The sequence below is a fragment of the Stenotrophomonas rhizophila genome (assembly GCF_000661955.1).
In the GTDB taxonomy this organism is placed as follows: domain Bacteria; phylum Pseudomonadota; class Gammaproteobacteria; order Xanthomonadales; family Xanthomonadaceae; genus Stenotrophomonas; species Stenotrophomonas rhizophila.
Genome location: NZ_CP007597.1, coordinates 3611566 through 3667598, shown reverse-complemented (window position 1 = coordinate 3667598; position 56033 = coordinate 3611566). Strand labels below are relative to the sequence as shown.

The following is a 56033-nucleotide window of genomic DNA, read 5'->3' as shown; positions in this document are numbered from 1 at the left end:
TTCGACCCGCCGTGGGGCCGCCACATGATGTCCGAGGCCGCCCGGCTCGAAACCGGCATGTTGTAACCGCCCACCGCCAGCAGGCGTCGCGGCGTTCCCCGTAACCAGAACAGGAAATATCCGGTGTCCCAGTCTTCCGTGAGCTTCAACACCACCCGTTCCGCCACCCCGCGCAGCAGCGAGGAGCGCGAGCGCATCCTGGCCGCCCCCGGTTTTGGTCTGCATTTCACCGACCACATGGTGGAAGTGCGGTGGGACAAGGACACCGGCTGGCACAACGCGAACGTACGTCCGTACGGCCCGCTGCAGCTGGACCCGGCCGCGGCGGTGCTGCATTACGGCCAGGAAATCTTCGAAGGCATCAAGGCGTACCGCCACGCCGACGGCTCGATCTGGACCTTCCGCCCGGACGCCAACGGCCGCCGCCTGCAGCGCTCGGCGCAGCGCCTGGCGCTGCCGGAACTGCCGGTGGACATCTTCGTCGAATCGCTCAAGCAGCTGATCGCCGTGGATGCCAGCTGGGTGCCGTCGGCCGACGAATCCAGCCTGTACTTCCGTCCGTTCATGATCGGCGATGAAGCCTTCCTCGGCGTGCGCGGCGCGCACAAGGCCGGCTACTACGTGATCGCCAGCCCGGCTGGCCCGTACTTCGCCAAGGGCGTGGCCCCGGTGTCGATCTGGCTGTCCACCGAGTACGCACGTGCAGCCAAGGGCGGCACCGGTGCGGCCAAGTGCGGTGGCAACTACGCCGCCTCGCTGCTGCCGCAGCAGAAGGCGCAGGCCCAGGGCTGCTCGCAGGTGCTGTTCCTGGACCCGGTCGAGGGCAAGTACCTGGAAGAACTTGGCGGCATGAACGTGTTCCTGGTCTACAAGGACGGCACCCTGGTGACCCCGGCGCTGTCGGGCAGCATCCTGGAAGGCATCACCCGCGAGAGCATCCTGCAGCTGGCCCGCGACCGTGGCATGAAGGTCGAAGAGCGCAAGGTCACCATCGACGAGTGGAAGCAGGGCGTGACCTCCGGCGAGATCGCCGAGGTGTTCGCCTGCGGAACCGCTGCGGTGGTCACCCCGATCGGCCAGCTCAAGGGCGAGGGCTTCTCGGTCGGCGACATCAACGCGCCGGCCGGTGAAGTGACCATGTCGCTGCGCAAGGAGCTGACCGACATCCAGTACGGCCGCCTGCCGGACCGCCACGGTTGGCTGGTGCGTCTGGACGCGTAAGCGCCCAGCACCCGGATGACTCCTGAAAAACCCGCCTGGCAACAGGCGGGTTTTTTCATGGGCGTCGTACTGGTGGCCGCACGCGGAGGCGCATTGTCCAGCGGTGGCAGCGCCGCGCAGGCCCCGTTGCGCAAGGCTTGTCCGCCGTTTTCCGATGCAGACAGCCGAAACAGACATTCGATGGCGCGATGTGACCGGTCGGAAGGCGCCAAGTTCCTTCACTTTCACAAACCTTCGACACGGAAAGTCTCAGATCCGACATTTCATGTCGCTGAAGTGCGGCTGAAACATTGTTGAACCCGCAGCGACCCACTAGGTTCGCGATGGGCGGTTTGATTTCAGGGGAACCGATCCAGCAACCGGTCTCGATCCGCGCCATCGCGTTCAACAGCCCCCGGGTCGGGACTGGAAATTCAGCCGCGTTCGCGGCATCCACAGTCTGAAAGGGAAATCCGATGTCTCATGATTCGCAACCCCGTTTGCGTCAGCGTGCATTGGTTGTACTCGGCGCGTCCGTCCTGTCCACCCTGCTGCTGGCCGCCCCGGCATTCGCCGGCGATGTGCAGCTGAGCGGCTTGTCGTCGGCACCGACGCACCAGCGTTTCATCGTCAAATACAAGGATGGCGCCAACCTGGTCGCCACCCCGACCGCACTGGCCAGCTCGTTGAAGGCGGCGGCCTCGGCCGTACCGGCTGCGCAGGGTCGCGCGCTGGGCCTGCAGAAGCTGCGCCAGCTGGCCATTGGGCCGACCGTGGTCAAGGCCGACCGTCCGCTGGATGCGGCCGAGTCGGAACTGCTGATGCGCCGCCTGGCGGCCGACCCGAACGTGGAATACGTCGAAGTCGATCAGCTGATGCACGCCACTCTGGTGCCCAACGACGCGCGCCTGTCCGAACAGTGGGGCTTCGGCACCAGCAACGCCTCGATCAACGTGCGCCCGGCATGGGACAAGGCGACCGGTACCGGCGTGGTGGTGGCGGTGATCGACACCGGCATCACCAATCATCCGGACCTCAACGCCAACATCCTGCCCGGCTATGACTTCATCAGCGACGCGGCGATGGCGCGCGATGGTGGCGGCCGTGACAACAACGCGAACGATGAAGGCGACTGGTACGCCGCCAACGAGTGCGGCTCGGGCATTCCGGCCTCGAACTCGAGCTGGCACGGTACCCACGTGGCCGGCACCATCGCGGCGGTGACCAACAACAGCACCGGCGTGGCCGGTACGGCATTCAACGCGAAGGTTGTGCCGGTGCGTGTGCTCGGCAAGTGCGGCGGTTACACCTCCGACATCGCCGATGCGATCGTGTGGGCCTCCGGCGGCACGGTCAGTGGCGTGCCGGCCAATGCCAACCCGGCCGAAGTGATCAACATGTCGCTGGGCGGCGGTGGCACCTGCTCGACCACCTACCAGAACGCGATCAACGGCGCGGTGTCGCGCGGCACCACGGTGGTGGTGGCGGCGGGCAACAGCAACACCAACGTGTCTTCGTCGGTGCCGGCCAACTGCGCGAACGTGATCGCGGTGGCGGCCACGACGTCGGCCGGTGCGCGCGCGAGCTTCTCCAACTACGGCGCGGGCATCGATGTTTCGGCCCCGGGCCAGGCGATCCTGTCCACGCTCAACAGCGGCACGACGGTGCCGGGTACGGCGTCCTACGCGTCCTACAACGGGACGTCGATGGCGGCGCCGCACGTGGCCGGCGTGGTGGCGCTGGTGCAGTCGGTGGCACCGACGGCGTTGACGCCGGCGGCGATCGAGACGTTGCTGAAGAACACGGCACGGGCATTGCCGGGCGCATGCAGCGGCGGGTGCGGCGCGGGCATCGTGGACGCCGATGCGGCGGTCACGGCGGCGCTGGGCGGGACCAATCCGAACCCGGGCACGGGGACGGTGCTGCAGAACAATGTGCCGGTGAGCGGCCTGGGCGCGGCCAGTGGGGCGTCGCTGTCCTACACGGTGGTGGTGCCGTCGGGCCGTTCGCAGCTGAAGGTGAGCATCGCCGGTGGCAGTGGTGATGCGGATCTGTATGTGCGTTCGGGCAGCGCGCCGACCGACACGGTGTACAACTGCCGTCCGTATCTGAGCGGCAACAACGAGACCTGCACGATCACTTCACCGGCGGCCGGTACCTGGCACGTGCGGGTGAAGGGCTATTCGACCTTCTCCGGGGTCACCCTGACCGCGCAGTACTGAGCCCAGATCCCTCTCCAATGGGCACGCCCCGGCTTCGGTCGGGGCGTTTTTTTTGGGGGGGGATTTTTTTTAGAAGCTGAAAGCCGAAGCTTGAGCTTGAGCCGAAGCAGGATCAACGGCCGCGCGTTTGTGCCTGCGTTGGCTGGGCCGGGTACGGGTGGGTTGGCGGGACACGCCGCAAGTACGTCCGTGTAGCAACTGTGTTGCTGGAGGAGGCTTCGGCCCCTCCAGCAGACGGGCACGGTAGTGCCGGCCGCTGGCCGGCAGCCGTTGGAGATGTGCCCGGGCGCGCTTCAGGCGGGGATCGGTCCGCTTTGAGCGTCGCGCACGCGGGCGTTGAGGATCACCAGCATCTTTCGCATTACCGCCACGATGGCTACTTTGGCCTCCTTGCCGCGGGCCCGTAGCGACCGGTAAAAGTCCCGTATGCGCGGTTCGTGCTGCAGGGCTGACATGCCGGCCATGTAAAGCACCTGACGGATCTCGGCTCGACCGCCGTGGATGCTTCGTTTTCCACGCATCGTCCCGCTGTCGTGGGACATCGGCGCCACGCCCACCAGGCTGGCGATGGCCTTTCCACTGATATGGCCCAGCTCAGGCAGGTAGCTGGCCAGCACCGCCTGTACCACCGGCCCCACGCCCTTCATCGACTTCAGAACCGTGAGCTGGGGCTGTTGAGCGAGCTGCTCGGCAATCTGCTTTCCCAGGCGTTTGACCAGTGTCTTCAGGTGGGTGATGTTGGCCTGCAAAAGCCGGCGCAGTTCACGATCACCCACCATTTCCTGCTGCTGTCGCGCGACGGCCAAGGCCTGGATCATCTGTCGACGTGCCCGCACAAACTCCCGCAGTTTCTGCTGCCAAGGCTCCAACGGCTGATAGGCCGGCAGCTTCACCAGCGTGGCCATCTGTGCTAATGCATAGGCATCCAAGCGGTCGGTCTTGGCCCTCTGGCCCAGCCCCTGAGCAAGCTTCCGCGCCCGCAAGGCATTGGCCCGAACCACCGGATGACCGGCCTTGTGCAGAAAATCCAGCACAGGCTGTTCGTAGCCACCGGTGGCCTCCAGCACGATCTGGTTACTCGGGCGCTGCCTCAGCCAGAGGTCCAATTCAGTGAAACCGGAGGGGTCATTGCTGACCTGCAGGGTTTGGCCGTCGGAGGTTCCAACATCCAGCCGGCGCTTGCTTACATCAATCCCGATCCCGTTCATCGCCCGACTCCGTATAGTCTGGAAGGGTCGAGAGCTCCCCCGCTTGCCCAGTCTTATCGCTTCGAGTGACAGCTCCAGCAACTGTTCGGGCGGATCAAGGGAGATTCCGGCGTGGGCGCCAAGCTACACGGCGATCGTCGAGATCCAGGCTCACACGGCGGCCCACGCCGGCTCTCGACACCTAAACTGCCAGATTCCGGTCAGATAAGGCTCGTGAGCGCCATCCATGGCGCCCAACGGTCCCGCCAACCCACCCGTACCCAGCCTTTGACAGTGTGCTGGTACGCAACGAAGAAGCGGCATCTTAGAGCGCAGACGTGTTGCTCTGCTCTGTGCTGCTTTGGCCTTGCCCAGGCCACCGACTGACTATCTGGGGTGGGGGTGTGTGAGTTCGCGGGACCGTTGGGCGCCATGGGTCCGGCGCATGCGCCGGACGGGTTGGGCAGGACGCCCAACCCCGGTCTTGCCGTTTGTGCAGGACTGCACAAACGAGCAAGGCGCTCACGAGCCTCCAAGGATGGATTTACGGCGTGTCCCGCGGACTCACACACCCCCACCCAGCCAGGTGCGGCTGGGAATGCAGCTTTTAGAGGCGCAAGCCGATCAGGCTTTTTCTCAGGCTTCTTCGAACCGGTTCGCTGCGACGTTCTTTCGCACGTGCTCCGGGTTCCAGATGCGGCCGTTCATGGCGATGTACACGCCGCTGGCCAGCGACTGCACTGCGCCGATCGCGCAGCCGATGTTGAACTCTGCGTCTGAACCACGGAAGCGGGCCGGGCTCAGTGCGCCGGTCATCACGATCGTCTTGTCGGCGATGCTCCGCAGCACCTGGCCGGTCTGCACCATCGAATCGGTGCCGTGCGTCACCAGCACGTGGCGGGTCGGCTGCGCGGCGATGGTCGCGCGGATCAGCTCGCGGTCCTCATCGGTGATGTGCAGCGAATCCTTGCGCAGGATCGGAATCACATTGAAACGGAACGTCACGCCCAGCTCGCGCAGGATCATCCCGATCTGCGGATCGCCGATCTGGTAGTCCGACTTGTCGTCGAAGTAGATCTTGTCGATCGTGCCACCGGTGGTGATGATCAGTAGTTCGTCCATTGCAGGCTTCCTGGATAGCGGTCAGAACCGTGCGGGCAGCCCGCGCCGGGATGCAGATGATACGACCGCCAGCGCTGCGCCGCAGCCGCAGGCCGCCAACCGGTCAGCGCTTGCCGAAGCGGCGCCGCAGCCCCGGGCCGCTGCCCACCCCGATCACCGCCAGTGCCAGCAGCAGCTCGGCCCACGCCCAGCCGGCCGTTTCCGGGTGGCTCCAGGCGCTCATCACCCCGTGGCTGAACCAGAACAGCGCCAGCACCCCCGCCCAGAAGGTCGCCTTCCCGCGCCGCAACCATACCCCCAGCGCCAGCAGCAGCGGCGGCAGGGTGAACACCAGTTGCGTGGCCAGCCAGTGCCGGTCCTGCGCGAACCACAGCGCGTACACCGCCGCCAACGCCACCAGCAGCAGCGCCAGGATGGCGTCCTGCGCGCGGCCGTTCATGCCAGCCGCCGCGCGATGTCGGCCACGCGCCGGCCCAGCGCACGCGCCAGGATCGCCTCATCTTCGCTCGGTACCGGGTTGTCGTCGGCCCCTGCAACGTGGCTGGCGCCGTACGGCGTGCCGCCGGTGGTGGTGTGGCTCAGCGCCGGCTCGGTGAACGGAATGCCGACGATCAGGCAGCCGTGGTGCAGCAGCGGCACCTGCATCGACAGCAGGGTCGATTCCTGGCCACCGTGCAACGACGCCGTCGAGGTGAACACCGCGGCCGGCTTGCCGACCAGCGTGCCATTGACCCATTCGGCGCCCAGCCCATCCAGGAAATGCTTCACCGGCGCGGCCATGTTGCCGAAACGGGTCGGGCTGCCCAGGATCAGGCCGTCGCACTCGGCCAGATCGCCGATGTCCACGTAGGGCGCGCCATCCTCGGGCACCGGCGGGCGGGCAGTCTGCGTCACCGCCGCCACCGGCGGCACCGTGCGCAGCCGCGCGCTCATGCCCGGCACCTCGCCGATGCCCCGTGCGATCTGGCGGGCCAGCCGGGCCACCGAACCACCGCGGCTGTAGTAGAGCACCAGTATTTCCGCCATCGCGCGTCATCTCATCCGGACCAGCGGCCAGTATGGCGATGCGATGCAGTCCCGCACACCCCTCTTCGGGTACCCTTGCGCCGATGGAACCCCTCGACACCGTGAACCTCTGGATGGAGCGCGTGCGCGATCGCAAGCGTGCCGCCAGCTTCGGCCGCTTCCTCTGGCGGCGCTTCCTGGACGACCGCCTGTTCCAGGCCGCGGCCTCGCTGGCCTACACCACCGTGTTCGCGCTGGTGCCGCTGGCCATCGTGGTATTCGGCGTGCTGTCGGCGTTCCCGGTGTTCGACCGCTGGAGCGACCAGCTCAGCGACTACGTGTTCTCCAACTTCGTGCCCAACGCCGCGCGCGCTGCCGAAGGCTACCTGCGCCAGTTCTCGGCCAGCGCCGGCCAGCTCACCGCCGCCGGTTTCATCGCGCTGGTGGTGTCGCTGCTGATCACCCTCAACAGCGTGGAAGAAACCTTCAACCAGATCTGGCGCGTGGGCTCCACCCGGCCCAAGCTGACCCGCTTCCTGGTCTATTGGACCGTGCTGACCCTCGGCGCGATGCTGGCCGCCGCCTCGCTGGCGGTATCGGCGCGGGTGTTCGCGCTGCCCCTGTTCGGCACCAGCGAAGGCCGCTGGCTGGCCAATTTCTCGCTGACCGTGGCGCCGATCCTGATCGAGTTCGTCTGCATCACGCTGGTGTACCGGGTGGTGCCGCACCACACGGTGAAGTGGCGGCATGCCATTCCCGGCGCGATCCTGGCGGCGGTGATGCTGGAACTGGTGAAGTGGGGCATGGGCGCCTACCTGGGCAGTTTCCAGTCCTACCAGAAGCTCTATGGCACCGTCGCGTTCGTGCCGATCCTGCTGCTGTGGATCTACCTGTGCTGGGTGTCGGTGCTGCTGGGGGCCTCGCTGGCGTCCTCGATCGCCGCCTTCCGCTACCAGCCGGCCGAGCTGCGCCTGCCCACCGGCTACGAGATCTATGGCCTGCTGCGCCTGATCGGGCGGTTCCAGCAGGCCCGTGCCGAAGGCCACAGCCTGGACGATGACGAGATCCTGCGGCTGGAGCCCATGCTCACCGATTCGCTGCTGCAGACCATGTTGTGCGACCTGGAGGCCATCCGCGTGGTACGGCGCGACGAGCGCGGCGAATGGCTGCTGGCGCGCGACCTGGACAAGCTCACCCTGTCTGACCTGTACGAGACCACGCAGATGCGCATTCCGGTACGCGAAGCCTACCTGCCGTACCGCGACGACAGTCTGGGCCAGGCCTCCGTACTGGCGCTGGATGCCTTGCGGCTGCCGCTGCGCGAACTGCTCAAGCGCCGCGTCAGCGATATCTATTCGACCCCCGGAGATACACCATGACCGCCAAGCCCCTGCTGCTGGCCGTGGGCCTGCTGGCCCTGGCCGCCTGCAACAAGCCCGCGCAACCGGATGCCACCGCGCCCGCCCCCGCCGCGCCTCCTGCCGCCGTCGCAGAGCCGGCCACGCCGGCGGCCGGTGAGGTCGCGCCGACCGATCGCAAGACCGTCGAACGACCCACCCTGACGTTGCCGGCCCTGGATGGCAGCACCTACGACCTGGCCGCACATCGCGGCAAGTGGGTGGTGGTCAATTTCTGGGCCACCTGGTGCGCGCCATGCCGCAAGGAGATGCCGGAGCTGTCGGCGCTGCACGCGATGCGCACGGAGATCGAGGTGGTCGGCCTGGCGTACGAGGACATCGAGCCGGCCGAGATGAAGGCGTTTCTTGAAAAGCGCCCGGTGACCTATCCCATCGTCATCGTGGACACCTACAACCCGCCCGAGGATTTCGCCATCCCGCGCGGCCTGCCGTTGACCTACCTGATCGCGCCCGACGGCAAGGTCGCCAAGGAGTTCCTCGGCCCGGTCACCGCGCACGACATCGAAGCGCGCATCAAGGAAGGGTGAGCCGTAGCGCCGGGCTCTGCCGCGCCGCGGGGTACGTACGCGCCATGACGTTGAACGCATCGCCATGCGCCCATGACGTGCCGCACCACGCGCGTAGAGCCGGGCTCTGCCCGGCTGCTTCCCAAGACGGTACACGTGCAGCAGGTGTCCGCGGCGCTCCTGTGAAGCTGCCGGGCAGAGCCCGGCACTACGTTTCGTCGCCATGCGGCAGGTCCCGGATGCATGGCGATGCGTTGATCTCACGACGCCTGGTCACCCCGCGGCGCGGCAGAGCCCGGCTCTACGTGGGGGCGCGGCGTTACGGGATCTCGAACCCCTCGATCGGCGGCAGCACCCCGAACTGCTCCTTGTGCAGCTTGCCCTTCAACGGCGGCAGCGCCAGTTCCGGTTCGTCCACGCGGGTATCGGGCAGGCGGTCGAGCAGGTTGCGGATCAGCGCCAGCCGGCCGCGCTTCTGGTCGTTGAAGTCCACCAGCGTCCACGGCGCCTCGTCACGGTGGGTCGCGCGCAGCATCGCTTCGCGCGCGTCGGTGTAGGCGCTGTACTTGCTGCGTGACTCCAGGTCCACCGGCGACAGCTTCCAGCCCTTGAGCGGGTCAATGTGGCGCTCGGCAAACCGCTTTTCCTGCTGCGCCTGGTCCACGCCCAACCAGTACTTGAACAGCAGGATGCCATCGTCCACCAGCAGCTTCTCGACCACCGGCGCCTGGGCCAGGAACGCCTTGTACTCCGGCTCGCTGCAGTAGCCCATCACGTGCTCGACCCCGGCGCGGTTGTACCAGCTGCGGTCCATCAGCACGATTTCGCCGCCGGCCGGCAGGTGCGCGATGTAGCGCTGGAAATACCACTGGGTGCTTTCGCGGTCGGTCGGCTTGGGCAGCGCCACCACCTTGCATTGGCGCGGATTGAGGTGCTCGGCGATGGCCTGGATCGCACCGCCCTTGCCGGCAGTATCGCGGCCTTCGAACAGCACCAGTACGCGTTGCCCGGTGTGCTGCACCCAGCGCGCCATCGCGATCAGCTCCAGCTGCATGGGTTCCAGCAGGGCCTCGTATTCCTTGCGCTTGAGCTTGCCCATCCACGTGCCTCGGTCATCGTTGGGAACCCCGAGCCTAGCGCAGCGAAAGTTCAGCCGTTGTCGGCGTCGTCGGGTAGCGCACGCGGCCGGTGCACGAGGAGGTCGCCCGGCAGCAGGACCACAGGTTCGCCGGCCCTCTGCAGCAGGCGGTCTGCCACCGGCTCACCCTCATCGTTGCATTCGACGACGGCAAACGACCCGAACGCGTCGGCCGGCCAGGGAAGCGCCGTGGCCACGGCACGACCATCGATCGCGTGCTGTGCGCACCACTGCAGGCGGGCGATGGCCAGGTCGAGCTCGCACTTCCACGCCAACGCGGCAGGGTCGCCGGCGGTGTCGCGCAGCGCCGCGATCGCCTGTGCGCGCTGCTCTTCCAGCAGCGCGAGCACGCGTGGCGATCCCGCGCCGGATGTCACGCTGCGCCCTGCCAACCGCGTTCGCGCGCCAGGTCTTCCACCACCGTGCTGAAGTCACGGGCGAACCCGGCCATGTCGAACAGGCCGCTGTCGCCGCGGCGCAGCGCCAGTTCCGCGCGCAGCGCCTGCAGCGCCGGGGCGTCGTTGCCCAACGCGATGGCGGTGGCTACGAAGGCGCGGTCGTCGGCCACGTTCATGTGTGCCAGCCCCAGGTGATGGTTGAGGCTGCCCGCCACGCGCGAGGCAAACGTCGCCCCGGGGCAGGTCAGCACCGGGCAGCCGGCCCACAGGGCATCGGACGCGGTGGTGTGTGCGTTGTAGGGGTGGGTGTCCAGGAACAGATCGGCGTGCTGGTAGCGCGCCAGATAGTCCGGGTGCGGCAGCTTGTGCATGAACACCAGCCGTGCCGGATCCAGCTGCGCCTGGCGCGCCGCGCTGCGCAGTCGCGCATCGGCGTTGCCCGGGCCGGACAGCAGCCACAGCACGCTGCCGGGCACGCCGTGCAGCACCGCGAACAGGCGCTGCACGCTGCGCGGGTTGAGTTTGTAGCTGTTGTTGAAGCAGCACAGCACCACGCCCTGTGCCGGCAGCCCGCACGCTTCGCGCGACGGCGGCGCGGCGAGCACGCGGGTGTTGTCCGACGGTTGGAACGCCCGCGGCAGGTACCGCACCTGTTCACTGAACCCGGTCGCCAGCGGCGCGGGCAGCACGAAGGCATCGGCCAGCACATGGTCGATCCAGTCCGCGCCGGAGGTACCCGGATAGGCCAGCCAGTTCACCTGGACCGGGGCAGGGCGCATCGCCAGCACCTGCGGGGTACCGCCGCCGCCCCAGCCACGCAGATCGAACAGCACGTCGATGGCGGTGTCACGGATGCGCGCGGCGATCTGCTGGTGCGACTGTGCGCCCACCTCGTGCACCTGCGTGGCGGCCGCCTGCAGGCGTGCCCGGATGGCGCTGCCATCGTTGCCGGTCAGCGCGAACAGGTACAGGTCCAGGCGGCCGGCGGCGGCCAGCTGTTCCAGCAGTGCCACGATCAGCAGCCCGGTGGGATGCGCGCCAAAGCCGTTGGACAGAAAGCCCACGCGCAGACGGCCCTGGCTGCGCACCGCGGTCGCCGGCAACGGCGTCACGCTGGCGCGGATGGCCGCCGCGCGCTGCCGCGCGCAGGCCAGTTGTTCGGCGGCGCTGCCGTCTTCACTCAGGAATGCGAACGGCTCAACCGCAGCCTGGCCCTGCGTGACGGCCTGGCGCACCTGCGCCGACAGGCGCTCGATGTTGCGCCAGTCGCACAGCCGACGCTGCCAGTTGAGCAGCTGGGCGGTGATGTAGGGCTCGCCTGGCAGCAGCGTGTGCGCATGCCGGTAGGCGTCGGCGGCGGCCTCCGGCTGGCCGGCATCCTCCAGCGCGTGGCCGAGCCACAGGGCGATTCCGGGGTGTTGGGGTGCGCTGTCGGACGCCTGGCGCAGCAACGCTGCCGCCTCGGCGTGGCGCGCCTGCATCCAGCGTGCACGGCCCAGCCGGGCCAGCGCTTCGGGGTGGTGGTCGCGCAACTGCAGGGCACGCGTGGCGGCGTGCACGCCGGCCGCTACATCGCCGGCCTCCAGTTCGGCATCGGCCAGCATGACCCAGGCGATGAAATCGGCCGGCTGGCGTTGCACCGCCAGGCGCAGCTGCTGCCGGTCCGCATCCATCCTCAGGTGCCCGCCGCCAGCTGCGCCAGTTCGTCGGCCTGGTGCTCGTGGATCAGCCGTTCCACCAGCGTGTCCAGCTCGCCGGCGATGATGTTGGGCAGGTCGTACAGGGTCAGCCCTTCCACGCGGTGGTCGGTGATGCGCCCCTGGGGGAAGCTGTAGGTGCGGATGCGCTGGCTGCGGTCGCCGCTGCCCACCTGCAGCCGGCGGCTTTCGGCCGTGGCCGCGGCCTGCTTGCTGCGTTCGGCATCCAGCAGCTGGGCCTTCAGGCGCTTCATCGCCTTGTCGCGGTTGGCGTGCTGGCTGCGCTCGGTCTGGCATTCCACCACCACCCCGGAGGGCACGTGGGTGATGCGGATCGCCGATTCGGTCTTGTTGACGTGCTGGCCACCGGCGCCGGACGAGCGGAAGGTATCCACGCGCAGGTCAGCCGGGTTGATCACCACGTCATCCACTTCGTCGGCTTCGGGAATGATCGCCACCGTCGCCGCCGAGGTGTGGATGCGGCCTTGCGATTCGGTGGCCGGCACGCGCTGCACGCGGTGCGTCCCGGACTCGAACTTCAGTTTGGAATAGGCGCCGCGGCCGACTACGCGGGCCACGATTTCCTTGTAGCCGCCGTGTTCGCCGGGGCTGTCCGATTCGATCTCCACCTTCCAGCCCTGGCGCTCGGCGTAGCGGGCGTACATGCGGAACAGGTCGCCGGCGAAGATCGCGGCCTCGTCGCCCCCGGTACCGGCCCGCACTTCCAGGAACAGGTTGCCGTCGTCGCGCGGGTCGCGCGGCACCAGCAGCAGCGCCAGTTCCTGGTCCAGCTGCTGCAGGCGCTGCTGCGCAGCGGTGATTTCTTCTTCGGCCAGCTCGCGCAGGTCCGGGTCGCTGCGCATGGCTTCGGCAGCGGCCAGGTCGGCCAGCGCACGGGCTTCGTCGGCCAGGGCCGTGGCGATGGGCTGCAGCTGCGCGAACTCGCGCGAGTACGCGCGGAAACGATCGTTGTCGTTCACCACGGCCGGGTCGGCAAGCAGGCGTTCCAGTTCTTCGCGGCGTTCGGCCAGCGCTTCCAGCTTACGGCGCAGGGTCGGCGTCATCAGTCTTCACAGCAGGATGTTGGTAGCCCGGCTTGGCCGGGAACAGGCGCTCGGCGGCGCGGGTCAGCTCAGTATCGCCGCTCAGCGCAGCGGCGCGCAGCGCGGCGGTGGGCGGGTGCAGCAGGCGGTTGGTCAGGCCATGGGCCAGCAGTTCCAGCACTTCGTCCGGTGATTTGCCGTGGGCCAGCTGCTGGCGGGCCTTCTCCAGCATTTCCACGCGGGTCGCTTCGCCGTAGGCGCGCAGTTGCCGCAGCGGCGCCTGGTGGGCGCTGGCCTGCAGGGTTTCCACGAAGCGGGCCACCTGCAGCTCGATGATCGCTTCGGCTTCGGCAGCGGCCTCGCGGCGGCTGCGGCGGTTGTCTTCCACCGCCCGTTCCAGATCGTCCACGGTATACAGGAACGCATCGGGCAGCTCGCCCACGCCCGCCTCGATATCGCGCGGCACGGCCAGGTCGAACAGCAGCATCGGCTTGTGCTTGCGGGCCTTCAGCGCGGCGGCCACATGCGCGCGGGCAATCACCGGCTCGCGTGCGGCGGTGGCCGAAAACACCACGTCAGCCTCGCCCAGGTGGCGCTCCAGTTCGCTCAGCGGCAGGGCCACTCCGCCATGCCGGCTGGCCAGTTCCTGGGCGTGGGCCAGCGTGCGGTTGGCCACCAGCAGGCGGCGCACCTTGCCTTCGCTCAGGTGGCGGGCAGCCAGTTCGATGGTTTCGCCGGCGCCCACCAGCAGCACGGTGGAATCTTCCAGCCGCGCGAACGAGTTCTGGGCCAGGCGCACCGCGGTGGAGGCCACCGAGATCGGGTTGGCGCCCACGCGGGTATCGGTACGTGCGCGCTTGGCCACCGAGAAGGTCTGCTGGAACAGCCGGTCCAGGCGTTGGCCCAGCAGGCCGTGGTCACGCGCGATGGCCCAGGCGTCCTTGACCTGGCCCAGGATCTGCGGCTCGCCCAGCACCATCGAGTCCAGCCCGGTGGCCACGCGGAACAGGTGGCGCACCGCGTCGGCGTCGGCGTGCTGGTACAGATAGCCGTGCAGCTGCCCGGCGTGGGATTCCAGCCACTGCGCCAGCGCGTCACCGGACTCGGCCACGGCGTACAGCTCGGTGCGGTTGCAGGTGGACAGCAGCACGGCCTCGGCCACCTGCGGGGTATCGCGCAGCGACGCCAATGCCTGGGGCAGGGCGTCGCCGCCAAAGGACGCGCGTTCGCGCAGTTCCACTGGCGCGGTCTGGTGATTCAGTCCGAGCACCCACAGGGTCATTGTTCAGTTGCTTGCGATAAGCTGCTGGCCATTCAAGTCGTCATTTTAAGGCCAGAAGCCCCCGATGCCCGCATTGATTCGCATCTCCAGCGTTCTGTTGCTGTCCTTGTCCGTCGCCAACGCCCTGGCGGCGGCGCCGCCGGCCCCCGCTGCAGCCCCGGCAGCCAAGGCCACAGCGGCCCAGACCGCGCCGTTGACCCCGGTCATGGCCGGTGAGTTCGCCCTGCAGGCCGGCAAGCTCGGCGACGCCGCGCGTTGGTACCTGGAGGCCGCCGAGGCCGGCACCGACGACGCTGGGCTGGCCGAGCGCGCCACCCGCATCTCCATGCTGGCCGACGACGACAAGCGTGCCGCCCGGGCGCTGGCGCTGTGGGAGGCCCGCGCCCCGCGCAGCCTGGCCATGCGCAGCGCCGCCGCCGCGCTGGACATGCGCCAGGCCGATATCGCCGGCGCGCGCACCGAACTGGGGGCGCTGCTGAAGGACCCGGACCCGCGCGGGTGGAAGTTCGCCATTGCCGCGTTGATCGGCGGCGGGCGCGACCCCGCCGTGCCGGCGCAGGTGCTGGGCGGGCTGGTGGACGACAACGCGATTCCCGATCAACTGGAGGTCTGGCAGGAGCTGGGCCGCCTGGCCATGCGCATGGAGCGCCCGGACCTGGCCAAGCGGATGGTCGATGAAGTGGTCAAGCGCTTCCCGAACGAACCGCGCGTGGCGCTGTTGAATGCCAGCCAGCTGGCCCAGGCCGGCAAGCAGGAGGACGCGCTGGCGCTGCTGCGCGGGGTCGAGCCCAAGAGCCGCCAGGACCCGGAACTGCGCAACGCGCTGGCCATCGCCTATGACAGCCTCGGCGATCCGCGTTCGGCCGCGCGCGTGCTGGCCGTCGGCCCGCAGGACGTGCAGACCTGGGGCATGCGTGCCTCGCTGCTGGCCAAGCAGAAGGACGACGCGGGCCTGCTGCTGCTCTACAAGGACCTGTCGGCCAAGGCCGCCAAGCCCGACCCCGCCCAGCGCCTGCTGCTGGGCAAGATCGCCGAGTACCTCAAGCGCCCGGCCGAAGCGGTGGACTGGTACCACAGCGTGCCTGGGGGCGAGGAGCTGCCGGAAGCGCGCCTGCGTGCCGCCAACGCCCAGTACGACGCGGGCCGCCCGGACAAGGCGTTCGCCGAAGTGCATGCCATCCAGTCCGACGCCACCGTCGACGACGAAGCCCGGCGCGATGCCTACCTGCTGGAGGCCGAACTGCGCCAGCGCGGCGACGACCTGCCCGGTGAGCTGGACGCCCTGGCCCGTGGCCTGGCGGCATACCCGGATGAGAACGCGCTGCTGTATGCCCGCGCCCTGGCCTGGGAGCGCCGCGATGATGTGCCGCGCGCCGAAGCCGACCTGCGCAAGATCCTGGTGACCGACCCGGAGAACGTGGCCGCGCTCAATGCGCTGGGCTACACCCTGGCCGACCGCACCCAGCGCTACCAGGAAGCGCTGGAGCTGATCGACCGCGCCCGCGTTGCCGAGCCGGACAACGCCGCCATCGTCGACAGCTACGGCTGGGTGCTGTATCGCCTGGGCCGCAACGAAGAAGCGCTGGTGCAGCTGCGCCGCGCCTGGACCCTGAGCAAGGACGCCGAGGTCGCCGCACACGTCGGCGAGGTGCTCTGGGTGCTGGGCCGCAAGGACGAGGCACGGCGTTTCCTCGACGAGGCACGCAAACTGGACCCTGACAACCGCGCCCTGCAGCGCGTGATCGAGAAATACGGCGTATGACGTTGAACCTGTTCAAGGCCGGCGCCGCGCTGGCAATGGCCGCATCCTTGTCGGCCTGCGTGTCGCTGGACGAGCGCAAGGCCCCGGCCGCGCCCACCGTGGTGACCACCGTATCGGCCGAGGCCGAGCAAGCCGAGGCGGCTCGCGTGGCCGCCGTCCGCGCGCAGCCGCAGTGGAGCTTCCAGGGCCGCGTCGCGGTCAACAAGGGGCGCAACGGCGGCAACGGCCGCATCGACTGGCAGCAGGATGCGCGTCGCTACGTGGTGGAGCTGAGTGCACCGGTCACCCGCCAGAGCTGGAAGCTGACCGGCGACAGCCACCACGAAGGCGGGCGCCTGGAAGGCCTGGAGGGCGGTCCGCGTGAAGGCGAGGACGCTCAGCAGGTGCTGCTGGAGGCGACCGGCTGGGACATCCCGGTCAACCAGCTGCCCGACTGGGTGCGGGGCCTGGTCGCCGATGACACCGGCGCCGCCGAGCGCGTCGAGCGCGACGGCGACGGTCGGCCGCGTCGGGTCGAACAGATGGGCTGGCAGATCCAGTACCTGGACTGGTACCCGGCCGAGGGCGACCGCCCGGTGCTGCCGCGGCGGATCGAAGCGACCAGCGGCGACGCCAAAGTGCGCGTGGTCGTCGACAGCTGGACACTCGGCCGTCCATGAGCGCTCCGGACCTGAACGCGGGCTGGTCGCAGTGGCCGGCCCCGGCCAAGCTCAATCTGTTCCTGAACATCACCGGCCGCCGGCCCGATGGCTACCACCAGCTGCAGACCGTGTTCGCGCTGCTGGCGTGGGGCGACCAGATCCGTCTGCGCGTGCGTGAAGACGGCCAGGTGCGCCGCGATGGCCCCTCGCTGGCGGGTGTGGCCGAGGCCGATGACCTGGCGGTGCGTGCCGCGCTGTTGCTTAAACGTGCCGCCAATGTCGCCCAAGGTGCGGATATCGGCGTGGAAAAGCACATTCCGGCCGGCGGCGGGTTTGGCGGCGGGTCGTCCGATGCCGCCACGGTGCTGGTGGGCTTGAACCGCCTCTGGAATGCCGGCCTGGACGTCGATGCGCTGGCCGCCCTGGGGCTGCAGCTGGGCGCGGATGTGCCGGTTTTCGTCCGGGGACACAACGCCTGGGCCGACGGGGTGGGCGAGCAGCTCACCCCGATCGCCCTCGCGCCGGCCTGGTATGTGGTCGCCGATCCGGGGGTGCACGCCCCGACCGCCGGACTTTTTGCAGATCCGCATTTGACGCGCGACGCCCCAGTGGCGAAAATAGCGGACTTCGCTTCCGGGTCTTTGCTCGGGAATGCGTTCGAGCCGGTACTGCGCCGTCGCGAACCTGCCGTAGAGGCAGCGTTTGCAGCGTTGAGCAGGATCGGCCGGGCACGACTCACCGGGTCGGGAAGCGGTTGTTTCGTCGCCTTCGCCACGCGCGCTGCTGCAGAGCAGGGCCTGGCGCAGTTGCCGGAAGAACTGCGGGCATGGGTGGCTGCGGGCGTGGAGCGCTCGCCACTGCTTGATGTACTCGAGCGTTATTGATTTTGATGCAGGGGCGTCGCCAAGAGGCCCAAGGCACCAGGTTTTGATCCTGGCATTCGGAGGTTCGAATCCTCCCGCCCCTGCCACTTGCGGATGTCAGCCGCGTTCCCATGCGCATGCCTGCGCGGGCACGGCCGATGATCCGCGGTGTTGTCACCGCAGACACTCCAGGGTGCCGGCGGCCGAGTTCTCCAATCGCTCCCGCCCGAGACCGTCATGATGCAAGATCACCCCAACCTGCTGGTATTTTCCGGCAACGCCAACAAGCGCCTTGCGCAGAGCATCTGCAAGGAACTGGGGGTGCGACCGGGCAAGGCGTTGGTGTCGCGCTTCTCCGACGGTGAAGTCCAGGTCGAGATCGAGGAAAACGTCCGCAAGCAGGACGTGTTCGTGATCCAGCCGACCTGCGCGCCGAGCGCCGAGAACCTGATGGAGCTGCTGGTGCTGATCGATGCGCTCAAGCGCGCCTCGGTCAACAGCGTTACCGCGGTGGTGCCGTATTTCGGCTACTCGCGCCAGGATCGCCGCATGCGCTCCTCGCGCGTGCCGATCACCGCCAAGGTGGCCGCCAAGATGTTCAGTGCCGTGGGCGCCGACCGGGTGCTGACGGTGGATCTGCATGCCGACCAGATCCAGGGCTTCTTCGACATGCCGGTCGACAACGTATATGCCTCGCCGCTGCTGCTCGCCGATATCTGGCGCGCCTACGGCACGGAAAACCTGATCGTGGTGTCCCCGGACGTGGGCGGCGTGGTGCGCGCACGTGCGGTGGCCAAGCGGCTTGACGATGCGGACCTGGCGATCATCGACAAGCGCCGTCCGCGCGCCAACGTCTCCACCGTGATGAACATCATCGGTGACGTCGAAGGCAAGACCTGCGTGATGGTCGATGACATCGTCGATACCGCCGGCACCCTGTGTGCGGCTGCCGCGGCGCTGAAGGCGCGTGGCGCCCTCAAGGTGGCCGCGTACTGCACCCACGCCGTGCTCTCGGGCCCGGCGGTGGACAACATCAACAACTCCCAGCTCGATGAGCTGGTGGTGACCGACACCATCCCGCTGCGTGAAGAGGCGCGGGTGTGCAGCAAGATCCGCCAGCTCAGCGTGGCGGAAATGCTGGCCGAAACGATGCGCCGCATCGCCTTCGGCGAGTCGGTCAGCTCGCTGTACGTGGACTGATTTTTTTTCCGCCCGCCGGCAACGGTGGGCGGGCCCCGGGTACGTCTGGTCGCGGACGTGCCCTTCATCGCCAAGCCATCCGGCAAGGCACCAACTGGTAGTCAATACAATGTCCAAGACCCATGAAATCAAGGTCACCGCTCGTGACGTGCAGGGCAAGGGTGCGAGCCGCCGCCTGCGTCACGCCGGCGTGATCCCGGCCGTCGTCTACGGCGGCGACGCCGCTCCGATCAACATCAACCTGGACCACAACGCCACCTGGCTTGCCCAGCAGAACGAGTGGTTCTACTCGTCGATCCTGGACCTGAACCTGGATGGCCAGATCACCAAGGTCCTGCTGCGTGACATGCAGCGCCACCCGTTCAAGCAGCTGATCATCCACCTGGATTTCCTGCGCGTGAACGAGAACGAAGCGCTGACCGCCAACGTCCCGCTGCACTTCATCAACGAAGACACCTCGCCGGCTGGCAAGGCTGCCGACGTCGTGGTCACCCACGAACTGAAGGAAGTGACCGTGTCCTGCCTGCCGAAGGACCTGCCGGAGTCGATCGACGTCGACCTGGCCGACCTGAAGGCTGGCGATGTGATCTACCTGTCGGACATCAAGCTGCCGAAGGGCGTCGAGATCCCGGCCCTGGCCCAGGGCAAGGACCACGACGACGCGATCGTCACCGCCAAGCTCGGCAAGGAAGAAGCTGCCGACGAAGCGCCGGCTGCAGAGTAAGTGATTGCGGCGCCTGTCCTTCGGGGCAGGCGCCGTTTCTGTATGTGCCGGCACAGGGCCGGTACCGACGAAAGAAGAGTGATGACAGGATTGCGATTGATCGTTGGTCTGGGCAATCCCGGACCCGAGCACGCCCAGACCCGGCACAATGCCGGGTTTCGTTTCATTGACGCCCTGGTTGAACAGGCCGGCGCGCGCTGGAGCGTGGACAGCAAGCTGTTCGGCGAGACCGCCAAGGTCGACATCGCCGGGCACTCGGTGTGGCTGCTCAAGCCCGCCACCTTCATGAACCTCAGTGGCAAATCGGTCACCGCCGCGCAGCGCTTCTGGAAGATCGAACCGGAAGAAACCCTGCTGGCGCACGACGAACTGGACCTGCCGCCTGGCGTGGCCCGGCTCAAGTTCGACGGTGGACACGGCGGCCAGAATGGCCTGCGCGACACCATCCGCCTGCTCGGCCACGGCAAGTTCCACCGCCTGCGCATCGGCATCGGCCATCCCGGCCACAAGGACCGCGTGGTCCCGTGGGTGCTGGGGCGTGCCAGCAAAGACGATGATGTGCTGATTGGTCGTGCCATCGAAGATGCGATCGACGTGCTGCCGCTGGCGGTATCCGGCGATTACAGTGAGGCGATGAAGCGCCTCCACACCCCGAAATAACCACGGTGTACCGACCAACGGTCGGTACCTACCACCCCAGAGGTTGTCAAAGATGGGTATCAAATGCGGCATCGTCGGTCTGCCCAACGTCGGCAAGTCGACCCTGTTCAATGCGCTGACCAAGGCGGGCATCGCTGCGGCCAACTTCCCGTTCTGCACGATTGAACCGAACGTCGGCATCGTGCCGGTGCCGGATCCGCGCCTGAACGAGCTGGCCGCGATCATCAACCCGCAGAAGGTCATCCCGACCGCGGTCGAGTTCGTCGACATCGCCGGCCTGGTGGCCGGTGCCGCCAGCGGTGAAGGCCTGGGCAACAAGTTCCTGGCCCACATCCGCGAAGTGGATGCGATCACCCACGTGGTGCGCTGCTTCGAAAACGCCGACGTCATCCACGTCAACAACAAGGTCGACCCGCTGTCGGACATCGACACCATCGACACCGAGCTGGCCCTGGCCGACCTGGACAGCGTCGAGAAGGCGCTGAACCGCGCCGAGCGCGCCGCCAAGGGTGGCGACAAGGAAGCGGCGGCACGCAAGCCGGTGCTGGCCAAGCTGCAGGCCGCGCTGGCCGACGGCAAGGCCGGTCGTTCGGCGGGCCTGGACGAGGAAGAGAAGGCGCTGGTCCGTGACCTGTTCCTGCTCACCCTCAAGCCGGTCATGTACATCGCCAACGTGCTGGAAGACGGCTTCGAGAACAACCCGCACCTGGACGCCGTACGCGCCCGCGCCGCCACCGAAGGCGCGCAGGTGGTGCCGGTGTCGGCGGCCATCGAAGAAGAGCTGTCGCAGCTGGACGACGAAGACCGCGACACGTTCCTGGCCGACCTCGGCCTGTCCGAGCCGGGCTTGAACCGCGTGATCTACGCTGCCTACCAGCTGCTGGGTCTGCAGACCTACTTCACCGCAGGCGTGAAGGAAGTCCGTGCCTGGACCGTGCGCAAGGGCGCCACCGCCCCGCAGGCCGCCGCGGTGATCCACACCGACTTCGAGAAGGGCTTCATCCGCGCTGAAACCATCGCCTATGACGACTTCATCAAGTACAAGGGCGAAGCCGGTGCCAAGGAAGCCGGTCGCCTGCGCCTGGAAGGCAAGGAATACCGCGTCCAGGAAGGCGACATCCTGCACTTCCGCTTCAACGTCTGATTCCATCGCACGTTGATGTCGCGCAAACGCCCCGCCCCGAGCGGGGCGTTTGCGTTTGAGGCAGGCGAAGCCGGACTGGACAAAGAATCACCCGCGTTCTTCGGTTCCTCCGGGACAACCGCATTGGTGTGCCGGGCAGCGGTCCCTCGTGGACGCAGCGCGTGTCTATCCCGTCATTCATTCCTGTCTGGGTACCACTGGCCGCTATACCAGGCCCAGCGCCCTTTGCTGTGACGTGCCCGGTTCTTTTGAGCACTGCTGCAATCATCGTATGGGATGCGCTGCCGCGTCAGAGTGAAGCGCCAGTGTATTGTCGGCGCCTCTCGACAGCAGACAGGATATGCGCATGAGCACGGACGCACACTCGACGCGGGCCCCCGCACGCCCTCTCACCTGGCGGGAGGCTTCCCGGCTGTCGCGGCTGCATTGGCCGGCCTACATTGCCATAGGTGGACTGGCGGCGATGACGGTCAACCTGATCATCGGCGCTGGCACGTTCTATCGCCTGGGGGCCTACGGGATGCCGACGTTCAGTCTGTTCGGTCTGTTCCTGGGGCTGTTCATCATCACCGTGCCGATATGGGTGGTGTCAACCAGCAGGCGTCAATGTCGGTTGCCCGTCCCTGCGCCTGGCCGACAATGGGCGGCCGCCGCGGCGCTGACGGTGCTTGCGTTCCTGGTCACGCCGACCATCGGCATTCAGCACCGGCAGTTCAGCGAGGAACAGGAGTACAGCACGATATGGGGCAAGCGCTCCCTGGTAGAAACCATGAAGCGACCACGCCTCGCATATGACGAGCTGAGCCGGACTACCTCTTACAACGAGGCGGACTCCGTTCCGAGGCATCACCTATGCCCAGGTTTATCCGTGCGGCTCGTGCCTTTCTTCGGGTTTGAGCGCGACTACCGCATCGGCAGCGATGTGTTTGGTCCTCAAAACGGTCCTTTCCCCTCGCTGCCGTCGCGTGAGCGCATCGATGCAGTCGTGGCGCGATGCCGGAGCGAGGCCCAGCTCATGCTGGCGGCCGGTCTGACCGCGGAGGCAGCCCTCAAGGCGGGCGACGTAGATACCTTCTTTGCACGCGCGTTGCTTGCCAGGCCGGCGAACAAGGCAATCCTGCTCGAGGATCGGGATATACCGCCTGCACTGCTGGCGAAGGTCGAGTCGTTCCTCGCCGAACATCCTTTGAAACTGGGCTATCAGGACGATGCCCGTAAGGGTGAGGCGCGACGACTACGCCCAGCGGTGATCGCTGCAGCGCTTGGACGGAGTAGGGAGGAGGGGTTGCTCAAGGCTGGCTCGTACTGAGCTCAACGACGACGCCTGGGTAAATCAGTGCTAGTGGCGAATAGGCTCGCGTTACATGGCCCGCCGCCTGCCCGGGTCGCCTGCGACCTTCGAGATGCTGGGCAGTGGCACGTCACGGGGCAGCAGGCCGTCTACCGGCACGGCCGCTCATGCGGCGATCAACGCCTCCGCCGCCAGCCGGCCCAGCCAGGGCGCGAGCATCACGCCCGGATGGGCGATGGCGGCGTAAAGGCCTTCAATGCCTGGCAGGAATCCCTGTACTGGCATACCGGTGCTGGTCAACGGCCGTTGCACGGCCCTCACCGAGCGCAACACCAGTCCGGCAGGGGCAGCGAGCAGGGCCTGCGTATCGGCCATGCACTGACGGGCGAGGCTGTCCAGCCCGGCATCGCCCTCGACGGGCATGTCGGCCGCAACCAGCAGTCCACCGCCGAGGCGTGGGCGGACTTCGTGGTCCGCGGCACACAGCAGGTGATGGAGACGCCCGGGCAATGCGTCGAACGCCAACAGCACCGCGGGCGCCTCATGCACGGGCAGGTGGATATCCAGGCGTGCCGCCAGGGGCACGGCGCTGGCAGCATTGGCAAGCACCACGGCGTCCACGGCATGGGTCCCGTCCGTTGTCACCACTCCGGTGACCCGGCCGTTGCGGGTTTCGATGGCCGACACCTCCTGATTGAAGACTACGCGCGCGCCGGATGCCCGTGCACTGGACAACAGCTGCGCGGTCAGTAGGGCGGGTTCGAGGGCGACATCCCCGGGCACCCATGCGGCCAGTGCCGGCGCCTTCAGGTGCGGCTCCAACGTCCTGATGCCTGCGTGATCGAGCAGCTCGATACCGATACCGGCCTCTCGCTGCTGGGTTACAAACGCGTCGGTTTCAGCGTCCGTACCGGCCCATACGAGCGCACCGCGCGCCGCGATCGGTAATGGCCCCAGCGCGTTCGCCAGCCGGGAAAATTCCGGCATGGCGTCGCGGATCATGGCAAAGCGCGACGGCGAATCGCCCGGCAGCATGCTGCCCGTACCCACCCAGCCATACGAGCTGCCGGTCGCTCCGCCCGACGCAGTGGCGCCGCGCTCCAGCACCGTGACGGCTGCACCCGCGCGCGTCAGGTGCCACGCCACAGAGGCGCCGATGATGCCGGCACCGACAACGGCGATGCGGGGAATGCCTCTGCGCACGCGGTGCTCTCCATCGATAAGGGGAACGCAGCATAGTCGGGATGGGGAGCCACTCTGCGACAGGTTGTCCGCTGGCAAGTACTTGGTGGTGATTATTTGATCACGCCCGGAAACCCTTGCCGCGTGTGCTTCCGACCCACTTGTCCACAACAAACACCCACCGCTCTCCACGCCCCATGTGGAAAACCCCGACCCCGGTAGTGCCGGCCGCTGGCCGGCAATCCGCACACCCACCCCGCAAGCAACGTGGACACTTTCTGACCACCGCTGGAAACCCTTGCAGCGTATCGCTCGCACCGGGTTGTCCACAGCAAACCCCCATCGCTCTCCACGTGCGATGTGGAAAACCCCCTACACGCGTGGACAAAAAATCACCACGCCATGAAAGCCTTGCGGTGGTTGGCTTGCACCTACTTGTCCACACCAAACCCCCACGCCTCTCCACGTCGGGTGTGGAGAACCGCGAGGGACGCATTCGGGATGGTGAGGAGCCGGCCAGCGGCCGGCACTACCTGCTTGGGTCTCTGCATGGCCGGCCCGCGCAGGCGCCAGCACACCGTGATCGCTTGTGCCTTGTCGCTTGGGAAGTGCATCGCCAAAAAAAAGACGGAGGCACTGCCTCCGTCTTTTCGCCCGCATCCGCTGCAACCGCGCCGCTTACAGCGCCGTGCCGCCGAACTTGTGCGTGTACTGCAGGTTGATCGTGCGGCCCACCGTATCGAACCACGACACGTCGTAGTACGGGTACGACGTGTAGGTCGCGTCCTTCGGCGGCATCTTATTGCCCACGTTCACCACCGACAGGGACAGGCGCGAATGGTCGTCCACGCGGTACTGCACCGACACGTTGTACCGGTACGTCGCCCCGATCCACGGGCTGTCGCCGCTCTCCGGATCGAAACTCTCGTCATAGCTGTCGTAGGTCGGCAGCTTGCCCAGCCGCGACCCGTACAGCGTCGCCGACCACGCATCGTTCTCCCACGTGATGCTGGCGCTGGTCTTGGTGCGCGGAATGTCGAACCCGCTGTTCACCGCGAACTTGTCCTCCACCACATCGCCGTCGAACTGCTGGAAATCGTGCGTCTTCACCCAGGTGTGGTTGCCACTCAGGATGAAATCGCCGATGCCCGTGGTCAGCCGGTAACGCACGCCCACGTCGATGCCCTGCGTGGTCTCGCGCGCGATGTTGACCGGGTTGACGTGCACCCCGTACAGGCGGCCGTCGCTGGTGCGGGTGACGCGGCTGATCGCATCGACACAGGTCGGCGAATTCGCATCGGCGCCGCCCAGACGGCAGGCCGCTTCATCCCGCAGGATCGTGCCCACGTCCATGTCCTTCACCTGGTCGCGCATGTCGATGTCGAACCAGTCCACCGACAGGTCCAGACCCACCGCTGGCGACCACACAAACCCGGCGCTCCACGACGTGCTGGTCTCCGGGTCGAGCTTCCGGTTGCCCTCGCGCGTGCGGATCAGGTTCTCTTCGTAGTCCGAGCAATCATCCGCACCGTCCAGCTGGCAGGCGTAGTAGTCGTTGTTGCTGGTTTCATCGTTGCCCGGCCCGGCGTACACGTAGTGCAGGTCCGGCGCACGGAACGCGGTGCCGTACGAACCCCGCACCAGCAGGCTGTCGATCGGGCGCCACTCGATACCGCCGCTCCAGGTCGCCTTGCCGATGCTGTTGCCCGAGTAGCGGTACTGGTCGTAACGGCCGGCCACGCTCACGTTGAGCGTGTCGTGCAGCGGCAGGCGCAGCTCGGCCGCGGTGGCCCAGCGGTTGCGGCTGCCATGGCCGTCCGAGTCCTTCCAGCTGTAGTAGTAGTATTCGGTCGCCAGCGGATCGGGGTTCAGCGCGTAGGACTGGTTGCCGAACTCGGCGGTGGCGGCGAACCCGGCCTTGCCGCCCGGCAGTTCGAACAGCTCGCCGTTGGTCAGGGTCAGTGCGGCCGTATCGGTGCGCGACTTCGGCGTGTAGGTCGTCTTCGCGGCGATCGAATCGTACTCGCTGCGGCTCAGTGGCCGGTACAGGCGCGCCGGATCGGCGTTGAACACCGGGAACACGTTGTCGTCGTCATCGGTGTACTCGCCCAGCTGCTCGCCCAGGAACAGCGCGTTGGCCTTGGACGCGATGATCTGCGGCCAGCGGATCGACGACTGGTACTGCGAATGGCTCAGCGAGGCCTCGTAGTCCCAGTTCGGGCCCAGGCTGCCCTTGAAGCCGGTGGTCACGCTGAAGGTCTTCTGGGTGCTGCGGATCATGCCGTTGCGCAGGCCGCCCATTTCCTCGGGCGAGAACTGGCGCTGCCAGAATTCCACCTGGTCGGTGGCCTGGTTGTAGAAGTAGCCGTCTTCGTTACCGTCGGCGGCCATCCGGCCCCACTGGGTCACGTCGCGCATCAGCGCGATGTCGTGGTAGCCCATCTGCACGTCGGCAAACCACTGGGTGCCATTGTCGAAGGCATAGTTGAGCGAGGCGTAGCCGTTCACGCCGCGGCGCTTGCTCAGGATCGTGCCGTAGCCGATCGACCGGTCGCTGCCGCAGTAGAAGCCGTAGCGCGGGCGCTCGGCATACTGGGTGCTGCCGCGGTTCTGCCCGGCCAGCGCATCGCAGGTGGCCTGGCCCGGGTCCAGGTAATCGTCGTTGTAATCGGTGCGCAGGTAGGCACGGCGCGCGGCGCGGGCGCTCTCGGTGGGGGCGTCCAGGGTGGAATCCTGCTGGCTGCGCTCGTAGGCCCACAGCGGCGTCTGCGACTGCAGTTCCAGGCTGTACACCGCACTGAAGCGACCGGCATCGAAGCCGCTGGCCAGGCTGATGTCGAACGAATCGGCGCCGCCTTCGGTGGCCGTGCCCATCCGCACGTCCACCGTGGTGCCATCCACGTGCTTCTTGAGGATGAAGTTGACCACGCCGGCAATCGCGTCCGAGCCGTAGATCGCCGAGGCGCTGCCGGTAAGTACTTCGATCCGCTCGATCATCCCGATCGGGATGTTGGACACGTCGGTGAAGTTGCTGCGGCCCTGGAACGGCATCGGGAAGTCGGCGATGCGGCGGCCATTGACCAGCACCAGGGTGTGGTTCGGGCCCAGCCCGCGCAGGTCGACCTGCTGCGCACCCGGCGAGAAGTCCGCGCCGCTGGAGGACTGCTGGCTCTGGGTCTCACCGCCGTTCTGGGACATCGACCGCAGCACGTCCGGCACGCTGGTGAAGCCGCTGGCCTGGATCTGCTCGGCGGTGATCACCGTGACCGGGGCCGGGCCCTCGACCTGGGCGCGCGGAATGCGCGAACCGGTGACCTGCACCGTGTCCAGTTGCTGCACCCCGGACGCGGCCGGCGCCTGGGCGCCTGCGGTTGCGGCCACACCCATCAACGCCAGCTGGATCGACCACGCCATCGCCTGTTTACGCATGAGAATTCTCGAGAAGAAAGTGTCGGCCTCGAGGGAGGCCTGTCCCCCATTCACATTTCGCGAATGGACGGCGCGCATTTAACGCCTTTTTTACGGGCTTGACCACTACCGATTTCTCTGGCAAAGAGTGAAAGCGCTTACACCCGGTTTTTGTTCAGGGAGATCAACGTGCACAAGGCTTTCCGCCCGTTCGCGCCGATGCTGGGGCTGCTGCTCAGTCTGGCCCTGCCCAGCCACGCACAGTCCGTCCTGGACCCTGGCTACCGCTACTACGAAGTGGGCGATCTCGATGCCGCGCCAGCCGCCCACACCGAACCGGCCATGATGCTGATGGGCGGGGGTGAATGGGTTCCCGAGGCCTTCCAGTGGTGGCTGCAGCGCGCCGGGCACGGGCGCGTGGTGATCCTGCGCGCCTCCGGCGCCGACGACCTGCAGGAGCGCCTGTACCGCGATATCGGCGGTGCCGCCTCGGTGCAGACCGTGGTCTTCGACAGCCGCCGGGGCGCCGATGATCCGGCGGTGCTGCGGATAGTGGCCGCGGCCGATGCGATCTTCATCGCCGGCGGCGACCAGTCCCGCTATATCCGCTTCTGGAAAGGCACCGCGCTGAACGAGGCGCTCAACGCGCACGTCCGTGCGGGCCGACCGATCGCCGGCACCAGCGCCGGCCTGGCCATCCTGGGCGGTTACAGCTACGGCGCGATGGATGGCGGCAGCATCACCTCGGCCCGCGCACTGCGCGATCCGATGGGGGGCGAGGTCACCCTGGACAGCGACTTCCTGACCATGCCGTACTTGTCCAACGTGGTCACCGACACCCATTTCGGCAAGCGCGACCGCCTTGGCCGGTTGATCGTGTTCGTGGCCCGGGCGGCGCAGCAGGCCGGGCGCGCAGACATGGTGGGCATCGGCGTGGACGAGGACACCGCCCTGTGCGTGGAAGCCGATGGGCGCGGCCGCGTGCTAAGCAGGAATGGCGGCTACGCCTGGCTGGTGATGCCGCGGCACACCGCCGACCGCCTCCGCGATGGCGAACCGCTCGACTTCCACGCCATCCCGGTCACCGGCGTGGGTAGTGGCAGCCTGCTGCATCTGGACGGGTTCCGCGTGGACGACGCGGCCTTCCAGGTCACCGCCGACATCCGCGACGGCGGCCTCGAGCTCCGGTAGCCCACGCCCGTTGGCCGTGGGGACGCCCCGGCCACGCACGCGCGCCGGCAGGGCAGGGCGCGGGCCTACCCGCACCGCGCATCTGCGGCCATGATGGGCGTCCCAACCTGCCGGTGCCGCCCATGTTCCGTTCAACCGCGTTGCTGTTGTCGCTGTGCCTGTCGATGCCGCTGGCGGCCACCGCCGCCGCACCGGTGCTGGTCATCCACGGTGGCGCCGGTGTGGAGCGCAAGGACCTGACCCCGGCAGAAGAGAAGGCTGCGCGTGCCGCGTTGCGCCAGGCACTGCTCAGTGGCCACCAGGCGCTGGCGGCCGGCAAACCCGCGCTGGATGCGGTGACCGCGGCGATCACCGTGCTCGAGGACGATCCCACCTTCAACGCCGGCAAGGGCGCGGTGTTCACCCATGACGGCCGCAACGAACTGGATGCGTCGCTGATGGACGGGGCCACGCTGAAGGCCGGCGCGGTGGCCGGCGTGCAGCGGGTGCGCAACCCGATCCTGCTGGCCGAAGCGGTGATGCAGCACTCCGCGCACGTGATGATGGTGGGGCAGGGCGCGGAAACCTTCGCCGCCAGCCAGGGCATCGCGCTGGTCGATCCGGCTTACTTCCGCACTGAAAAACGCTGGCAACAGCTGCAGAAGGCGCTCAAGGAAGAGGCCAGCGGCCAGGCGCACGCCGACCTGGAAACCGCGCGCCACTTCGGCACCGTCGGCGCGGTCGCGCTGGATGCGCAGGGCCATCTTGCCGCGGGTACCTCGACCGGCGGCATGACCAACAAGCGCTACGGTCGCGTGGGTGATTCGCCGATCATCGGCGCCGGCACGTATGCCAACGCCGCCTGCGCGGTGTCGGGGACCGGTTGGGGCGAGTACTACATCCGCACGGCGGCCGCGCATGACATCTGCGCGCGCATGCAGTACCTCAAGCAGGGGCCGGTGGAAGCGGGACGTGCGGTGATCAACGAGCGCATTCCCGCACTCGGTGGCGACGGCGGCGCGATCGTGCTCGCGGCAGACGGTCGCGTTGCTGCGCCGTTCAATACGCAGGGCATGTATCGGGGCTGGATCGGCGCCGATGGCGTGCCGCACGTGGCCATCTTCGCCGACGAATCGCTGCCGCTGCCCGGGCAATAGCCCGCTACGTCAGGGCTTTTTGCACTTCGTGTGAAAAAGTTGAAAAAGAGTGTTGACAGAGCCCCTGTTTATCCCCAAAATTCACGGCTCTTCCACCCCACACCGAAAACGCTTCGGCGCCACGGGACAGGGTGGTAAGGAGGGATACCCAAGCGGCCAACGGGGGCAGACTGTAAATCTGCTGGCTTACGCCTTCGGTGGTTCGAATCCACCTCCCTCCACCAGTTTCATGTTGTGGCAAAGGCTTCCGATGCGGGAGTAGTTCAATGGTAGAACCTCAGCCTTCCAAGCTGATGGTGCGGGTTCGATCCCCGTCTCCCGCTCCATTGAATGAGTTTGAATCTAATCAAATTCGTGCCATAATACAAAACTCGCTCACGTAGCTCAGTCGGTAGAGCACCTCCTTGGTAAGGAGGAGGTCGAAGGTTCGATTCCTTTCGTGAGCACCATCTAAGTGCCACCATTCAGACGATTTCGAGATAAGCAGCCATGGCCAAGGGTAAGTTCGAGCGCACCAAGCCGCACGTCAACGTCGGCACCATCGGTCACGTCGACCACGGCAAGACCACGCTGACCGCCGCACTGACCAAGATCGGTGCTGAGCGCTTCGGTGGCGAGTTCAAGGATTACTCCTCGATCGACGCCGCGCCGGAAGAAAAGGCACGTGGCATCACGATCTCGACCGCGCACGTCGAATACGAATCCACCGAGCGTCATTACGCCCACGTGGATTGCCCGGGCCATGCTGACTACGTCAAGAACATGATCACCGGTGCCGCCCAGATGGACGGCGCGATCCTGGTCTGCTCCGCTGCTGACGGCCCGATGCCGCAGACCCGCGAGCACATCCTGCTGTCGCGCCAGGTCGGCGTGCCGTACATCGTCGTGTTCCTGAACAAGGCCGACATGGTGGACGACGCCGAGCTGCTGGAACTGGTTGAAATGGAAGTCCGCGAGCTGCTGAGCAAGTACGACTTCCCGGGCGACGACACCCCGATCATCGCGGGTTCGGCCCGTCTGGCGCTGGAAGGCGACCAGAGCGATATCGGCGTGCCGGCCGTGATCAAGCTGGTCGAAGCTCTCGACAGCTGGATCCCGACCCCGGAGCGTGACATCGACAAGCCGTTCCTGATGCCGGTGGAAGACGTGTTCTCGATCTCGGGCCGCGGCACCGTGGTGACCGGTCGTATCGAGCGCGGCGTGATCAAGGTCGGCGAAGAAATCGAAATCGTCGGTATCCGTCCGGTCCAGAAGACCACCGTCACCGGCGTGGAAATGTTCCGCAAGCTGCTCGACCAGGGTCAGGCAGGCGACAACGCCGGTCTGCTGCTGCGCGGCACCAAGCGTGACGACGTCGAGCGTGGCCAGGTGCTGGCCAAGCCGGGTTCGATCAAGCCGCACACCCAGTTCGACGCCGAAGTGTACGTGCTGTCGAAGGACGAGGGCGGCCGTCACACCCCGTTCTTCAAGGGCTACCGTCCGCAGTTCTACTTCCGTACCACCGACATCACCGGCGCTTGCGAACTGCCGGAAGGTGTGGAAATGGTGATGCCGGGCGACAACGTGAAGATGGTTGTCACACTGATCAACCCGGTCGCCATGGACGAAGGTCTGCGCTTCGCGATTCGCGAAGGCGGCCGTACCGTCGGCGCCGGCGTGGTCTCCAAGATCCTCGCGTAATTTCGTAATACCGGCGGTTGCATAGCTCCGCCGGTCTCGCGAATGGCGGGCCGGGAACCTCGGTCCGCCTTCGCCGTCTAAGGGAAGGCAGTTTTTCAGTACGCCAGTAGCTCAATTGGCAGAGCAGCGGTCTCCAAAACCGCAGGTTGGGGGTTCGAGTCCCTCCTGGCGTGCCACTTCTCCCTTCCAGCGGCCATGCCGCCTTAGCAGCCAGAGCCGGATGAACAGCAAGATCGAGCATTCCAAAGACAACACCTCCACTGGAGGTGACATCGTCAAGTACGCCGCCGCAACCATCCTGGTGCTGGCGGGTCTTTTTGCTTGGTACTGGTTCGGCACCCCTGAGCATGCGTCCCAGAGTGCATGGGCCGGTCCGCTTCGCGGTCTGGCCGTTGTCGTTGGCCTGGTGGCCGGCGTAGGCGTGTTCCTGATGACCGGCAAAGGTCGCGACACGCGTGAATTCCTTTCCGAATCGCGTTTCGAACTGCGCAAGGTAGTCTGGCCGACCCGCCAGGAAGCCATCCGCATGACCTGGGTGGTGATCGTTGTCGTGATCATCCTCAGCCTGCTGCTGGGCGGATTTGATTTCCTGATTCAGAAAGCGACCCAGTGGTTCCTGGGTCGATAAGGAGAAACCAGTGAAGCGTTGGTACGTCGTTCACGCCTATTCGGGCTTCGAAAAGTCGGTTGCGCAGGCTCTGCGCGATCGCATCGTGCGTGACGAGATGCAGGAGCGCTTCGGTGATGTCCTGGTCCCGACCGAGGAAGTGGTCGAAATGCGTTCCGGCCAGAAGCGCCGTTCCGAGCGCAAGTTCTTCCCGGGTTACGTGCTGGTCCAGATCGAGACCCACGAAGAAAACGGCATTCCGCGCATCGACAATGAAAGCTGGCACCTGGTGAAGGATACGTCCAAGGTGATGGGCTTCATTGGCGGTACCGCTGACCGTCCGCTGCCGATCCGCGACGAAGAGGCTGCTGCCATCTTGGACCGCGTTCAGGAAGGTGTTGAAAAGCCGCGTCCGAAGGTGCTGTTCGAGCCGGGCCAGATGGTCCGCGTCACCGAAGGCCCGTTCAACGACTTCAATGGCGTGGTCGAGGAAGTCAACTACGAGAAGAGCCGTCTGCGCGTCTCGGTGCTGATTTTCGGTCGTGCCACCCCGGTCGAGCTCGAGTTCGGCCAGGTCGAAAAGGCCGTCTGACCGCGCGTAGCGCCGGGCTCTGCCCGGCGTTGCCGAGAAGCGGGGCAGAGCCTCGCTCTACGCTGCCGCCCTGCCGTATTCAGACAGGCGCGCCAAAACCTGATATAGTGCGCGGCTTCCTGCCAGGAAGCTGGCAAAAGCAAGGGCCGCCGCGAGGTGGCCTTCTGCGTGAATTCAAAACGCGATGCCGGGACGCGTGATTCCCGGTCCGATGGGGAGCCTGTTGTCGTAAGGCGCTAGCACCCGGAGAGCATACTCATGGCAAAGAAAGTTGTCGGTTATATCAAGCTGCAGGTGAAGGCCGGTCAGGCCAACCCCTCGCCGCCGGTCGGTCCTGCGCTGGGTCAGCGCGGCCTGAACATCATGGAATTCTGCAAGGCCTTCAATGCCGCCACGCAGAAGCTGGAGCCGGGTCTGCCGGTGCCGGTCATCATCACGGCCTACTCGGACCGTACCTTCACCTTCATCACCAAGAGCACCCCGGCCGCCGTGCTGCTCAAGAAGGCTGCTGGCATCTCCTCGGGCTCCAAGCGCCCGAACACCGAAAAGGTGGGCAAGGTGACCCGTAAGCAGCTGGAAGAAATCGCCAAGACCAAGGAAGCCGACCTGACGGCCGCCGACCTGGACGCCGCGGTGCGCACGATTGCCGGTTCTGCCCGTTCCATGGGCCTCGTGGTGGAGGGTTAAGAAGATGGCACAGACCAAGCGTGAGAAGGCCATCAAGGCCGCCGTCGTCCCGGGTAAGGCATATGCCTTCGAGGACGCGATCAAGATCCTGAAGACCGCTACCAAGGCCAAGTTCGTCGAGTCCTTCGACGTTGCTGTGCGCCTGGGCGTGGACGCCAAGAAGTCCGACCAGCAGGTGCGCGGTTCCACCGTGCTGCCGTCCGGTACCGGCAAGAGCGTGCGCGTTGCCGTCTTCGCACCGGCCGGTGCCAAGGCTGACGAAGCCCTGGCCGCTGGCGCAGAAGCCGTTGGCATGGAAGACCTGGCCGAGAAGATGCAGGCCGGCGATCTGAACTATGACGTCGTCATCGCCACCCCGGACGCCATGCGCGTCGTGGGTAAGCTGGGCACCGTGCTCGGCCCGCGCGGCCTGATGCCGAACCCGAAGGTCGGCACCGTGTCGGCCAACCCGGGCGAAGCCGTCAAGAATGCCAAGTCGGGTCAGGTGCGTTACCGCACCGACAAGGCCGGCATCATCCACTGCACCATCGGTAAGGCCGACTTCGCTGAAGACGCGTTGAAGCTGAACCTGCAGGCGCTGCTGATGGACCTGATCAAGGCCAAGCCGGCTACCTCGAAGGGCACCTACCTGCAGAAGGTATCGGTCAGCTCGACGATGGGCCCGGGCGTCACCGTCGACCAGTCGTCGCTGACCCTGAAGTAAGTGTTTCAAGCGGGGGCTGGGCGCATGTCCGGCTCCCGCGATATTTGAAGGCAATCGAAGTGGGGTCCGCCCCGTGACGATAGCCGTCAAAGACCGCAGGCGCGGTCAGTACATACCGGCGACGGGCAGGGATGCTCGCATTGGCAGGGAGTCGCCGCCGGCGCAGTACCGACCGCTTAATCGATTCCTTCGGGAATCACCCTGCGTAGATGGTGCCCTTCTGGAGTTTTTCTGGTTTACGCACGTCTGGGTTCTCCCAGGTTGGCCATCCAGGTCTAGAACGGCCCACCCTTGGAACATCAACCCGATGTTCCCGGCGTCCAGGACGGATGCCGCCCAGGACCGCACACGGCAGGAGCCGTAAGCGGAGTTCAATTGGAGGAGTGCAATGGCTCTCAATCTGTCCCAGAAGCAAGAAGTAGTCGCGGAGCTGGCAGAAGTCGCCGCCAAGGCTCACTCCTTGATCGCAGCCGAATACGCTGGCACCACGGTCTCCCAGATGACCGCGATGCGCAAGCAGGCACGCGAAACCGGCGTTTTCTTGAAAGTTGTCAAGAACACGCTGGCGGCACGTGCAGTGGAAGGTACCGACTACGCGTGCGCCAAAGACGCACTCGTCGGTCCGCTGCTGTACGCGTTCTCGCTCGAGGAGCCCGGCGCAGCCGGTCGCCTGATCAAGGATTTTGCCAAGACCAACGACAAGCTGCAGGCAAAGGTCGTGGCCATCGGCGGGGAACTGTTCCCGGCTGGCCATGTTGACGTGCTGGCCTCGCTGCCGACCCGTGATCAGGCCCTGGCCATGCTGGCCCGCGTCCTGACCGAGCCGGTCACGATGTTCGCCCGCGCCATCAAGGCCATCGGCGACAAGCAGGGTGGTGGCGAAGAAGCCGCTGCCGATGCTGCCGAACCGGCTGCCGAGACCGCCTGAGTCGACGTTTCCGTGGTTCCTGACGGAACCTCAACCCAGAAAATTATCCAAAGGTAATCAAAATGTCCCTTACCAACGAACAGATCGTCGACGCCATCGCCGAGAAGTCCCTGATGGAAGTGATGGAGCTGGTCAAGGCCATCGAAGAGAAGTTCGGCGTCTCCGCCGCTGCTCCGGTCGCCGCAGCTGCTGCTGCTGGCCCGGCTGCTGCCGTGGAAGAGCAGACCGAGTTCGACGTCATCCTGAAGTCGGCCGGCGAGAAGAAGGTCGAAGTGATTAAGGCTGTCCGCGCCATCACCGGCCTGGGCCTGAAGGAAGCCAAGGACCTGGCTGAAGCCGGCGGCATGATCAAGGAAGGCGCTTCGAAGGACGACGCTGCCAAGTTCAAGAAGGACCTGGAAGCTGCTGGCGCGACTGTCGAAGTCAAGTAAGCAGTTCCTTGCCTCGCCATCGAATCACGGCGATGCAGCCAAGGCTGGGGGCGTAAGCCCCCGGCCTTTGGTCGTTTCAACGCATTACCCGATGTAAAGCCCAACACGGGCTGCGGTCATACCCTGTAACAGCAGCGCCGCTGGCGCGCCGGCAGGGTAGTGGATGCAGACGAGTTGGCAGTTGGAAGTAGCAAGAGAAGGCGTGCTGGTGCCGGCAATACCAGCGACTTCCAACTGACAATTTTCATGTTCCCTTCGGGTCGCGCCTGTACGGCGGCCCGCACAGCCAAGGTGAGACCCCATGACGTCATATTCGTTCACCGAAAAGAAGCGTATCCGCAAGGATTTCGGCAAGCAGCGCTCGATCCTCGAAGTGCCTTTCCTGCTTGCCATCCAGGTGGATTCCTATCGCGAATTCCTGCAGGAAAACATTGATCCGGCCAAGCGCCGTGATCTGGGCCTGCACGCCGCCCTGAAGTCGGTCTTCCCGATTGCCAGCTACAGCGGCAACGCTGCCCTGGAATACGTCGGCTACAAGCTCGGCGACCCGGTCTTCGACGAGCGCGAATGCCGCCAGCGCGGCATGAGCTACGGCGCGCCGCTGCGCGTGACCGTGCGCCTGGTGATCTACGACCGCGAGTCGTCGACCAAGGCCATCAAGTACGTGAAGGAGCAGGAGGTCTACCTCGGCGAAATCCCGCTGATGACCGACAACGGCACCTTCATCGTCAACGGTACCGAGCGCGTCATCGTGTCGCAGCTGCACCGTTCGCCGGGCGTGTTCTTCGACCACGACCGTGGCAAGACCCACAGCTCGGGCAAGCTGCTGTACAGCGCCCGCATCATTCCGTACCGCGGCTCCTGGCTGGACTTCGAGTTCGACCCGAAGGACGCGCTGTTCACCCGTATCGATCGTCGCCGCAAGCTGCCGGTGTCGATCCTGCTGCGTGCGCTGGGCTACAGCAATGAAGAAATGCTGGCCGAGTTCTTCGAGATCAACACCTTCCACATCAACCCCGATGAAGGTGTGCAGCTCGAACTGGTGGCCGAGCGTCTGCGCGGCGAAACCCTGAACTTCGACCTGGCCGACGGCGACAAGGTCATCGTCGAAGCCGGCAAGCGCATCACCGCGCGCCACGTCAAGCAGCTGGAAGCCTCGGGCATCGCCGCCCTGGCCGTGCCGGACGATTACATCGTCGGCCGCATCCTGTCGCACGACGTGGTGGACGCCAACACCGGTGAACTGCTGGCCCAGGCCAACGACGAAATCACCGACGAACAGCTGCAGGCCTTCCGCAAGGCCGGCGTCGATGCCGTGGGCACCCTGTGGGTGAACGACCTGGATCGTGGCCCGTACCTGTCCAACACCCTGCGCATCGATCCGACCAAGACCCAGCTGGAAGCCCTGGTCGAAATCTACCGCATGATGCGTCCGGGCGAGCCGCCGACCAAGGATGCCGCGCAGAACCTGTTCCACAACCTGTTCTTCACCTTCGAACGCTACGACCTGTCCACGGTCGGCCGCATGAAGTTCAACCGTCGTGTCGGCCGCAAGGCTGTCACCGGCGAAGCGGTGCTGTACGACCGCAAGTACTTCGGTGAGCGCAACGACGAAGAGTCCAAGCGCCTGGTCGCCGAGCACGCCGACACCTCCGACATCCTGGAAGTGATCAAGGTCCTGACCGAGATCCGCAACGGTCGCGGCGTGGTCGATGACATCGATCACCTGGGCAACCGTCGTGTGCGTTCGGTCGGTGAAATGGCCGAGAACGTGTTCCGCGTGGGCCTGGTCCGCGTCGAGCGCGCGGTCAAGGAACGCCTGTCGATGGCCGAATCCGAAGGCCTGACCCCGCAGGAGCTGATCAACGCCAAGCCGGTCGCCGCTGCCATCAAGGAATTCTTCGGTTCCTCGCAGCTGTCCCAGTTCATGGATCAGAACAACCCGCTGTCGGAAGTCACCCACAAGCGTCGCGTCTCGGCCCTGGGCCCGGGCGGCCTGACCCGTGAGCGTGCCGGCTTCGAAGTGCGCGACGTTCATCCGACCCATTACGGCCGCGTCTGCACCATCGAAACGCCGGAAGGCCCGAACATCGGCCTGATCAACTCGCTGGCCGTGTACGCCCGCACCAACCAGTACGGCTTCCTCGAGACCCCGTACCGCAAGGTTGCTGACGGCAAGGTCTCCGACGAGATCGAGTTCCTGTCGGCCATCGAAGAGAACGAGTACGTCATCGCCCAGGCCAACGCCCTGACCGATGCCAAGAGCATGCTCACCGAGCAGTTCGTGCCGTGCCGTTTCCAGGGTGAGTCGCTGCTGAAGCCGCCGGCGGAAGTCCACTTCATGGACGTCTCGCCGATGCAGACCGTGTCGATCGCGGCCGCGCTGGTTCCGTTCCTGGAGCACGATGACGCAAACCGTGCACTGATGGGCGCCAACATGCAGCGCCAGGCCGTGCCGACCCTGCGTGCGCAGAAGCCGCTGGTGGGTACCGGTATCGAACGCGCCGTGGCCCGTGACTCCGGTGTGACCGTGAATGCCCGTCGTGGTGGCGAGATCGTGCAGATCGACGCCGGCCGCATCGTGGTCAAGGTCAACGAAGTGGAGATCACCGACGCGACCGACGCCGGCGTGGATATCTACAACCTGATCAAGTACACCCGCTCCAACCAGAACACCTGCATCAACCAGCGTCCGCTGGTGGAAGTGGGCAACGTGGTGGCGCGTGGCGACGTGCTGGCTGACGGTCCGTCCACCGACATCGGCGAACTGGCCCTGGGCCAGAACATGCTGATCGCCTTCATGCCGTGGAACGGCTACAACTTCGAAGACTCCATCCTGCTTTCCGAGCGCGTGGTGGAAGAGGATCGTTACACCACGATCCACATCGAAGAACTGACCTGCGTTGCGCGTGACACGAAGCTGGGGCCGGAGGAAATTTCCGCCGACATCCCGAACGTGTCCGAGCAGGCGCTGAACCGTCTGGACGAGTCGGGCGTGGTGTACATCGGTGCCGAAGTGCGTGCCGGCGACATCATGGTCGGCAAGGTCACCCCGAAGGGCGAAAGCCAGCTGACCCCGGAAGAGAAGCTGCTCCGCGCGATCTTCGGCGAGAAGGCCTCGGACGTGAAGGACAGCTCGCTGCGCGTGCCGCCGGGCATGGACGGCACCGTCATCGACGTGCAGGTCTTCACCCGCGACGGCATCGAGAAGGACAAGCGCGCCCGTCAGATCGAAGAGTCTGAAATCAAGCGCGTCAAGAAGGACTTCGACGACCAGTTCCGCATCCTGGAAGGCGCCATCTACGCCCGTCTGCGTTCGCAGATCGTGGGCAAGGTGGTCAACGGTGGTGCCAACCTGAAGAAGGGCGACACCGTCACCGACGCGTACCTGGATGGCCTGAAGAAGGCCGACTGGTTCGTGCTGCGCATGAAGGACGACGACGCTTCCGAAGCCATCGAACGCGCCCAGAAGCAGATCCAGGCGCACGAGAAGGAATTCGAGCGTCGCTTCGCCGACAAGCGCGGCAAGATCACCGCCGGTGACGACCTCGCCCCGGGCGTGCTGAAGATGGTCAAGGTGTTCCTGGCCGTGAAGCGTCGCATCCAGCCGGGTGACAAGATGGCCGGCCGCCACGGCAACAAGGGTGTGGTCTCCAACGTGGTGCCGGTCGAGGACATGCCGTACATGGCCTCGGGCGAAACCGTGGACATCGTGCTGAACCCGCTGGGCGTGCCGTCGCGTATGAACATCGGCCAGATCCTGGAAGTGCATCTGGGCTGGGCCGCCAAGGGCCTGGGTCGCAAGATCCAGGGCATGCTGGAAGCCCAGGCCGCGATCAGCGACCTGCGCACGTTCCTGGACGATGTCTACAACCACGACAAGACCCAGCACGCCAACCACGTCGACCTGACCCAGTTCAGCGACGAGGAGCTGCTGCGCCTGGCCGGCAACCTGACCGACGGCGTGCCGATGGCCACCCCGGTGTTCGACGGTGCCACCGAAGCCGAGATCAAGCACATGCTTGCCCTGGCCGACCTGCCGCTGAGCGGCCAGACCCAGCTGTATGACGGCCGCACCGGTGAGGCATTCGATCGCCACACCACCGTGGGCTACATGCACTACCTGAAGCTGAACCACCTGGTCGACGACAAGATGCACGCCCGTTCGACCGGCCCGTACTCGCTCGTTACCCAGCAGCCGCTGGGCGGCAAGGCGCAGTTCGGTGGCCAGCGCTTCGGTGAAATGGAAGTCTGGGCGCTGGAAGCCTACGGCGCGGCCTACACCCTGCAGGAAATGCTGACGGTGAAGTCCGATGACGTGCAGGGCCGCAACCAGATGTACAAGAACATCGTCGACGGTGAGCACGAGATGGTCGCGGGCATGCCGGAATCCTTCAACGTTCTCGTGAAGGAAATCCGCTCGCTGGCCATCAACATGGAACTGGAAGACAACTGATGGCGCAGGCGCGGCTGCCCCGGCAGCCGCGCCACCCGTTTGTTCGCTGACAGCCCATCGACAAGATTTCCTCCTTTCGGAGAAACACCATGAAAGACTTGCTGAACCTCTTCAACCAGCAGCGCCAGACGCTGGACTTCGACGCGATCAAGATCGCGCTGGCCTCGCCGGACCTGATCCGTTCGTGGTCCTTCGGCGAAGTGAAGAAGCCGGAAACCATCAACTACCGTACCTTCAAGCCGGAGCGTGACGGCCTGTTCTGCGCCGCCATCTTCGGGCCGGTCAAGGACTACGAGTGCCTGTGCGGCAAGTACAAGCGCATGAAGCACCGCGGCGTGGTCTGCGAAAAGTGCGGCACCGAAGTCACCCTGGCCAAGGTGCGCCGCGAGCGCATGGGCCACATCGACCTGGCCTCGCCGGTCGCGCACATCTGGTTCCTCAAGTCGCTGCCGTCGCGCATCGGCCTGATGCTGGACATGACCCTGCGTGACATCGAGCGCGTGCTGTACTTCGAAGCCTACGTGGTGACCGAGCCGGGCCTGACCGCCCTGGAGCGCCGCCAGCTGCTGACCGAAGAACAGTACCTGCAGGCCCGCCAGGAGCACGGCGACGACTTCGACGCCGCCATGGGCGCCGAGGCCGTGTACGAGCTGCTGCGCACCATCGACCTGCAGTCGGAAATGACCCGCCTGCGCGAGGAAATCTCCAGCACCGGTTCGGAAACCAAGCTCAAGCGCCTCACCAAGCGCATCAAGCTGGTCGAAGCCTTCCTCGAGTCGGGCAACCGTCCGGAGTGGATGGTCATGACCGTGCTGCCGGTGCTGCCGCCGGACCTGCGTCCGCTGGTGCCGCTGGACGGTGGCCGCTTCGCGACCTCCGACCTGAACGACCTGTACCGCCGCGTCATCAACCGCAACAACCGCCTGCGCCGCCTGCTCGAGCTGAACGCGCCGGACATCATCGTGCGCAATGAAAAGCGCATGCTGCAGGAATCGGTCGATGCGCTGCTGGACAACGGCCGTCGCGGCCGTGCCATCACCGGCACCAACAAGCGCCCGCTGAAGTCGCTGGCCGACATGATCAAGGGCAAGCAGGGTCGCTTCCGTCAGAACCTGCTGGGCAAGCGCGTCGACTACTCGGGCCGTTCGGTCATCGTGGTCGGTCCGTACCTGCGCCTGCACCAGTGCGGCCTGCCGAAGAAGATGGCGCTTGAGCTGTTCAAGCCGTTCGTGTTCGCCAAGCTGCAGCGTCGTGGCCTGGCCACCACCATCAAGGCCGCCAAGAAGCTGGTCGAGCGCGAAGAAGCCGAAGTCTGGGACATCCTGGAAGAGGTCATCCGCGAACATCCGGTGATGCTGAACCGTGCGCCGACCCTGCACCGTCTGGGCATCCAGGCGTTCGAGCCGGTGCTGATCGAAGGCAAGGCCATCCAGCTGCACCCGCTGGTCTGCACCGCGTTCAACGCCGACTTCGACGGTGACCAGATGGCCGTCCACGTGCCGCTCTCGCTGGAAGCCCAGCTGGAAGCGCGTGCGCTGATGATGTCCACCAACAACATCCTGTCGCCGGCCAACGGCGAGCCGATCATCGTGCCGTCGCAGGACGTCGTGCTGGGTCTGTACTACATGACCCGCTCGCTGGAAAACAAGAAGGGCGAGGGCATGGCCTTCGCCAACATCGCCGAAGTCAAGCGCGCCTACGACAACCGCGTGGTGGAACTGCACGCACGCGTCAAGGTCCGCATCACCGAAGTGGTGACCGACGAAGACGGCAACAAGCAGAACAAGACCTCGATCGTGGACACCACGATCGGTCGCGCCCTGCTGGCTGAAATCCTGCCGGAAGGCCTGCCGTTCGCGCTGGCCAACACCGAGCTGACCAAGAAGAACATCAGCCGCCTGATCAACTCCAGCTACCGCCAGCTGGGCTTGAAGGACACGGTCGTGTTCGCCGACAAGCTGATGTACACCGGCTTTGCCTACGCAACCCGCGCCGGCGTGTCGATCGGTATCGATGACATGCTGATCCCGGACGAGAAGAAGGGCATCCTCACCGAGGCCGAAGCCGAAGTGCTGGAAATCCAGGAGCAGTACCAGTCGGGTCTGGTCACCGCCGGCGAGCGCTACAACAAGGTGGTCGACATCTGGTCGCGCACCAATGAGCGCATCGCCAAGGCGATGATGGACACCATCGGTACCGAGAAGGTCATCAATGCCAAGGGCGAGACCATCGACCAGAAGTCGATGAACTCCCTGTACATCATGGCCGACTCCGGTGCGCGTGGTTCGCAGGCACAGATCCGCCAGCTGGCCGGTATGCGCGGCCTGATGGCGCGTCCGGATGGCTCGATCATCGAAACGCCCATCAAGGCGAACTTCCGTGAAGGCCTGAACGTACAGGAATACTTCAACTCCACCCACGGTGCCCGTAAGGGTCTGGCCGATACCGCGCTGAAGACCGCCAACTCGGGTTACCTGACCCGTCGTCTGGTGGACGTCGCGCAGGACGTGGTCATCACCGAAGTGGATTGCGGTACCACTGAAGGCCTGACCATGACCCCGATCGTGGAAGGCGGCGACGTCGTGGAGCCGTTGAAGGACCGCGTGCTGGGTCGTGTCGTGGCCGAGGACGTGTTCCTGCCGGGCAATGACGAAGATCCGATCGTGACCCGCAACACGCTGCTGGACGAAGCGTGGGTGGCCAAGCTTGAAGATGCCAGCGTGCAGTCGGTGAAGGTCCGTTCGACCATCTCCTGCGCCTCGGCCTTCGGCGTGTGCGCCCATTGCTACGGCCGCGATCTGGCCCGTGGCCACATCGTCAACATCGGCGAAGCGGTCGGCGTCATCGCCGCCCAGTCGATCGGTGAGCCGGGTACCCAGCTGACCATGCGTACGTTCCACATCGGTGGTGCGGCATCGCGTGCGGCTGCCGTGGACAACATCACGGTCAAGACCACCGGTTCGGTCAAGTTCAACAACCTCAAGTCGGTGGCGCATGCCAGCGGTTCGCTGGTTGCGGTCTCGCGCTCGGGTGAAATCTCGGTGCTCGATGCCCACGGTCGTGAGCGTGAGCGCTACAAGCTGCCCTACGGTGCCACCATCACCTCCAAGGACGCCGACTCGGTCAAGGCTGGCCAGACCGTCGCCAATTGGGACCCGCATAACCACCCGATCGTGTCCGAAGTGGCGGGTTTCATCCGCTTCATCGACTTCATCGACGGCGTCACCGTCATCGAGAAGACCGACGAACTGACCGGCCTGGCGTCGCGTGAAATCACCGACCCGAAGCGTCGTGGCTCGCAGGCCAAGGACCTCCGTCCGATCGTGCGTATCGTGGATGCCAAGGGCAATGACCTGACCATCCCGAACACCGATCTGCCGGCCCAGTACCTGCTGCCGCCGCGCTCCATCGTCAACCTGCAGGACGGTGCCGCCGTCGGCGTGGGTGACGTGGTCGCCAAGATCCCGCAGGAAGCGTCCAAGACCCGCGACATCACCGGTGGTCTGCCGCGCGTGGCCGACTTGTTCGAAGCGCGCAAGCCGAAGGATCCGGCGATCCTGGCCGAGCGTTCGGGCATCATCAGCTTCGGTAAGGACACCAAGGGCAAGCAGCGCCTGATCATCAAGGACACCGATGGTTCGGAACACGAAGAGCTGATCCCGAAGTACCGTCAGGTGATCGTGTTCGAAGGCGAACACGTGACCAAGGGCGAAACCATCGTGGACGGCGAGCCGAGCCCGCAGGACATCCTGCGTCTGCTGGGTGTCGAGCCGCTGGCGGCCTACCTGGTCAAGGAAATCCAGGACGTGTACCGCCTGCAGGGCGTGAAGATCAACGACAAGCACATTGAAGTGATCACCCGCCAGATGCTGCGCAAGGTCGAAATCACCGACCAGGGCAGCAGCAAGTTCCTGAATGGCGAGCAGGCCGAGCGCCAGCGCGTCATCGAGGAAAATGCACGCCTGACCACCCGCAACGAGCTGATTGCCCGTTTCGATCCGGTCCTGCTGGGTATCACCAAGGCGTCGCTGGCCACCGAATCGTTCATCTCGGCTGCTTCCTTCCAGGAAACCACCCGCGTGTTGACCGAGGCGGCCGTCCGCGGCACCAAGGACAACCTGCGCGGTCTGAAGGAAAACGTCATCGTCGGCCGTCTGATCCCGGCCGGTACCGGTCTGTCGTACCACGCCAACCGCCGCCGCAACGCGAGCGGGCTGACCGATTCGGAAATGCAGACCCTGGCCGGCACCCCGGTCGCGGCCGCACCGGTCGCCGTGGCTGCCCCGGAAGTGGCGGTCGAATCGACCGACGCCGAGCAGGCTGACGAGTGATGAACGGGTCCGGCCCCTGGCCGGACCAAAAGGTAGGACCCGGCCGTTGGCCGGGTCATCGAAAGGGTAGGGCCCCGGCCATTGGCCGCCGGACCCCGCCACTCGGACGCCACCGGCCACTGGCCGGATGGCTGCCGATGAGGTAGGATGCCGGCCCGGTCTCTCAAAGGACCGGGTTGACAACCTGAACGGGGGGCATGGAGAAGGCTCCCCTGTAACGGCCCGGGATCAGGGCTGGCTTGGCGCGTGCGCATTTGACTGCGTTTTCGCCAGGTTGCTACAATCGTCTGTCTCAGCAGGCCGGTTTCTTGCCTGCTCGCACATATCCGCATTCATGGCCGGTTTTTTCACTGGCCTCTCTCAGAAGAACATACTGATGGCGACGATCAATCAGCTTGTCCGCAAGCCGCGGCAGGCAACCACTTATAAGAGTGCCTCCCCGGCCCTCGATAAGTGCCCCCAGCGCCGTGGCGTCTGCACGCGCGTGTACACCACCACTCCGAAGAAGCCGAACTCGGCGCTTCGCAAGGTTGCCAAGGTTCGCCTGACCAACCAGGAAGAAGTGATTAGCTACATCGGCGGCGAAGGCCACAACCTGCAGGAACACTCCGTGGTCCTGATCCGTGGCGGTCGCGTCAAGGATCTGCCAGGTGTGCGTTACCACACCGTGCGTGGCTCGCTGGACGCCTCCGGCGTTGCCAAGCGTCGCCAGGGCCGTTCCAAGTACGGCGCCAAGCGTCCGAAGAGCTAAGGGAAAGTACACATGTCTCGTAAAGGTAATACGCCGCAGCGCTCTGTCCTGCCGGATCCGAAGCACGGAAGTGAAACCATCGCTCGTTTCATCAATATGGTGATGCTGAGCGGCAAGAAGTCGGTCGCTGAAAAGATCGTCTACGGTGCCATGGACGTGATCGGCGAAAAGAACCCGAACTCCGTCGAGCTGGTGCAGAAGGCTCTGGACAACGTGGCTCCGTCGGTCGAAGTCAAGTCCCGTCGCGTCGGTGGTGCCACCTATCAGGTGCCCGTCGAAGTGCGTTCGTCGCGCAAGATGGCCCTGGCCATGCGTTGGCTGATCGACTCGGCCCGTAAGCGTGGTGAAAACACCATGCCGAAGAAGCTGGCTGCCGAACTGCTGGACGCCTCGGAAAACCGTGGCGGCGCCATCAAGAAGCGCGAAGAAACCCACCGCATGGCCGAAGCCAACAAGGCATTCGCCCACTACCGCTGGTGAGTTTGACGGCCTTGCAAAACAGGCAGAGCGGCACTACGTATTAGTGCCGCTTCGCGGCACCTGGGGTGCCGCGCCAATCCGAAGGCCGCCGAAAGGCGGCGTTCGGCCATCCGAATTCCAAGAAATTGAGAGGCTCCCGTGGCCCGCACCACTCCCATCGAGCGTTACCGTAACTTCGGCATCATGGCTCACATCGATGCCGGCAAGACCACCACGTCCGAGCGCATCCTGTTCTACACCGGCAAGAGCCACAAGATCGGTGAAGTGCACGACGGCGCTGCCACCATGGACTGGATGGAGCAGGAGCAGGAGCGTGGCATCACGATCCAGTCCGCTGCGACCACTGCGTTCTGGAAGGGCATGGACAAGTCCCTGCCGGAGCATCGCTTCAACATCATCGACACCCCCGGACACGTCGACTTCACCATCGAAGTAGAGCGCTCGCTGCGCGTGCTCGACGGTGCGGTGTTCGTGCTGTGCGCCGTCGGTGGCGTGCAGCCGCAGTCCGAAACCGTGTGGCGCCAGGCCAACCGGTACAAGGTGCCGCGCATTGCCTTCGTCAACAAGATGGACCGCACCGGTGCCAACTTCACCAAGGTCGTTGGCCAGCTGAAGGCCAAGCTCGGCGCCACCGCCGTGCCGATGCAGCTGCCGATCGGCGCTGAAGACGGCTTCAAGGGCGTGGTCGACCTGATCAAGATGAAGGCCATCCATTGGGATGAAGCCTCGCAGGGCATGAAGTTCGAGTACCTGGAAATCCCGGCCGACATGCAGGCGGAGGCCGACGAGGCCCGCACCTACATGATCGAAGCCGCGGCTGAAGCCAGCGAAGAGCTGATGGAAAAGTACCTGGGCGGCGAAGAGCTGACCGAGGCCGAGATCGTCGAAGCCCTGCGCGTGCGCACCCTGGCGACCGACATCGTGCCGATGTACTGCGGTTCTGCGTTCAAGAACAAGGGCGTGCAGGCCATGCTGGACGGCGTGGTGCAGCTGCTGCCGTCGCCGATCGACGTGCCGGACGTGACCGGTACCGACGTCGACGATGAAACCGTTGCGCTGAGCCGCAAGTCCGACGACAAGGCCCCGTTCTCGGCCCTGGCGTTCAAGATCATCACCGACCCGTTCGTGGGCGCGCTGACCTTCTTCCGTGTCTATTCGGGCACGCTGAACGCTGGCGACCAGCTGCTGAACTCGGTTAAGGGCAAGAAGGAGCGCATCGGCCGCATCCTGCAGATGCACTCCAACGATCGTGAAGAAATCAAGGAAGTGCTGGCCGGTGACATCGCCGCGGCCGTGGGCCTGAAGGACACGACCACCGGTGACACCCTGTGCTCGCAGGACCACCCGATCATCCTGGAGCGCATGGTGTTCCCGGAGCCGGTCATCTCGATGGCCGTCGAACCGAAGACCAAGTCCGATCAGGAAAAGATGGGTCTGGCGCTGGGCCGTCTGGCTCAGGAAGATCCGTCGTTCCGCGTCAAGACCGACGAAGAATCCGGCCAGACCATCATCTCGGGCATGGGCGAGCTGCACCTGGACATCATCGTGGATCGCATGAAGCGCGAGTTCAACGTTGAAGCCAACGTCGGCAAGCCGCAGGTTGCGTACCGCGAAACCATCCAGATGGCCGACGTCAAGTCGGACTACAAGCACGCCAAGCAGTCCGGTGGTAAGGGTCAGTACGGTCACGTCGTGATCGAGCTGTCGCCGATCACCGCTGAAGACCGTGCCGATCCGAAGATTGCCCCGGCGATCAAGGATGACTTCCTGTTCATCAACGACATCACCGGTGGCGTGATTCCGAAGGAATTCATTCCGTCGATCGAAAAGGGCCTGCGCGAAACCATCACCAGCGGTCCGCTGGCGGGCTTCCCGGTCGTGGACGTCAAGGTGAAGCTGGTGTTCGGCTCGTACCATGACGTCGACTCCTCGGAAATGGCGTTCAAGCTCGCGTCCTCGATGGCCTTCAAGCAGGGCTTCCAGAAGGCCAAGCCGGTCCTGCTGGAGCCGATCATGAAGGTCGAGATCGTGACCCCGGAGGATTACCAGGGTGACGTGATGGGCGACGTCAGCCGTCGTCGTGGCGTGCTGCAGGGTTCGAGCACCACCGGTGACGGTTCGGCGAGCATCATCAACGCGATGATCCCGCTGGGCGAAATGTTCGGTTACGCCACCTCGCTGCGTTCGCAGACCCAGGGTCGCGCAACGTTCACGATGGAATTCGACCACTACGAGCCGGCGCCGAACAACATCGCCGAATCCGTGATCAAGAAGGCCTGAGCGTAAGCTCAGGTCTCAACCTCTTTCTTTCTGACATTCAAGGGCTACAACAATGGCAAAGGGTAAGTTCGAGCGCACCAAGCCGCACGTCAACGTCGGCACCATCGGTCACGTCGATCACGGCAAGACCACGCTGACCGCCGCACTGACCAAGATCGGTGCCGAGCGCTTCGGTGGCGAGTTCAAGGATTACTCCTCGATCGACGCCGCGCCGGAAGAAAAGGCACGTGGCATCACGATCTCGACCGCACACGTCGAGTACGAATCCACCGAGCGTCATTACGCCCACGTGGATTGCCCGGGCCATGCTGACTACGTCAAGAACATGATCACCGGTGCCGCCCAGATGGACGGCGCGATCCTGGTCTGCTCCGCTGCTGACGGCCCGATGCCGCAGACCCGCGAGCACATCCTGCTGTCGCGCCAGGTCGGCGTGCCGTACATCGTCGTGTTCCTGAACAAGGCCGACATGGTGGACGACGCCGAGCTGCTGGAACTGGTCGAAATGGAAGTCCGCGAGCTGCTGAGCAAGTACGACTTCCCGGGCGACGACACCCCGATCATTGCGGGTTCGGCCCGTCTGGCGCTGGAAGGCGACCAGAGCGATATCGGCGTGCCGGCCGTGATCAAGCTGGTCGAAGCTCTCGACAGCTGGATCCCGACCCCGGAGCGTGACATCGACAAGCCGTTCCTGATGCCGGTGGAAGACGTGTTCTCGATCTCGGGCCGCGGCACCGTGGTGACCGGTCGTATCGAGCGCGGCGTGATCAAGGTCGGCGAAGAAATCGAAATCGTCGGTATCCGTCCGGTCCAGAAGACCACCGTCACCGGCGTGGAAATGTTCCGCAAGCTGCTCGACCAGGGTCAGGCAGGCGACAACGCCGGTCTGCTGCTGCGCGGCACCAAGCGTGACGACGTCGAGCGTGGCCAGGTCCTGGCCAAGCCGGGTTCGATCAAGCCGCACACCCAGTTCGACGCCGAAGTGTACGTGCTGTCGAAGGATGAGGGCGGCCGTCACACCCCGTTCTTCAAGGGCTACCGTCCGCAGTTCTACTTCCGTACCACCGACATCACCGGCGCTTGCGAACTGCCGGAAGGTGTGGAAATGGTGATGCCGGGCGACAACGTGAAGATGGTTGTCACCCTGATCAACCCGGTCGCCATGGACGAAGGTCTGCGCTTCGCGATTCGCGAAGGCGGCCGTACCGTCGGCGCCGGCGTGGTCTCCAAGATCCTGGCGTAATCTGCTAGAATCTTCGCCCCGATGTTGCCTGGGTAGGGCATCGGGGCGGAACTAAATGGGAAAAGAGGCGCAGGACGCACCTCGTGTTCCCCGGACCAGGAAGGGTCGCGCCATTCAGGCAGTGTCAACAGGTCCCCTGTTGACCGCCGCGTTGTATGCGCGCTATACTTTTTGTCTGGGCAGATCGGGAGACCGGTCTGCCTCGATTTTTGAGGTCTACGGAAAGATCTTGTCGCCGCACGGGAATGTGCGGCGTCTGCATTCAGGATATTCATGGGACAAGGCAACCCAGAGGCCTTGTCCGTCGCTCTTTTAACGAAGGAACCCACCGTCATGGCGGACCAAAAGATCCGGATTCGGCTGAAGGCGTTCGATCATCGTTTGATCGACCGTTCGGCCAGCGAGATCGTAGAAACGGCAAAGCGGACCGGCGCGCAAGTGCGTGGCCCGATCCCCCTGCCGACCAAGATCGAGCGTTACACCATTCTCGTTTCCCCGCACGTCGACAAAGACGCGCGTGACCAGTACGAGACCCGCACGCATAAGCGCGTGCTCGATATCGTTGACCCGAACGACAAGACCGTGGACGCGCTGATGAAGCTCGAACTGGCTGCCGGCGTCGACGTTCAGATCAAGCTGACCTGAGGACTACGACCATGACGAAGAAATATTCGTTGGGCTTCGTGGGCCGCAAGGCTGGCATGAGCCGCGTGTTCACCGAAGATGGCCAGGCCATCCCGGTAACCCTGATTGAAGCTACCCCGAACCGCATCGCGCAGATCAAGACCGTCGAAGCTGACGGCTACAGCGCCGTGCAGGTGACCGTCGGCGCGCGTCGCGCTGCCCTGGTCAACAAGCCGGAAGCCGGTCACTTCGCCAAGGCGAAGGTCGACGCGGGCCGTGGCCTGTGGGAATTCCGCGTTGAAGACGCCCAGCTCGGCGATTTCGCCGTCGGTGGCGAAGTCAAGGCGGACATCTTTGAAGTCGGCCAGATCGTCGACGTCCAGGGTGTCACCAAGGGTAAGGGCTTCCAGGGCACCATCAAGCGCTACAACTTCCGTATGGGTGACGCTACCCACGGCAACTCGCTGTCGCATCGCGCGCCGGGTTCGCTGGGTCAGCGCCAGACGCCAGGTCGCGTGTTCCCGGGCAAGAAGATGTCCGGTCACATGGGCTCGGTGCAGCAGAGCACCCAGAACCTGGAAGTTGTCAAGGTCGACGTCGAGCGCGGTCTGATCGCGGTTCGCGGCGCCGTTCCTGGCGCGGCGGGTGGCGACGTGATCGTCCGTCCGGCGAGCAAGGCATAAGGAGAGATGACGATGGAACTCGTTATCACGGGTAGCAACAACAAGGTCTCGGTCTCCGACGCCGTGTTCGGTCGCGATTTCAGCGAAGATCTGGTTCACCAGGTCGTCGTCGCCTATCGCAACGCCGGCCGCGCCGGCACCAAGGCACAGAAGACTCGCTCTGAAGTGGCTGGTACCACCAAGAAGTCGAAGAAGCAGAAGGGCGGCGGCGCGCGTCATGGCGCACTGACGGCTCCGATCTTCGTCGGCGGCGGTGTCACCTTCGCGGCCAAGCCGCGCAGCTTCGAGCAGAAGGTCAACCGTAAGCAGTACCGTGCAGCCATGTGCGCGATCCTGTCCGAGCTGAACCGTCAGGGCCGTCTGACCATCGTGGAGTCCTTCGATGTCGAAGCGACCAACACGAAGGCTCTGATCGCCAAGCTGGCCGGCCTGGAAGTGGGCAAGCGTCCGCTGATCGTCACCGAAGATGCTTCCGAGCACCTGTACCTGTCGGCGCGCAACATTCCCTACGTGGAAGTGCGTGACGTGCAGGGCCTGGACCCGGTGTCGCTGGTCGGTGCCGACACGGTCGTCATCACCGCTGACGCGGTCAAGAAGGTCGAGGAGTGGCTGGCATGAGCGCCAACGAGAAAATCTTCAGCGTTCTTCGCGCTCCGCGAGTCTCCGAAAAGACCGCGCGCCTGCAGGAACATTCCAACCAGTATGTCTTTGAAGTGTCGAACGAAGCGACCAAGGCCGATGTAAAGGCCGCGGTTGAGCAGCTGTTCGATGTCAAGGTCGAGTCGGTCAACGTGCTGAACGTGAAGGGCAAGAACAAGTCCTTCCGTAACCGCACCGGCCGTCGCGGCGATTGGCGCAAGGCATACGTGCGTCTCGCCGATGGCCAGTCCATCGATGTAACGGCCAAGGCCTGAGGTACATCCCATGCCATTGATGAAATTCAAGCCCACTTCCCCCGGCCGCCGTTCGGCCGTGCGCGTGGTTACGCCCGATCTGCACAAGGGCGCACCGCACGCAGCGTTGCTGGAGCCGCAGAGCAAGTCCGGTGGTCGTAACCACCACGGCCGCATCACCACCCGTCACGTTGGTGGTGGCCACAAGCAGCACTACCGTGTCATCGACTTCAAGCGCAACAAGGAAGGCATTCCGGCGCGCGTGGAACGCATCGAATACGATCCGAACCGCACCGCCCATATCGCCCTGCTGTGCTACGTCGACGGCGAACGCCGCTACATCATCGCACCGAAGGGCCTGAAGGCCGGTGACCAGGTGATCGCGGGTTCGGATGCGCCGATCAAGACCGGTAACACCCTGCCGCTGCGCAACATCCCGGTCGGTACCACTGTCCACGGCATCGAACTGAAGCCGGGCAAGGGTGCTCAGATCGCACGTGCCGCCGGCGCCGCCGTGCAGCTCGTCGCTCGTGAAGGTATCTACGCCACCCTGCGCCTGCGCTCGGGTGAAATGCGTAAGGTGCCGGTCGAGTGCCGCGCCACCATCGGTGAAGTCGGTAACGACGAACACAACCTGGAAAAGCTGGGCAAGGCTGGCGCCAAGCGCTGGCGCGGTGTCCGCCCGACCGTTCGTGGTGCTGCCATGAACCCGGTTGACCATCCGCACGGTGGTGGTGAGGCGAAGGCCGGCCAGGGTAATCCGCATCCGGTCACCCCGTGGGGTGTTCCGACCAAGGGTTACAAGACGCGCAAGAACAAGCGCACCCAGCAATTCATCGTCCGCGATCGTAGGGGCTAATCGACCATGGCACGTTCACTCAAGAAGGGCCCGTTCGTCGATCACCACCTCGTCAAGAAGGTGGAGGCCGCTGCGGGTAGCAAGAAGCCGATCAAGACCTGGTCGCGCCGTTCGATGATCCTGCCGGAAATGGTAGGCATCACCATCGCCGTTCATAACGGCAAGAACCACGTTCCGGTGCTCGTCAACGAGAACATGGTCGGCCACAAGCTCGGCGAATTTGCCATCACCCGGACCTTCAAGGGTCACGGTGGTGACAAGAAGTCGGGCAAGTAAGGAGAGATGACAATGGAAGCGAAAGCAATCCTGCGCTCCGCGCGCATCTCTGCGCAGAAAGCCCGCCTGGTCGCTGACCAGGTGCGCGGCCTGCCGGCCGAGCGTGCGGTCAACCTGCTGAAGTTTTCGGATAAGAAGGCTGCCCACCTGATCAAGAAGGTGGTGGAGTCGGCTATCGCAAATGCCGAAAACAACCAGGGCGCCGACGTCGACGAGCTGAAGGTTCAGACCATCATGGTAGATGAAGGTCCGACCCTGAAGCGTTTCATGGCGCGGGCGAAAGGCCGCGGCACCCGCATCCTCAAGCGCACCAGCCACATCACTGTGGTTGTGGGCGCCGGCAAGTAAGCGGAAAGGAAAACACCATGGGTCATAAAGTTCATCCGATTGGTATCCGCCTCGGTATTTCCAAGGACTGGAACTCCAAGTGGTACGCCAACAAGGGCGAGTTCGCTGGTTACCTGGCGGCCGACCTGAAGGTGCGGGAAATGCTGCGCAAGAAGCTTGCGCAGGCCGGCATCAGCAAGATCCTTATCGAGCGTCCGGCAAAGACCGCTCGCGTGACGATCCACACCGCCCGTCCGGGCGTGGTGATCGGCAAGCGCGGTGAGGACATCGAAAAGCTGCGTAAGGAAGTGAGCGAAATGATGGGCGTTCCGGCGCACATCAACGTCACCGAAGTGCGCAAGCCCGAGCTGGACGCACAACTGGTTGCCGAGTCGATCGCGCAGCAGCTGGAGCGTCGCATCATGTTCCGCCGCGCAATGAAGCGCTCGGTCGGCAACGCGATGCGCCTGGGTGCCCTGGGCATCAAGGTCAACGTGGGTGGCCGCCTCAACGGTGCAGAAATCGCCCGTTCGGAGTGGTACCGCGAAGGCCGCGTGCCGCTGCACACGCTGCGTGCCGACATCGACTATGGCTTCGCTGAAGCCAAGACGACCTACGGCATCATCGGCATCAAGGTCTGGATCTACAAGGGCGAGGTTTTCGATTTCTCCCAGGTTGGCCAGGAAAAGCAGGACGATTCCCCGCGCAACGATCGTAACGATCGCGGCGACCGCGGTGACCGTCAGCGCCCGGCTCGTGAAGCGAGGTAACGACAATGTTGCAACCCAAGCGAACCAAGTACCGCAAGGTACACAAGGGCCGTAACGATGGCCTGAGCTGGAGCGCCAACGCTGTCAGCTTCGGCGAGTACGGCCTGAAGGCAACCGCTCATGGTCAGCTGACCGCGCGTCAGATCGAAGCGGCTCGCCGCTCGATCAGCCGCTACGTCAAGCGCGGCGGCAAGATGTGGATCCGAGTGTTCCCCGACAAGCCGATCACCAAGAAGCCCATCGAAGTCCGAATGGGTTCTGGTAAGGGCAACGTGGAGTACTGGGTAGCCCAGATCCAGCCCGGCCGCATGATCTATGAAATTGAAGGTGTGGATGAAAGCGTGGCTCGCGAGGCGTTCCGCCTGGCAGCTGCCAAGCTCTCCGTGACCACCACCTTCGTGACCCGGACGGTGATGTAATGGATATCAAACAACTTCGCGAAAAGTCGGCTGACGATCTGAAGGCCCACCTGACCGACCTGCGTAAGGAGCAGTTCTCGCTCCGTATGCAGCAGGTTACTGGCCAGCTGCCGAAGACTCACGAAACCCGCCGGGTCCGCCGCGAGATTGCTCGCGTCAAGACCCTGCTCGGCAGCACCAAGTAAGGATGGCCGCGATGAGCGACAATACTGAAAACAAAGCGCTGCGCACGGTCGAAGGCCGTGTCGTCAGCAACAAGATGGACAAGACGGTCACCGTGTTGGTGGAACGCCTGGTCAAGCACGCCCTGTACGGCAAGTACATCAAGCGTTCGACCAAGCTGCACGCCCACGACGCCGACAACGCCTGCAACGAAGGCGATGTCGTCCGCGTGACCGAGATTGCTCCGATGTCCAAGACCAAGAACTGGCGCGTGGTGGAAGTCATCACGCGTGCGGCTGAATAAGGAGATCTGAATCATGATCCAGATGCAGAGCTACCTCGAGGTCGCGGACAATTCCGGTGCCAAGGAAGTGATGTGCATCAAGGTGCTGGGCGGCTCCAAGCGTCGCTATGCCCACATCGGTGACATCATCAAGGTCACCGTGAAGGATGCGATCCCGCGCGGCAAGGTCAAGAAGGGTGAAGTGTTCGACGCCGTCGTGGTGCGTACCCGCAAGGGTGTGCGTCGCGCCGACGGTTCGCTGATCCGTTTCGACGCCAACGCCGCGGTCCTGCTCAACAACAAGCAAGAGCCGATCGGCACCCGCATCTTCGGACCGGTGACGCGTGAACTTCGTACCGAGAAGTTCATGAAGATCGTCTCGCTCGCTCCCGAAGTGCTGTGAGCGACAGGAGATAATCATGGCTAACCGTATCAAGAAGGGCGACCAGGTCGTCGTCAACACCGGCAAGGACAAGGGCAAGCAGGGCGAAGTCGTCCGCGTCGACGGCGATCGTGTGATCGTCGCCAACGTGAACATCGTCAAGCGCCACACCAAGCCGAACCCGCAGGCAGGCGTTGCCGGCGGCGTGGTCGAGCGTGAAGCGTCGATCCATATCTCCAACGTGAATGTGCTGAACCCGGCTTCGGGCAAGGGCGAACGCGTTGGTTTCAAGGTGCTGGAGGATGGACGCAAACTGCGTGTGTTCCGCTCCAGCGGTGAGGCGCTCGACGCCTGAGGATGCGCTGATGAATACCCGTCTCGAAAAGTTCTACAAGGAAGAAGTGGTGCCGGCGCTGATGAAGCAGTTCGGCTACACCAATCCGATGCAGGTTCCGAAGCTGGTCAAGGTCACCCTGAACATGGGTGTCGGCGAAGCAGCCACGAACAAGAAGATCCTGGAAAACGCCGTCGCCGACATGGCCAAGGTCTCCGGCCAGAAGCCGATCGTGACCAAGTCCCGCGTCTCGGTGGCTTCGTTCAAGATCCGCGATGGTTGGCCGATCGGCTGCAAGACCACGCTGCGTCGTGAAAAGATGTATGAGTTCCTGGATCGCCTGATCAACATCTCGCTGCCGCGCGTGCGCGACTTCCGTGGTGTCTCGGGTCGTTCCTTCGACGGTCGCGGCAACTTCAACATGGGCGTGAAGGAACAGATCATCTTCCCGGAAATCGACTTCGACGCTGTCGACGCGATCCGCGGCATGGATATCGCCATCACCACCACCGCCAAGACCGACGCGGAAGCGAAGGCGCTGCTCGCAGCGTTCAAGTTCCCGTTCCGTAACTGATACGTCGAGGAAACCGAAATGGCAAAGACCTCCATGGTCAACCGCGATCTGAAGCGCGCCAAGCTGGCCGTCAAGTTCGCTGGCAAGCGTGAAGAGCTGAAGAAGATCATCTCCAGCCCGACCGCTTCCTACGCCGACAAGGCCGACGCTGTCGTGAAGTTGCAGAAGCTGCCGCGCGATTCGTCGCCGAGCCGCCACCGCAACCGTTGCGAACTGTCCGGCCGCCCGCGTGGCGTCTACAGCAAGTTCGGCCTCGGCCGCAACAAGCTGCGCGAAGCCACCATGCGTGGCGACGTGCCGGGCCTGCGCAAGGCAAGCTGGTAAGGGATTCGTCCCGGAACCTGTCCCGCATCCCCTGGATGTGGGGCAGGGGGACCGACCGGTTGTTCAGGTTTGTTCCCAATTAAGGAGTCCGACGCAAGTCGGGCTCTTTTTGCCGTATACTCCCGCGTCTTGCTCCGTCACAGGGGCTGGCGTAGAGCGGACCGCTGGTCCGCTGAACAGGTAACAAGGGTTCTGGCCCATCCCAGGAACACAGCAAGATTTTCGCGAAAGCGGATATCGGTGCACTCAAAGGTATCGACTATGAGCATGACTGATCCCATCGCCGACCTGCTGGTACGCATCAAGAATGCGGCCGCGGTTGGCAAGCAGACGGTGAAGGCACCGTCCTCCAAGATCAAGGTTGCAATCGCAGAAGTGTTGAAGGCCGAGGGCTACATCACCGACCTGCGCGTGACCAAGATCGAGAACAACAAGGCCGAGCTTGAAATCGTCCTGAAGTATTTCGAAGGCAAGCCGGTCATCGAGACCCTGAAGCGCTTCTCGCGTTCGGGCCTGCGCCAGTACCGTGGCAAG

Annotated in this window: 55 protein-coding genes and 5 tRNA genes (2 of these 60 only partly in view); 49 read left to right on the top strand and 11 right to left on the bottom strand. The window is 65.0% G+C overall.

What is annotated here, in order from left to right; translation table 11 throughout:
• From sufT to DX03_RS16030, 3 genes are all read left to right on the top strand, one after another.
• On the top strand, positions 1 to 66 hold the end of the coding sequence (gene sufT / locus DX03_RS16040) for a putative Fe-S cluster assembly protein SufT (RefSeq protein WP_038690358.1). Its footprint begins 486 nt before the window's first position; only the last 66 of its 552 coding nucleotides appear in the window; the start codon falls outside the window, past its left edge; its stop codon occupies positions 64 to 66.
• Between the two features lie 57 nt (positions 67 to 123).
• Positions 124 to 1221, top strand: coding sequence for a branched-chain amino acid aminotransferase (locus DX03_RS16035; RefSeq protein WP_038690356.1), 1098 nt, complete (start codon positions 124 to 126; stop codon positions 1219 to 1221).
• A gap of 455 nt (positions 1222 to 1676) precedes the next feature.
• Entirely contained in the window at positions 1677 to 3422 is a 1746-nt protein-coding gene (locus DX03_RS16030) for a S8 family peptidase (protein ID WP_038690355.1), read from the top strand.
• Positions 3423 to 3715: 293 nt separating this feature from the next.
• Here the strand turns inward: DX03_RS16030 and DX03_RS16025 are convergent, their stop codons facing one another.
• The 4 genes from DX03_RS16025 to wrbA form a co-directional block, all read right to left on the bottom strand.
• Positions 3716 to 4630, bottom strand: a complete 915-nt coding sequence (locus DX03_RS16025) for an IS110 family RNA-guided transposase (protein ID WP_038690353.1) — start codon at positions 4628 to 4630, stop codon at positions 3716 to 3718.
• 615 nt (positions 4631 to 5245) lie between these two features.
• A complete protein-coding gene (locus DX03_RS16020) occupies positions 5246 to 5731 on the bottom strand; it encodes an asparaginase domain-containing protein (RefSeq protein ID WP_038690351.1) in 486 nt (161 codons plus the stop codon).
• 103 nt (positions 5732 to 5834) lie between these two features.
• Complete coding sequence (locus tag DX03_RS16015) at positions 5835 to 6170, bottom strand: DUF2069 domain-containing protein (protein ID WP_038690349.1); 336 nt, start codon at positions 6168 to 6170, stop codon at positions 5835 to 5837.
• Positions 6167 to 6757, bottom strand: coding sequence for an NAD(P)H:quinone oxidoreductase (gene wrbA, locus DX03_RS16010; RefSeq protein WP_038690347.1), 591 nt, complete (start codon positions 6755 to 6757; stop codon positions 6167 to 6169). The genes DX03_RS16015 and wrbA overlap by 4 nt, the downstream gene beginning before the upstream one ends.
• Before the next feature lie 83 nt (positions 6758 to 6840).
• Here wrbA and DX03_RS16005 point away from each other — a divergent pair, with 83 nt between their 5' ends.
• Entirely contained in the window at positions 6841 to 8115 is a 1275-nt protein-coding gene (locus tag DX03_RS16005) for a YihY family inner membrane protein (protein ID WP_038690345.1), read from the top strand.
• Positions 8112 to 8681: a TlpA family protein disulfide reductase gene (locus DX03_RS16000; protein WP_038690343.1), complete on the top strand. Its 570-nt coding sequence runs from the start codon at positions 8112 to 8114 to the stop codon at positions 8679 to 8681. The genes DX03_RS16005 and DX03_RS16000 overlap by 4 nt, the downstream gene beginning before the upstream one ends.
• Before the next feature lie 298 nt (positions 8682 to 8979).
• On the opposite strand, the gene ppk2 is transcribed toward DX03_RS16000, so the two are convergent.
• From ppk2 to hemA, 5 genes are read right to left on the bottom strand one after another with little or no spacing between them, the layout of a single operon-like run.
• On the bottom strand, positions 8980 to 9759 hold the full coding sequence (gene ppk2 / locus DX03_RS15995; protein WP_038690341.1) for a polyphosphate kinase 2: 780 nt from the start codon (positions 9757 to 9759) through the stop codon (positions 8980 to 8982).
• A 50-nt stretch (positions 9760 to 9809) separates the two neighbouring features.
• Entirely contained in the window at positions 9810 to 10148 is a 339-nt protein-coding gene (locus DX03_RS15990; protein ID WP_038690339.1) for a hypothetical protein, read from the bottom strand.
• A 23-nt stretch (positions 10149 to 10171) separates the two neighbouring features.
• Complete coding sequence (locus tag DX03_RS15985) at positions 10172 to 11869, bottom strand: O-linked N-acetylglucosamine transferase, SPINDLY family protein (RefSeq protein WP_038690338.1); 1698 nt, start codon at positions 11867 to 11869, stop codon at positions 10172 to 10174.
• Positions 11870 to 11871: 2 nt separating this feature from the next.
• Positions 11872 to 12957 (bottom strand): peptide chain release factor 1, encoded by a 1086-nt coding sequence (gene prfA / locus DX03_RS15980; RefSeq protein ID WP_038690336.1) that lies wholly within the window; start codon positions 12955 to 12957, stop codon positions 11872 to 11874.
• Positions 12935 to 14218 (bottom strand): glutamyl-tRNA reductase, encoded by a 1284-nt coding sequence (hemA, locus tag DX03_RS15975; RefSeq protein ID WP_038690334.1) that lies wholly within the window; start codon positions 14216 to 14218, stop codon positions 12935 to 12937. Before hemA ends, prfA begins: the two co-directional genes overlap by 23 nt.
• Before the next feature lie 64 nt (positions 14219 to 14282).
• On the opposite strand from hemA, the gene DX03_RS15970 reads away from it, so the two are divergent.
• From DX03_RS15970 to DX03_RS15930, 9 genes are all read left to right on the top strand, one after another.
• A complete protein-coding gene (locus tag DX03_RS15970; protein ID WP_038690332.1) occupies positions 14283 to 15980 on the top strand; it encodes a tetratricopeptide repeat protein in 1698 nt (565 codons plus the stop codon).
• Positions 15977 to 16639 carry a lipoprotein insertase outer membrane protein LolB gene (lolB, locus tag DX03_RS15965; RefSeq protein WP_038690330.1) on the top strand — a complete coding sequence of 221 codons (663 nt, stop codon included), beginning with the start codon at positions 15977 to 15979 and terminating at the stop codon, positions 16637 to 16639. The genes DX03_RS15970 and lolB overlap by 4 nt, the downstream gene beginning before the upstream one ends.
• Entirely contained in the window at positions 16636 to 17505 is an 870-nt protein-coding gene (gene ispE, locus DX03_RS15960; RefSeq protein ID WP_038690328.1) for a 4-(cytidine 5'-diphospho)-2-C-methyl-D-erythritol kinase, read from the top strand. Before lolB ends, ispE begins: the two co-directional genes overlap by 4 nt.
• Before the next feature lie 9 nt (positions 17506 to 17514).
• Positions 17515 to 17591, top strand: a tRNA-Gln gene (locus tag DX03_RS15955).
• Positions 17592 to 17724: 133 nt separating this feature from the next.
• Positions 17725 to 18684, top strand: a complete 960-nt coding sequence (locus DX03_RS15950; protein ID WP_038692467.1) for a ribose-phosphate diphosphokinase — start codon at positions 17725 to 17727, stop codon at positions 18682 to 18684.
• Positions 18685 to 18793: 109 nt separating this feature from the next.
• The gene (locus tag DX03_RS15945) at positions 18794 to 19408 is read left to right on the top strand and encodes a 50S ribosomal protein L25/general stress protein Ctc (RefSeq protein ID WP_038690326.1); all 615 of its coding nucleotides are present in this window, start codon (positions 18794 to 18796) and stop codon (positions 19406 to 19408) included.
• 81 nt (positions 19409 to 19489) lie between these two features.
• Positions 19490 to 20068 (top strand): aminoacyl-tRNA hydrolase, encoded by a 579-nt coding sequence (gene pth, locus DX03_RS15940; protein ID WP_038690324.1) that lies wholly within the window; start codon positions 19490 to 19492, stop codon positions 20066 to 20068.
• Between the two features lie 52 nt (positions 20069 to 20120).
• Positions 20121 to 21212 carry a redox-regulated ATPase YchF gene (ychF, locus tag DX03_RS15935; protein ID WP_038690322.1) on the top strand — a complete coding sequence of 364 codons (1092 nt, stop codon included), beginning with the start codon at positions 20121 to 20123 and terminating at the stop codon, positions 21210 to 21212.
• Positions 21213 to 21558: 346 nt separating this feature from the next.
• Positions 21559 to 22521, top strand: a complete 963-nt coding sequence (locus DX03_RS15930) for a hypothetical protein (RefSeq protein WP_185753369.1) — start codon at positions 21559 to 21561, stop codon at positions 22519 to 22521.
• Positions 22522 to 22668: 147 nt separating this feature from the next.
• Here DX03_RS15930 and DX03_RS15925 read toward each other — a convergent pair whose 3' ends face one another.
• On the bottom strand, positions 22669 to 23706 hold the full coding sequence (locus tag DX03_RS15925; RefSeq protein ID WP_038690317.1) for an NAD(P)/FAD-dependent oxidoreductase: 1038 nt from the start codon (positions 23704 to 23706) through the stop codon (positions 22669 to 22671).
• 657 nt (positions 23707 to 24363) lie between these two features.
• The gene (locus tag DX03_RS15920) at positions 24364 to 27114 is read right to left on the bottom strand and encodes a TonB-dependent receptor plug domain-containing protein (protein WP_038690315.1); all 2751 of its coding nucleotides are present in this window, start codon (positions 27112 to 27114) and stop codon (positions 24364 to 24366) included.
• Positions 27115 to 27312: 198 nt separating this feature from the next.
• On the opposite strand from DX03_RS15920, the gene DX03_RS15915 reads away from it, so the two are divergent.
• From DX03_RS15915 to rpsH, 35 genes are all read left to right on the top strand, one after another.
• Positions 27313 to 28284, top strand: coding sequence for a cyanophycinase (locus DX03_RS15915; protein WP_051599003.1), 972 nt, complete (start codon positions 27313 to 27315; stop codon positions 28282 to 28284).
• A 122-nt stretch (positions 28285 to 28406) separates the two neighbouring features.
• Complete coding sequence (locus DX03_RS15910) at positions 28407 to 29420, top strand: isoaspartyl peptidase/L-asparaginase family protein (RefSeq protein WP_081797255.1); 1014 nt, start codon at positions 28407 to 28409, stop codon at positions 29418 to 29420.
• Between the two features lie 138 nt (positions 29421 to 29558).
• Positions 29559 to 29644 (top strand) — tRNA-Tyr (locus tag DX03_RS15905).
• 28 nt (positions 29645 to 29672) lie between these two features.
• Positions 29673 to 29746, top strand: a tRNA-Gly gene (locus DX03_RS15900).
• A 47-nt stretch (positions 29747 to 29793) separates the two neighbouring features.
• Positions 29794 to 29869 (top strand) — tRNA-Thr (locus DX03_RS15895).
• A gap of 40 nt (positions 29870 to 29909) precedes the next feature.
• Positions 29910 to 31100: an elongation factor Tu gene (gene tuf / locus DX03_RS15890; RefSeq protein ID WP_038690301.1), complete on the top strand. Its 1191-nt coding sequence runs from the start codon at positions 29910 to 29912 to the stop codon at positions 31098 to 31100.
• 100 nt (positions 31101 to 31200) lie between these two features.
• Positions 31201 to 31276, top strand: a tRNA-Trp gene (locus DX03_RS15885).
• A gap of 44 nt (positions 31277 to 31320) precedes the next feature.
• On the top strand, positions 31321 to 31728 hold the full coding sequence (secE, locus tag DX03_RS15880) for a preprotein translocase subunit SecE (protein WP_038690313.1): 408 nt from the start codon (positions 31321 to 31323) through the stop codon (positions 31726 to 31728).
• Positions 31729 to 31738: 10 nt separating this feature from the next.
• A complete protein-coding gene (nusG, locus tag DX03_RS15875; RefSeq protein WP_017356001.1) occupies positions 31739 to 32299 on the top strand; it encodes a transcription termination/antitermination protein NusG in 561 nt (186 codons plus the stop codon).
• 258 nt (positions 32300 to 32557) lie between these two features.
• Positions 32558 to 32986, top strand: a complete 429-nt coding sequence (gene rplK / locus DX03_RS15870; protein ID WP_019186116.1) for a 50S ribosomal protein L11 — start codon at positions 32558 to 32560, stop codon at positions 32984 to 32986.
• Between the two features lie 4 nt (positions 32987 to 32990).
• Positions 32991 to 33689 (top strand): 50S ribosomal protein L1, encoded by a 699-nt coding sequence (rplA, locus tag DX03_RS15865; RefSeq protein WP_038690311.1) that lies wholly within the window; start codon positions 32991 to 32993, stop codon positions 33687 to 33689.
• A 388-nt stretch (positions 33690 to 34077) separates the two neighbouring features.
• Entirely contained in the window at positions 34078 to 34617 is a 540-nt protein-coding gene (gene rplJ, locus DX03_RS15860) for a 50S ribosomal protein L10 (RefSeq protein WP_038690309.1), read from the top strand.
• A 62-nt stretch (positions 34618 to 34679) separates the two neighbouring features.
• Positions 34680 to 35048 (top strand): 50S ribosomal protein L7/L12, encoded by a 369-nt coding sequence (rplL, locus tag DX03_RS15855; protein ID WP_038690307.1) that lies wholly within the window; start codon positions 34680 to 34682, stop codon positions 35046 to 35048.
• A 301-nt stretch (positions 35049 to 35349) separates the two neighbouring features.
• A complete protein-coding gene (gene rpoB, locus DX03_RS15850; protein ID WP_038690305.1) occupies positions 35350 to 39504 on the top strand; it encodes a DNA-directed RNA polymerase subunit beta in 4155 nt (1384 codons plus the stop codon).
• An 89-nt stretch (positions 39505 to 39593) separates the two neighbouring features.
• Positions 39594 to 43835, top strand: coding sequence for a DNA-directed RNA polymerase subunit beta' (gene rpoC, locus DX03_RS15845; RefSeq protein WP_038690303.1), 4242 nt, complete (start codon positions 39594 to 39596; stop codon positions 43833 to 43835).
• 376 nt (positions 43836 to 44211) lie between these two features.
• The gene (rpsL, locus tag DX03_RS15840; protein WP_017356008.1) at positions 44212 to 44586 is read left to right on the top strand and encodes a 30S ribosomal protein S12; all 375 of its coding nucleotides are present in this window, start codon (positions 44212 to 44214) and stop codon (positions 44584 to 44586) included.
• Between the two features lie 12 nt (positions 44587 to 44598).
• Positions 44599 to 45066: a 30S ribosomal protein S7 gene (gene rpsG / locus DX03_RS15835; RefSeq protein WP_017356009.1), complete on the top strand. Its 468-nt coding sequence runs from the start codon at positions 44599 to 44601 to the stop codon at positions 45064 to 45066.
• A gap of 138 nt (positions 45067 to 45204) precedes the next feature.
• A complete protein-coding gene (fusA, locus tag DX03_RS15830) occupies positions 45205 to 47346 on the top strand; it encodes an elongation factor G (protein ID WP_038690302.1) in 2142 nt (713 codons plus the stop codon).
• Positions 47347 to 47398: 52 nt separating this feature from the next.
• Positions 47399 to 48589, top strand: a complete 1191-nt coding sequence (gene tuf, locus DX03_RS15825; RefSeq protein WP_038690301.1) for an elongation factor Tu — start codon at positions 47399 to 47401, stop codon at positions 48587 to 48589.
• Between the two features lie 333 nt (positions 48590 to 48922).
• On the top strand, positions 48923 to 49234 hold the full coding sequence (rpsJ, locus tag DX03_RS15820) for a 30S ribosomal protein S10 (protein ID WP_010341589.1): 312 nt from the start codon (positions 48923 to 48925) through the stop codon (positions 49232 to 49234).
• Positions 49235 to 49245: 11 nt separating this feature from the next.
• Complete coding sequence (rplC, locus tag DX03_RS15815) at positions 49246 to 49896, top strand: 50S ribosomal protein L3 (protein WP_038690298.1); 651 nt, start codon at positions 49246 to 49248, stop codon at positions 49894 to 49896.
• A 12-nt stretch (positions 49897 to 49908) separates the two neighbouring features.
• Positions 49909 to 50514: a 50S ribosomal protein L4 gene (gene rplD / locus DX03_RS15810; RefSeq protein WP_038690296.1), complete on the top strand. Its 606-nt coding sequence runs from the start codon at positions 49909 to 49911 to the stop codon at positions 50512 to 50514.
• Positions 50511 to 50810, top strand: coding sequence for a 50S ribosomal protein L23 (gene rplW, locus DX03_RS15805; protein WP_038690294.1), 300 nt, complete (start codon positions 50511 to 50513; stop codon positions 50808 to 50810). The genes rplD and rplW overlap by 4 nt, the downstream gene beginning before the upstream one ends.
• A 10-nt stretch (positions 50811 to 50820) precedes the next feature.
• Entirely contained in the window at positions 50821 to 51648 is an 828-nt protein-coding gene (gene rplB, locus DX03_RS15800; RefSeq protein ID WP_038690292.1) for a 50S ribosomal protein L2, read from the top strand.
• 6 nt (positions 51649 to 51654) lie between these two features.
• On the top strand, positions 51655 to 51924 hold the full coding sequence (gene rpsS / locus DX03_RS15795; protein WP_017355409.1) for a 30S ribosomal protein S19: 270 nt from the start codon (positions 51655 to 51657) through the stop codon (positions 51922 to 51924).
• A gap of 12 nt (positions 51925 to 51936) precedes the next feature.
• Positions 51937 to 52272 carry a 50S ribosomal protein L22 gene (gene rplV, locus DX03_RS15790; protein ID WP_017355410.1) on the top strand — a complete coding sequence of 112 codons (336 nt, stop codon included), beginning with the start codon at positions 51937 to 51939 and terminating at the stop codon, positions 52270 to 52272.
• Positions 52273 to 52289: 17 nt separating this feature from the next.
• On the top strand, positions 52290 to 53021 hold the full coding sequence (gene rpsC, locus DX03_RS15785) for a 30S ribosomal protein S3 (protein WP_038690288.1): 732 nt from the start codon (positions 52290 to 52292) through the stop codon (positions 53019 to 53021).
• A 5-nt stretch (positions 53022 to 53026) separates the two neighbouring features.
• Positions 53027 to 53440, top strand: a complete 414-nt coding sequence (gene rplP, locus DX03_RS15780) for a 50S ribosomal protein L16 (RefSeq protein WP_017355412.1) — start codon at positions 53027 to 53029, stop codon at positions 53438 to 53440.
• Entirely contained in the window at positions 53440 to 53625 is a 186-nt protein-coding gene (gene rpmC / locus DX03_RS15775; RefSeq protein WP_017355413.1) for a 50S ribosomal protein L29, read from the top strand. Before rplP ends, rpmC begins: the two co-directional genes overlap by 1 nt.
• An 11-nt stretch (positions 53626 to 53636) precedes the next feature.
• On the top strand, positions 53637 to 53906 hold the full coding sequence (gene rpsQ / locus DX03_RS15770; RefSeq protein ID WP_038692463.1) for a 30S ribosomal protein S17: 270 nt from the start codon (positions 53637 to 53639) through the stop codon (positions 53904 to 53906).
• Positions 53907 to 53919: 13 nt separating this feature from the next.
• Positions 53920 to 54288 carry a 50S ribosomal protein L14 gene (gene rplN, locus DX03_RS15765; protein WP_038690286.1) on the top strand — a complete coding sequence of 123 codons (369 nt, stop codon included), beginning with the start codon at positions 53920 to 53922 and terminating at the stop codon, positions 54286 to 54288.
• Between the two features lie 16 nt (positions 54289 to 54304).
• A complete protein-coding gene (rplX, locus tag DX03_RS15760; RefSeq protein WP_017355416.1) occupies positions 54305 to 54622 on the top strand; it encodes a 50S ribosomal protein L24 in 318 nt (105 codons plus the stop codon).
• Between the two features lie 10 nt (positions 54623 to 54632).
• Positions 54633 to 55175: a 50S ribosomal protein L5 gene (rplE, locus tag DX03_RS15755; RefSeq protein ID WP_038690283.1), complete on the top strand. Its 543-nt coding sequence runs from the start codon at positions 54633 to 54635 to the stop codon at positions 55173 to 55175.
• Positions 55176 to 55193: 18 nt separating this feature from the next.
• Positions 55194 to 55499, top strand: a complete 306-nt coding sequence (rpsN, locus tag DX03_RS15750) for a 30S ribosomal protein S14 (protein WP_038690281.1) — start codon at positions 55194 to 55196, stop codon at positions 55497 to 55499.
• 261 nt (positions 55500 to 55760) lie between these two features.
• Positions 55761 to 56033, top strand: partial view of a 30S ribosomal protein S8 gene (gene rpsH / locus DX03_RS15745; protein WP_019186156.1) — the 5' portion only. Its footprint extends 126 nt past the window's final position; 273 of the gene's 399 nt are visible here — the first part of the coding sequence; it begins with the start codon at positions 55761 to 55763; its stop codon lies beyond the right edge, outside the window.

What these genes read in the sequence shown, in the direction of transcription:
- DX03_RS16030 (WP_038690355.1), top strand. Translation starts at nt 1,677, where the DNA reads ATGTCTCATGATTCGCAACCCCGTTTGCGTCAGCGTGCATTGGTTGTA.
- DX03_RS16025 (WP_038690353.1), bottom strand. Translation starts at nt 4,630, where the DNA reads ATGAACGGGATCGGGATTGATGTAAGCAAGCGCCGGCTGGATGTTGGA.
- DX03_RS16020 (WP_038690351.1), bottom strand. Translation starts at nt 5,731, where the DNA reads ATGGACGAACTACTGATCATCACCACCGGTGGCACGATCGACAAGATC.
- DX03_RS16015 (WP_038690349.1), bottom strand. Translation starts at nt 6,170, where the DNA reads ATGAACGGCCGCGCGCAGGACGCCATCCTGGCGCTGCTGCTGGTGGCG.
- wrbA (WP_038690347.1), bottom strand. Translation starts at nt 6,757, where the DNA reads ATGGCGGAAATACTGGTGCTCTACTACAGCCGCGGTGGTTCGGTGGCC.
- DX03_RS16005 (WP_038690345.1), top strand. Translation starts at nt 6,841, where the DNA reads ATGGAACCCCTCGACACCGTGAACCTCTGGATGGAGCGCGTGCGCGAT.
- DX03_RS16000 (WP_038690343.1), top strand. Translation starts at nt 8,112, where the DNA reads ATGACCGCCAAGCCCCTGCTGCTGGCCGTGGGCCTGCTGGCCCTGGCC.
- ppk2 (WP_038690341.1), bottom strand. Translation starts at nt 9,759, where the DNA reads ATGGGCAAGCTCAAGCGCAAGGAATACGAGGCCCTGCTGGAACCCATG.
- DX03_RS15985 (WP_038690338.1), bottom strand. Translation starts at nt 11,869, where the DNA reads ATGGATGCGGACCGGCAGCAGCTGCGCCTGGCGGTGCAACGCCAGCCG.
- prfA (WP_038690336.1), bottom strand. Translation starts at nt 12,957, where the DNA reads ATGACGCCGACCCTGCGCCGTAAGCTGGAAGCGCTGGCCGAACGCCGC.
- hemA (WP_038690334.1), bottom strand. Translation starts at nt 14,218, where the DNA reads ATGACCCTGTGGGTGCTCGGACTGAATCACCAGACCGCGCCAGTGGAA.
- DX03_RS15970 (WP_038690332.1), top strand. Translation starts at nt 14,283, where the DNA reads ATGCCCGCATTGATTCGCATCTCCAGCGTTCTGTTGCTGTCCTTGTCC.
- lolB (WP_038690330.1), top strand. Translation starts at nt 15,977, where the DNA reads ATGACGTTGAACCTGTTCAAGGCCGGCGCCGCGCTGGCAATGGCCGCA.
- ispE (WP_038690328.1), top strand. Translation starts at nt 16,636, where the DNA reads ATGAGCGCTCCGGACCTGAACGCGGGCTGGTCGCAGTGGCCGGCCCCG.
- DX03_RS15950 (WP_038692467.1), top strand. Translation starts at nt 17,725, where the DNA reads ATGCAAGATCACCCCAACCTGCTGGTATTTTCCGGCAACGCCAACAAG.
- DX03_RS15945 (WP_038690326.1), top strand. Translation starts at nt 18,794, where the DNA reads ATGTCCAAGACCCATGAAATCAAGGTCACCGCTCGTGACGTGCAGGGC.
- pth (WP_038690324.1), top strand. Translation starts at nt 19,490, where the DNA reads ATGACAGGATTGCGATTGATCGTTGGTCTGGGCAATCCCGGACCCGAG.
- ychF (WP_038690322.1), top strand. Translation starts at nt 20,121, where the DNA reads ATGGGTATCAAATGCGGCATCGTCGGTCTGCCCAACGTCGGCAAGTCG.
- DX03_RS15930 (WP_185753369.1), top strand. Translation starts at nt 21,559, where the DNA reads ATGAGCACGGACGCACACTCGACGCGGGCCCCCGCACGCCCTCTCACC.
- DX03_RS15920 (WP_038690315.1), bottom strand. Translation starts at nt 27,114, where the DNA reads ATGCGTAAACAGGCGATGGCGTGGTCGATCCAGCTGGCGTTGATGGGT.
- DX03_RS15915 (WP_051599003.1), top strand. Translation starts at nt 27,313, where the DNA reads ATGCTGGGGCTGCTGCTCAGTCTGGCCCTGCCCAGCCACGCACAGTCC.
- DX03_RS15910 (WP_081797255.1), top strand. Translation starts at nt 28,407, where the DNA reads ATGTTCCGTTCAACCGCGTTGCTGTTGTCGCTGTGCCTGTCGATGCCG.
- tuf (WP_038690301.1), top strand. Translation starts at nt 29,910, where the DNA reads ATGGCCAAGGGTAAGTTCGAGCGCACCAAGCCGCACGTCAACGTCGGC.
- secE (WP_038690313.1), top strand. Translation starts at nt 31,321, where the DNA reads ATGAACAGCAAGATCGAGCATTCCAAAGACAACACCTCCACTGGAGGT.
- rplK (WP_019186116.1), top strand. Translation starts at nt 32,558, where the DNA reads ATGGCAAAGAAAGTTGTCGGTTATATCAAGCTGCAGGTGAAGGCCGGT.
- rplA (WP_038690311.1), top strand. Translation starts at nt 32,991, where the DNA reads ATGGCACAGACCAAGCGTGAGAAGGCCATCAAGGCCGCCGTCGTCCCG.
- rplJ (WP_038690309.1), top strand. Translation starts at nt 34,078, where the DNA reads ATGGCTCTCAATCTGTCCCAGAAGCAAGAAGTAGTCGCGGAGCTGGCA.
- rplL (WP_038690307.1), top strand. Translation starts at nt 34,680, where the DNA reads ATGTCCCTTACCAACGAACAGATCGTCGACGCCATCGCCGAGAAGTCC.
- rpoB (WP_038690305.1), top strand. Translation starts at nt 35,350, where the DNA reads ATGACGTCATATTCGTTCACCGAAAAGAAGCGTATCCGCAAGGATTTC.
- rpoC (WP_038690303.1), top strand. Translation starts at nt 39,594, where the DNA reads ATGAAAGACTTGCTGAACCTCTTCAACCAGCAGCGCCAGACGCTGGAC.
- rpsL (WP_017356008.1), top strand. Translation starts at nt 44,212, where the DNA reads ATGGCGACGATCAATCAGCTTGTCCGCAAGCCGCGGCAGGCAACCACT.
- rpsG (WP_017356009.1), top strand. Translation starts at nt 44,599, where the DNA reads ATGTCTCGTAAAGGTAATACGCCGCAGCGCTCTGTCCTGCCGGATCCG.
- tuf (WP_038690301.1), top strand. Translation starts at nt 47,399, where the DNA reads ATGGCAAAGGGTAAGTTCGAGCGCACCAAGCCGCACGTCAACGTCGGC.
- rpsJ (WP_010341589.1), top strand. Translation starts at nt 48,923, where the DNA reads ATGGCGGACCAAAAGATCCGGATTCGGCTGAAGGCGTTCGATCATCGT.
- rplC (WP_038690298.1), top strand. Translation starts at nt 49,246, where the DNA reads ATGACGAAGAAATATTCGTTGGGCTTCGTGGGCCGCAAGGCTGGCATG.
- rplD (WP_038690296.1), top strand. Translation starts at nt 49,909, where the DNA reads ATGGAACTCGTTATCACGGGTAGCAACAACAAGGTCTCGGTCTCCGAC.
- rplW (WP_038690294.1), top strand. Translation starts at nt 50,511, where the DNA reads ATGAGCGCCAACGAGAAAATCTTCAGCGTTCTTCGCGCTCCGCGAGTC.
- rplB (WP_038690292.1), top strand. Translation starts at nt 50,821, where the DNA reads ATGCCATTGATGAAATTCAAGCCCACTTCCCCCGGCCGCCGTTCGGCC.
- rpsS (WP_017355409.1), top strand. Translation starts at nt 51,655, where the DNA reads ATGGCACGTTCACTCAAGAAGGGCCCGTTCGTCGATCACCACCTCGTC.
- rplV (WP_017355410.1), top strand. Translation starts at nt 51,937, where the DNA reads ATGGAAGCGAAAGCAATCCTGCGCTCCGCGCGCATCTCTGCGCAGAAA.
- rpsC (WP_038690288.1), top strand. Translation starts at nt 52,290, where the DNA reads ATGGGTCATAAAGTTCATCCGATTGGTATCCGCCTCGGTATTTCCAAG.
- rplP (WP_017355412.1), top strand. Translation starts at nt 53,027, where the DNA reads ATGTTGCAACCCAAGCGAACCAAGTACCGCAAGGTACACAAGGGCCGT.
- rpmC (WP_017355413.1), top strand. Translation starts at nt 53,440, where the DNA reads ATGGATATCAAACAACTTCGCGAAAAGTCGGCTGACGATCTGAAGGCC.
- rpsQ (WP_038692463.1), top strand. Translation starts at nt 53,637, where the DNA reads ATGAGCGACAATACTGAAAACAAAGCGCTGCGCACGGTCGAAGGCCGT.
- rplN (WP_038690286.1), top strand. Translation starts at nt 53,920, where the DNA reads ATGATCCAGATGCAGAGCTACCTCGAGGTCGCGGACAATTCCGGTGCC.
- rplX (WP_017355416.1), top strand. Translation starts at nt 54,305, where the DNA reads ATGGCTAACCGTATCAAGAAGGGCGACCAGGTCGTCGTCAACACCGGC.
- rplE (WP_038690283.1), top strand. Translation starts at nt 54,633, where the DNA reads ATGAATACCCGTCTCGAAAAGTTCTACAAGGAAGAAGTGGTGCCGGCG.
- rpsN (WP_038690281.1), top strand. Translation starts at nt 55,194, where the DNA reads ATGGCAAAGACCTCCATGGTCAACCGCGATCTGAAGCGCGCCAAGCTG.